The organism is Streptomyces sp. NBC_01214 (assembly GCF_026340975.1).
GTDB lineage: Bacteria > Actinomycetota > Actinomycetes > Streptomycetales > Streptomycetaceae > Streptomyces.
The window spans coordinates 806,948-864,034 of the sequence record NZ_JAPEOS010000001.1 but is presented as its reverse complement, the minus strand read 5'-3'; the positions used below and the strand labels follow the sequence as shown (position 1 = coordinate 864,034).

Sequence of the window (57,087 nt, the reverse complement as noted above, 5' to 3'; positions counted from 1 at the left end):
GATGCTGGAGGCCGATCGAGAGGGGCCGCAGCGATGCAGTGGAAGATCCACGGGGAACGTCCGATCTACGAAAACAAGTGGGTGAACCTGTGGCTCACCGACATCGAAACGCCGGACGGCCACCGCTGGGAGCACCACGTCGTCAAGCTCCGCCACTTGGCCGTGGCCGCCGTGCTCAACGACCGTCAAGAGGTCCTCATGATGTGGCGCCACCGCTTCATCACGGACGCGTGGGCCTGGGAGCTGCCCATGGGCCTGGTGGAAGCGGAAGAGACCCCCGGCGAGGCTGCCGCCCGTGAAGTCCTCGAAGAGACCGGCTGGCGTCCGGGCCCGATGAAGCCGCTGATCTACGCCGAACCGGCCAACGGCATCACGGACTCGCAGCACCACCTGTTCCGCGCGGACGGCGCCACGTACGACGGCCCGCCGACCGAGAAGAACGAATCGGACCGGATCGAGTGGATACCCCTGGCGAACGTCCGGGGCATGATCGACCGCCGCGAGATCGTCAGCAGCGGCTCCCTGGTCGGCCTCCTCTACGTCCTGATGGACGAGGGGGTTCGCTAGTCCGGCAGGGAACGAGCACCGCAGCCGACGAACCGCCGGGAGCGGTGCTCCTACAGAGGTCGGCCCAGGACCTTTTCGATGGGCTCGAAGATGTCGGCGTCGGTCTCCTGCCGCCAGGAAGGCAGGTCGGGCCAATCAGCCACGTAGCCCGGCTTCGGGTCCTCGAAGTGCTTGAACATCGACGAACCGCCACGGCCCATCAGCGGCTGGGCTGAGGTGCCTCACATCCGAACGGAACGCCCCATGCATACCAACCATGGCGCCGCCGGTGACGGCTGCACCGCGCCGATCTCGCGGTACCCCCAGCCCTCGTACAGCCTCATGACCTTCCCATCGCCGGCAGCCGGGTTCACCATCAGCGTGGTGTAGGGCTCGGGCCTCCCGTCGAGGAGGGCATCGTGCATCCGACGGGCGAGCCCGACGCCGCGCTGTGCGGGGATTACACCGATCTCCTTCACCGCGACGGTGTCCCGGGCCGTGAACCGTGGGGTGACCGGAACGGTCATCCGCTTCCACCAGCGGTCCCCGGGACCGACGGTGTTCGCGTAGGCGTACCCGACCGCGGCACCGTCCGACGCGTACGCCACGGCCACGGCCCACCCCGGTTCGGCAGCATGCCGGTCCAGTCGTTCGAGAAACACATCCACCCGGTAGTTCGGGTGGTCGAGAAGGTCAGCGCGCACCTGCGCGTACACGTCGGCGATCGTTGCTCGCAGGTCGGGCGTCAACCCACTGTGTCGGCGTATGCGGGACTCCGTGACAGTCATCGTGCGCTCACACCTTCAATCGGACCGTGTGGGACCGCCACGCGTCCGCGTGGCTGCTTCCGGGGGCGATCTGCTGCAGCCGGCTGCCGAACGTCGCAAGCATCGCCGACACCCTGGGGTGACCGGCGGCCGCGTCTGCGGAAACGCCCATGGCGGAAGTCACGGCAGATTCCACCTCCCCTTGTTCGAGCTGCGCCCGCGCGAGGCGAGCAGTGGTGATCGCCTTCGACCGAACCATGTGCGGCCGCAGTCCGGCAAGGCATCGGTGCCCGTGCGCTTCCGCCGTCGCCCAGTCTCCGAGCATGGAGTACGCGGACAGAGCGAGGGAGTCGATCTCGGCTGTGTCATAGAACGCGGTCAGCCACAGGGGCCGGACCTCCCCCGGGTCGGCCCTGTCCATCGCCTCCCTGGCTTGCCCGAACGACCGTCGCACGGCGCCCCGGTCCCCGGCCGCGGCGTGGATCGCCGCGTGCCTGGCCAGCCCGAGTGAAGCGAACATCGGGTCCCGCCGGGTGAGGCCCAGCCCGCGGGCCACATCGTTCGCGGCCGCTGCTTCGGCCGGCCGCCCCATGTGCCTGTACATCGTCCCCGCATGCGACCAGATCCGGAACTTGATCGCCGGATCACCTGCCAGCTCTGCCAGCGACTGGGCTTCCCGCATGTGGTTGCTCGCGTCGCCGAACCGACGGCCGTCGATCGCCGCCCACATCGCCGAGGAGCGGAAACTCGCCGCCGCCGCGTACAGGCTTGCCCTGACCCGCTGCGATGCCGTCCCAATCGTCTGGCACATCAGCGCCTCGTCGGCGAGCGCCGCCGCCTGCTGCTCGATACCGCGCTGTCCGCCGTGCCGGTGATCGGAGGCGATGATGTCGGCGAACCGCTGCTGAATCAGCGCGACGTCCGCCATGCCCACCCGCCGGGGGACGGCCGCCGTCGGTGGCGCGGCCGCGGAGAACGCGGCAGTTGTGGCGGCGGTGATGAAAGTACGGCGGTCCACGGACAGCTCCTGGTCCTTGGTGCGGGTACGGCGGACGAACCCCAAAGCCAGAGCTGTGCGTCCGCTGATCAATTCCAGCGCCGCGCGCTGGGCCGACTTCGGACAGCGCACACGGCCCGACCGCCACGCCCGGATGCTGGAATCGTCCAGGCCGCCCAGCTTCCCGGTCAGCTCACCCACAGCCTGATTGACCCGATCAGCGAGCTCTCGGGAGCTATACCCCTGCTCCCTCATCCATGCGGTTAACGCGTGGTTCGGCACTGCGTCCATGCGGTCCACGGTAGCCCCGGCGACAGCGCCGCGCGAGGTAAACGGAATGCCAAATCACCCTAGGAAACGCGTCGTTGATGCCTCGGGATCGTCCTATTCGGGGCCTGCGGCCGAGGGGTTCAATGGAGCCAGCCAGCACATCCCCGGGGTGCGCGACGCACCCCCATCCCCGCCGATTCGGCAGGAGGCTCGGACGCAGTGAGGAACGACCACGCGAGCAAGGGCCCGGTCGTGACCCGTCACCGGGCATGGATCGGCGACCTGGTCGAGGACGAAGACGGCCGGGAGGCGATCGTCACCGACGTCGCGGCGGGCGCCGTGTGGGTCCTCCGCCCCGCTGACGTCCTCCTCGCAGATCAGTGGATCACCACCGACCCCGACAGCCTCTTCGTCCTCAAGACGCGTGCACAGCGCGTCGCCTCCCGATGACCTCGGTGCGGCAGGGACGTTCCCGGCCCCGTCCTCACGACGGTGTCCAGACATGAAGGAGAAGACAGGTGTTCAGTCACGCCGACCGCGTACCCACCAGTGACGCCTTGCCCATGGGGCACGTAACGCCCGTCCCATGGGGCGTTCAGCGGATGGCCCCGTACCCTGCCGTGGCACCGGGATACCGGCACGTCGAGATCGACGCGCACACCCAGACCGCCCGCTACTACGGGGCCGATGGCCAGCCGATGATGATGCCCGGGCACGGGACCAGCACCGGCACCAACCCGGCAACCAACACCGGAAATCCGTCCGACGGCAGCAGCGGTGGCGGTTCCGGCGGCGGCGACCAGGACACCGGGAACGACAACGACCAGTGAGCCCCTCCGGCCCGGTGATGGTCGTCACCATGAAGGACGACCCCACGGCCGACCTGGTGATCCGCGAGCTGCACGACCGGGGCGTACCGGTCGTGCGGCTCGACTCCGGGGACTTCCCCGCCACCTTGTCGTTCGCGGCATACGTCACGCCCGATGGCATCGAAGGGTCCTTGACCACCCCGACCCGGACCGTGGACCTGACACGAATCCGGTCCCTCTACTACCGACGACCGTCAGGGTTCGCCTTCCCCCACCTGCCCGAGCATGACGCCCGGTTCGCGCTCGCCCAAGCGCGGTACGGGCTCGGCGGCGTCATCGCCTCCTTGCCGGGCTGCCTGTACGTCAACCACCCGCACCGCATCGGCGACGCCGAGTTCAAGCCCTCCGGTCTCGCCGCCGCCACAACAGCCGGGTTCCATGTGCCGGCCACGCTCATCACGTCCGATCCGAGCGCCGCCCGCGACTTCGTCAGCGAACCCGGGCCGGTGATCTACAAGCCTCTTTCAACGCCTCTCTACCGCGTCGATGGCGTTTCCTGCACCGTCCAGGTGAAGGAGGTGACGGCGGACGAGATCGACGATCGGGTGTCCGGGACGGCTCACCTATTTCAACGCCTCGTGCACAAGTCGGCCGATGTGCGGGTAACCGTGATCGGTGACCGCGTTTTCGCGGTCCGCATCGACTCCGACCTGTTGGACTGGCGGACCGATTACGACCGGCTGGTCTACAGCGTCGTACAGCCCCCGGCCCACGTCACCGCGAGCCTGTTTCGATACCTGTCGCTGTTCGGGCTGTTCTTCGGAGCTTTCGACTTCGCCATCGACCAGGCGGGGACATGGTGGTTCCTTGAATGCAATCCCTCCGGACAGTGGGCGTGGCTGGAGCCCGAGACCGGATTGCCCATGGTCGCAGCCATGGCTGATCTTCTGGAAAGGAACAGCACGTGAACGACCGAGCGCAGAAGCTGAGGTTGCAGCTGGCTGAGCAGCTTGCCGCTGCCGGCCACGTACGTACGACCTCATGGCGACGGGCCGTCGAAGCCGTGCCCCGTCACGAGTTCTTGAACGGTGGGTACTTCCAACGGATCGACGTGCCCGGCCGCCCCACCGCGTGGACACCCGTCATGCCTGAGAGTCCGGCATGGCTGGAGGCCTGCTACACGGACGACTCTCTGGTCACGCAGATCGCGGGCACCATCGTGCCTGGTGACCTGCGTGGGGAGATCACGCGCCTGCCCACGTCGTCCAGCACCCTGCCGTCCTTGGTCGTGCGGATGCTCGAAGAGCTCCGGATCGAGGACGGACACCGTCTGCTCCTCGTCGGCCTCGGAACCGGCTACTCCAGTGGCCTGGCCTGCCACCGCCTCGGCGACGATCGCGTAACCGCCGTGGAGATCGATGCAGACGTCGCCGCGCGTGCCCGCAGCGCCCTCGGCCGGTGCGGCTACGCGCCCAACGTGGTCGTCGACGACGGTCTCGCCGGGTGGAAGGACGGCGGCCCTTACGACCGGATCGTCGCCTACTGCGGAACGGTCACCGTTCCCTACGCGTGGGTGGAACAGACTCTGCCCGGCGGAGTCATCCTGGCCACCGTAGGTGGGTGGATGTACTCCTCCGAACTCGCTCGCCTCACAGCCTCCGGGGACGGCACCGCCACAGGTCGGTTGCTCGACGGCCGCAACTCGTTCATGCTCGCCCGCCCACAGACGCCCCCACCCATCGGCCTCCTCCCCGACCTCGACCGAGCCGACGATCAGCCCACCGAGCTTGCTGCCCACGTACTCGAAGACTGGGACACCCGGTTCGTCGCCCAGCTTGCCGCTCCTCGTGCTCAGCGCATGACCTTGGACCGCAACGGCAGCACGGAACACGTGCTCCTCGACGTCGAGGCGGGAGCATGGGCGGTACTGCGACAAGACGGCAGCAGGTGGCTCGTACGCCAGGGTGGGCCGGACGATTTGTGGGACCGGATCACAGACCACGTCACCCGCTGGCGCCACGATGGATCGCCCACTCTCGACCGGTTCGACATCACGGTCACGCCTGAAGGGCAAACGATCACATGGCGACGCTGATCGCCCACTCTGCGCCCCAGACGGACCGCACACGCGTGATCGAGAGGCGCGTACCAATCGATGGCGGGCCTATGTCCGGCCCAGGACGGGCTGGAGACGCTGAGACGTCAGGAGCGCGTAGCGATGTGGGGCGCTCCGGGCTCCGCCCGGGCGGTGCCGACCGCCCGTCTCTGAAAAGGAACGCCCGGCCCGTTCCTCTGGGGGCTTCCCGGCTGTCCTCGTATCTCCGGGGCGGGACGGTCGGTCAAGGGTGGCCGCAGGCCATCGCGCAGCGACGCGACGACGAAGGAGGAGCGCCCTTGAGGGACCGGCCCGACACAGAAGGACGATGGGACTGACGGGAAACCCCCAGCACATCCCTGATGCCGGCCAAGGGGATCCCGCCTACCGGATCCCCGCCGCACCTCCCCGGCACCGCCCCATCGGCTTCCGCCTACCGGGGTCGGCCCCCGCCGCGCCGCGGGGGTGAAGGCCCCGCGCGCAGTGGTACCCGTACAAACGCCGGCCCCCCGCCCGTGCGCCGACCCCCTACAGCCTGCTCAGTGACGCCGCCGCGAACAGGACGTCGCGGATCGCCTCGCGGTCACCGTGCTGGCCCACCGCCGCCTCCTCCGGGGAGATGTGCCCGGCTGCCAGCTGACAGAACTCGATCCCGTCCAGGGCTATCTCCGCCACCGTGCGTTCCGGCGACGGCTTCGCCCCCGGCGAGTCCAGCGCGATGTCCCAGCCTCCGCCGCCCGAGCCCTCGATCTCCAGGTGCAGGGTCCGCCCGGGCGCGCCCGCCGCGACCAGGCCCCGCGGCGGGGCGGCCAGGCCGGCGCGTCTGCGCTGCGCCAACGCGCCCGGCAGGAGCCGCGCCGCCAGGTCGATCATCCGGTGCAGGTGCGGGCCGGCCGGCGGCTCGTACGGGTAGTCCACCGCCTCCGCGATGTCCCACGCGTGCACCCAGCACTCGAAGGCCCGTTCCAAGAACGCGTCCCCGAGCGGCAGGGCGAAGCCGCCGTAGTCCACCGCCAGCTCGGCGACTCCCCGGCCGGCGAAGGAGACCGTACGCACCAGCGTGTGGCCCTGTTCCCGCCACGGGTCGCGGACCTGCCGCGTGATCGGGTGCGGCGTCGCACCCCAGAAGTGCTCCGTCCGCACGGTCGGCCCGCCCTTCGGCGCGTCCGGACCCAGCGGGTCGTCGAGCCCCAGCGCCGAAGCGATCAGCCCGTCCACCGTCAGCAGATGGCCGATCACCCCCGCCACCGTGGTCCGCTGCGACCGGCGCCGCTCCTCCTCGAACCACTTGAGCCGCACCGGGGTGTGCCACTCCGAGTCCCCGAAGTCCTGGAGCAGCGCGTCGAGCCGCGCGGTCTCGGTGTCGTACGGGCTCGCCCAGACCGGCACCGGGATGCGGGCCGGCCGCTTGCCCAGGCAGTCCTCGAGGACGCGCGACCGCAGCAGCGGCTTCAGGTCGAGGGTCTCCTCCGGGTGCAGCAGCCCCACCGCGTCGCGCAGCCGTAGCGCCTCCTCCGCGCAGGGCGCGCACTCGGTGAGGTGGTCCTCCACCGCCTGGGTCTCCTCGGCCGAGCAGGCCGCCAGGGCCCACGCCCCGAGCAGGGACTTCAGCACGGCGTGCGAGGGCGGGGGCGGCACCTCGACCGGCGGTGACAGCGGCGGCATCGACCGCGGCGCGTGCCCCGGGTCGAGGTCGTCCGCGGCCCCGCGCGGACCCGGTATCCGCGCCCGACCGACGGGACGCTCGTATCCGTCATCGGGCGGCTGGGGAGGGCCGTTCATCGAGGCGTTCCATATCCGGACTGGGCGGTCTCCTCCTGCGGGAGGGCGTTGGCGGTCGACAGCAACTGCAACCCGAGCCGCAGCCTGCGCCGCGCCTCGTCCTCGCTGATCTGCAGGTCGGCGGCGGCCTGCCGGTAGTCCCGCCGCTTGAAGTAGGCGAGTTCCAGCGCGGCGCGCAGGGGCGCGGGCATCGAGGTGACGATGTAGTCGGCGCGGGCGGCCGCATTGGCGGTGCGCACCTTCTGTTCCAGCTCCTCGCGCGAGCCGCGGCCCAGTTCGGCCTGGCGCAGCCGGGCCACCGCCTGGCCCTGGGTGATCCGGGCGACCCAGGAGCGCATGGAGCCCTGTTTGGGATCGTAGGCGTCCGGGTTCTCCCAGATGTAGCCGAAGACCTCTCGGGTGATCCGGTCCGCCGCCTTCTCGTCGCCCAGCACCCGGTGCGCCAGGCTGTGCACGAGCGAGGCGAAGCGATCGTACAGCTCCCCGAGCGCGGCGGCCTCGCCACGGGCGAGCCGCTGCTGCATGCGGCGGTCCCAGCGCGGTGGTGCGTCCTTCGGCATGAATGCCCCCAGCCGTGTGTCGACTCAACGAATGTAGTGGGCACATGGCGGATCGCGCCTGTTTTGGAAGAACCTCTCCCTGGAAGTGCGCCCTGCGTGATAGGGGCGTGGCAGGGCGTGAACGGTGGTACGCCCGACGGCACATGGGGACAGGTGTACGCGCCCCATCGCGCTCCCCGTGCGCGGGTTCGATGCGGCCGCCTCCTTGACCGCTTCGCTTAACGCGCAGGCCACGTAGGGCTTACGCTCCTTCCTTGTCTTGATCTGTACCCCACTGCACATGTGAAGGCGGAACGCCGAAATGGACAGCGCAGAATACGAGCGCAAGATCGCCGCCCGATTCGCCACCTTCGACCAGGACGGGTCCGGGTATATCGACCGGGAGGACTTCAGCGCTGCCGCGAAGGCCGTCCTGGCCGAATTCGGTACCACCGCCCGGTCGGACAAGGGCCAGGCCGTCTTCGCGGGCGCCGAGGCCTTCTGGCAGGGAATGGCCGGAATCGCGGACGTCGACGGGGACCAGCGGGTGTCCCGCGAGGAGTTCATCACCGGGGCCGCGAAGCGGCTGCGCGACAACCCGCAGCGGTTCGCGGAGATCGCGCGGCCGTTCCTGCGGGCCGTGATCGCGGTGGCGGACGAGGACGGCGGCGGCACGATCCCGCCGAACGCCGCCCGGGTCCTGCGCGTCCTGGGCACGGCCCCGGAGCTGGCCGCGCAGGTGGCCGCGGCCCTGGACGCGGACCAGGACGGCCGCATCTCGGAGGACGAGATCCTGGCGGCCTTCGCGGGCTACTGCGGCGTGGAAGCCCCCGACGCGTAACGCCTGCGGCGCGCTCGGCAGCACATCCGGCTGCGCCGGCACGATCCGGCCCCGCCGGCACCATCCAGCCCCGCCGGCAATTGAGGCGCGGGGGTCTGGGGGCAGCGCCCCCAGCAGCGGGCCCGCACGGGCCCACCGCGCCTCGCGCCGGTATCCGGCCCCTGCGGCCCGGCTTCCTGGGGCGCTGCCCCAGACCCCGCGCCTCAATCGCCGGCGAGGCTGTACTTCGCTACGCGAACACGACCGTGCGGGCGCCGTTGAGCAGCACGCGGTGCTCGCTGTGCCACTTCACGGCCCGCGCGAGCGCCTGGCACTCCACGTCCCGCCCGATCGCGACCAGCTGGTCCGGCGTCACCTCGTGGCCCACCCGCTCGACCTCCTGCTCGATGATCGGCCCCTCGTCGAGGTTCGCCGTCACGTAGTGCGCGGTCGCGCCGATCAGCTTCACACCGCGCGCGTGCGCCTGGTGGTACGGCTTCGCGCCCTTGAAGCTCGGCAGGAACGAGTGGTGGATGTTGATGATCCGCCCGCTCAGTTCCGTGCACAGGTTGTCGGACAGCACCTGCATGTAGCGCGCCAGGACCACCAGGTCGACGTTCTCGGCGCGCACCAGCTCCAGCAGCTGCGCCTCCGCCTCCGCCTTCGTGTCCTTGGTGACGGGAATGTGCACGAACGGGATGTCGTAAGAGCCGACCAGTTCGGCGAACTCGGTGTGGTTGGAGACCACGGCCGCGATCTCGACCGGCAGGGCGCCGATCCGCGTGCGGAACAGCAGGTCGTTCAGGCAGTGCCCGAACTTGGACACCATGAGGATGATCCGCATGCGCTCCTCGGAGCGATGGATCTGCCAGTCCATCTTGAAAGAGTCGCCGATCGCGGCGAAGCTGGCGCGCAGCTTCTCGACCGTCACCGGGGGCTCGGCCTCGAAGTGCACCCGCATGAAGAAGAGTCCGGTCTCCCGGTCTCCGAACTGCTGGCTGTCCACGATGTTGCATCCGGTCATGAAGAGATAGCTCGACACGGCATGCACGATGCCCTGCTTGTCGGGGCAGGACATGGTCAGGACGTACTGGGGCTGGGCCTGGGCCTCGGTGTGCGGGTCGCTCATGACCGCACAGCCTTTCACACCGCGCGGGTGAGGATCTTCAACACATCGAGCGATGTCGGTCGCACGTCCGGGTCGTCCCCGTCGGCTTCCGCCAGCCGTACGTGCGCCTCGCGCGCGGCACGTACCGCCTCGGGCCACGCGTGGTGCTCCAGGTAGGCGGAGACCGGGGCGTCGGGCCCGACCTGGTGGAGGATGCGGAGCACCCGCAGCACGGCGAGGTCGACGACGGCCGCCTCCTGCGAATCGCGGAAGATCGTGCCGACGTACTTCTCGGCGGACCAGCTGTCGAGCCAGGTGTCCTCGACGAGCCGGTACACGGCGTCGGTGACGTCGCCGTACGCCTCGTCGCCGGTCAGCCAGGTGTCCTCGTGGAAGACCGGATCGGAAAGCATGTGCAGCGCCGAGCGCACGTTGCTGCGCCAGCGCCACCACGGCATGTCATTGAGGGGCATGCCGCCCATGGTGGAGGAGCGGCCGCCGCGTCGGGAAGGGTTCTTCGAACCTTGGGCGAATGTCACGCTTTCGATCGTACGTTCCTGGTCAGTGCGATCTTGAAGCGCCCAGGGGGACGGCACCCCCGCAATTCACCTGGGCGTCACCCGATGTTGTGTCCATCTCACTCGACAGTTACCGGTGGGGCGGAATGGTGCATGGACATGACCCTTTCGCGACGCGTCGCATCCCGCTCCCGCACCTTCGCGGCCACGGCCATGGGCGCGTGTCTCATCGCCGGTTGCGGGACGCTCCCCGGGGGCTCGGGGGACTCCGGGGGAACCGTCACCGTCATGACTTTCGCCCCGGAAGACACCAAAGCGACCAACATGCCCGGAATGACCGGCATGGCCAAGGCGTACGAGCGCTACGTGAATTCCAAGGGTGGGATCAACGGCCGCAAACTGCGCGTACTGACCTGCAACGAGAAGAACACGCCTTCCGGTGCCGCCGACTGCGCCCGCAAGGCCGTCACCGAGAAGGCCGTCGCCGTCGTCGGCTCCTACAGCCAGCACGGACGCGCCTTCATGGCCCCCTTGGAGGCGGAGAGCATCCCCTTCATCGGCGGCTACGGAGTCTCCTCCGAGGAGTTCCAGTCCCCGCTGTCGTACCCGGTCAACGGCGGCCAGCCCGTCCTCATCGCCGGCGCCGGCCACCAGCTGAGCCGCGCTTGCAGCCAGGTCGCCCTGGTCCGCCCGGACACCCTCGCGGCCGACACCCTGCCGGTCCTGCTCAACGCCGGACTGCGCGCCAACAAGATGGCGGACGCCTCCGACATCCGGGCCGCCGAGGACTCCGCCGACTTCGGACCGCAGGCCCGCGAGGCCCTCGCGCACACCAGCGGCACCGGTAAGGAGAAGGAAAAGGAGAAGGGCTGCGTGACCGCCGTGCTCGGCGAGCGCACCGAGACGTTCTTCGACGCCTTCCGCCGGACCGACGCCCAGCGCAAGAAGCCGCAGATCTCTTCCGTCCTGGGCAGCGTCAGCCAGGCCCTGGTGGACCGCACGGGCGGCAAGGAGAGCCCCTTCGAGGGGGCGTACCTGACCAGCTGGTACCCGGTGGCCACCGATCCCCTCTGGGAACCCATGCGGAAGGTGGTCGCCGAGTTCGCCTTCGGCGACGACACCGTCGACCCCGACGACAGCGGGGCGCAGACCACCTGGATCGCGTACACCGTGCTCAGCGAGATCCTCAAGCGCTTCAAGGAGGACGAGCCCGTCACCGGTCGCACGGTCAAGCGCGCCCTGAACGAGTCGCAGCCGGTCAACACCGGAGGCCTCACCCCGAACCTGAGCTGGCGCTACCAGGACATGCGCGCCGTCGCCGGCTTCCCCCGCATCGTCAACGGCCGGGTCACCTTCCAGATCGTGCAGGCCGGGCGGCTCGTGGCGCAGCCCGGCGAGCAGTCCCTGGACATGACCCCGACCCTGGTGACGGCCCCGCCCATGGCCTGATGCCCGACCACCTGCAACGACTCAGAGCTGGGACTTGTCCCGCTTGGTGAGGCCGTACTTGCCGGCGATCGCGTTCCACATGGTCGCGGCGGGCTCCTTGGCCTTGGTCGCCTCGCCGCTCGACCGGTTGCCTTCGGAGGCGTTCTTGGTGACCTTGGCCTTGCCGTCCTTGCACTTGTCGTCGTCCACGTCGTCCGCCCAGGCCGCGTAGCTGTTGTCGGCGTCCGCGGACGACTGCCAGGCCTTGGTCAGGGACGCGGACAGCTTCGCGTGGTCCGGGAGCTGGTCCACCTTCAGCTCCTGGAGTCGGGTGACGAGCTCCTCGCGCTGGCGGGCCGCGTCGCGCAGGTCGGCGGCCGCCTGGTCGAGGTTGCTGCAGCCCTTGATGTCTTCGACGGCCTTGATCACTGCGGCCCGGCTGTCGTTGCTGTCCGCGAGGAGCTTGTCCAGCTGGACGGCCTGCGAACGGGCCGGGTCGACGGGGGCCTCGCCGCCGGGCGCCGCGGAGCCGCCGCTCGCGGTCGGGGCCGCGGCGACCGCGCCGGGGTCGTTGTTCTGCGGCTTGCCGTCGGCGAGCAGCGCACCGACGCCGAGCCCGACGACGGCCAGACCGATGACCACCGCGCCGATGATCGCGGGCGAGACCTTGCGCGCGGGATCCTGGGGCGGCGGGGGCGCGGCGTACCGCTGCTGCGGGTGCGGCTGCTGGAACTGGGCTTGCTGCTGGTGCTGGGGCTGCTGCTGGTACTGGGGCTGCTGCGGGCGGGCCGGATGGGGTCGGCGCGGCGGCTGGCGCAGCACGGGCTCCTGGACGGGCGGCAGGTGCTGGGTCTGCCCGGCGGAGTCGTCGCCCCGGAAGAGCCCGTCGAACCCGTCCACGGCACGGTCGGCGGGGACCGGCGGTATGTACTGGGTAGCCGCCTCGCCGTGCGCGGGGGCCGCCGGGACCGGCGGAATGTACTGCGTCGCCGCCTCGTCGTGGCCGGGAGAGGCGGGAACCGGCGGAATGTACTGGGTCGCCGCCTCGCCGTGCGCGGGCCCCGCCGGAACCGGCGGAATATACTGCGTCGCCGCCTCGCCGTGCGCGGGCCCCGCCGGAACCGGCGGAATGTACTGCGTCGCCGCCTCGGGCAGCGGGGGGTAGCCGTAGCCGTGCGGATCGCCCGGCCCCTCGTAGCCGGGCCCCACCACGTGCCCGGGCGCGACCTCCGGGCCGGGGTAGGCCTGCGGATACCCGTACGCGGCCCCGGGCTGCTGCTGCGGCGGCTGCTGCTGGGGCGGCTGCGGCTGCTCCGGGTACGCCGGGTATCCGGACGCCGGGTCCGGACCCCACGGGGCACCCGGCTGGGGGGCGCCCCCTTGTCCGCTCTGCGTCACCGGGACTCCTTCTCCGACTCGCCCGACCGTACGGAACCGTCGGGTCACGCTACCCCGTCACGCACCGCCATCGTGAGAGCACCCCGAACCCGGTCCGACCCCGACCGGCGGGACACCCCCTACGCGGTCACCTCCAGCCGCGCTGCGAACTCCCGCACCGCCGCCTCCTCCCGGTACGGCTCCAGCCGCGAGCGGAAGTCCTCCAGGTACTCCACGCCCCGGTTCGAGCGCAGCCCCTCCAGCAGTTCCGCCGCCTGCGTCGCCGTCACGCAGGCCTGTTCCACCTCCCGCTGCTGCACCTGCGCCGCCGCCAGCAGCAGCAGCCCGATGGCCCGGCGGCGCGCCTTGCCCGCCGGCAGGCCTCGTAGGGCCTCCTCCGCCCGCCTGGCCGCCGCGTCCGCCTGGCCCAGGTCGCGGTGGCAGTGCGCCAGCTCGTCCGCGAGGTACGCCGCGTCGAAGTGGCGGATCCACACCGGATCGTCACCCGACTCCGGCTCCGCCCGCTCCAGCGCGCTCACCGCCCGCCCGGACAACACCGCCGTCGCCCGGGCGTCCCCGAGCAGCGCGTGGCCGCGCGCCTCGGCCGCGTAGAACATGGCCTCGACCCGCGGGGTGACCTGCCCCCGCGTCCCCTCCTGGGCGGCCCGCGCCAGCTGCGCGATCTCCCGCGGGTTGCCCAGTTCGGCGGCGAGGTGGCTCATGGACGCCGCGAGCACGTAGCCCCCGTACGCCCGGTCCCCCGCCGCCTGGGCGAGGCGCAGCGCCTGGATGTAGTACCGCTGGGCCAGGCCCGGCTGGCCCGTGTCCACCGCCATGTAGCCGGCGAGCTCCGTCAGCCGGGCCACCGACGCGAACAGGGCCCGCCCGACGGGTTCCCGGTAGGAGCCGCCGATCAGCCCGGACACCACCGAGTTGAGGTAGTGCACGACCACCGGCCGGACGTGCCCGCTGCCGAAGCGGTGGTCGAGGTCCTTGAGGGCCTCGGTGGTCGCACGGACCGCCTCCACGTCCGGCATGCCGACCCGGGAGCCGCCGCTGCGGGCGACCTGGGTGTCGGCCCCGGTGATCAACCAGTCGCGGCTCGGCTCCACGAGCGCGGAGGCGGCCACGCTGGAGCCCGCGAGGAAGTCGCGGCGGCCGACGTCGCTGCGCCACAGCTCGCAGACCTGCTCGATCGCGCCGATGACGGTCGGGGAGAACTGCAGGCCGACGCCGGAGGCGAGGTTCTTCCCGTTGGCCATGCCGATCTCGTCGATGGTGACGGTCCGACCGAGTTTGCGCCCGAGCGCCTCGGCGATGATTCCGGGAGCCCGGCCGCGCGGCTGCTGGCCGCGCAGCCAGCGGGCCACGGAGGTCTTGTCGTAGCGGAGATCGAGGCCGTGTTCGGCCCCGCACATGTTCACGCGCCGAGCGAGCCCGGCGTTGGAGCACCCGGCTTCCTGGATGAGCGCCTGCAGCCGTTCGTTCGGCTGGCGGGCGACGAGAGGCCTGGCTGCCATGAAAACCCCCTGCTGACCGCGGGTGATCCGTTGGAATGATCACTTCCCGCCTGATGTGCGGAGAATCTTCCGCTCTGCGTCGTGTCGCTACCCAACTCCGGCGCTCCGGCCTCCTACGCGCCCCCACGCGTGCATCAGTGCGCCCCGTATGCAGGATCGATGCTCCGCCCGCCGCCGGGTTTACGCCCGTAACCCCGGGTGACCCGAGGAGTTGTGATGGTCGTGGAAGAGACCATCGGAGTCACGGAGACCGCACCCATCCCCAAGCAGCGCGGCGAGCAGCTGCTGGACCATGCCGTGCGGTACGCGGAAGAACGGCACTGGGACGTCTTCGCCGGCACCTGGTTGGAGCCCGCGGACGGCCGCGAACTGTGCTCCTGCGGGGCGACGGACTGCCCGGTTCCCGGCGCGCACCCGACGGTGAAGGACTGGGCGGCCCAGGCCACCGGCAGCGCGGTGCAGGTCCGACGGATCTGGGCGAAGCACCCGCAGGCCTCGATCCTGCTGCCGACGGGCCGCACGTTCGACGCGCTGGACGTGCCCGAAACGGCCGGGTTCCTCGCGCTGGCACGGCTGGAGCGGATGGAGCGCACCCTCGGGCCGGTCACCCTCACGCCCGACCACCGGATGCTGTTCTTCGTCCTGCCGGGCGCCGGCGTCAAGGTGCCCGACCTGGTGCGCAAGCTGGGCTGGCCGGCCGCCACGATGGACCTGGTGGCGCGGGGCGAGGGCGAATACGTCGCGGCGCCGCCCACCCGCTTCGGCGGCCGGGGCTCGGTCCAGTGGGCGCGGCGGCCCACACCCGCGAACCGGTGGCTGCCCGACACCGAGGAGCTGATCGACGCGTTGGCGTACGCGTGCGGCAGCGAGGCCGCGGCGGAACGCAAGCGCCGCCAGGGCTGACGCCGTCCCCTGAACTCGCCCTCCGCCCCTGCGAAATCAGGGCGAAAACTGATGACATAAGTAATTGCTCAAGCCTCTCCCCCGCCTCCTATGGTGAAGAAGGAACGACCAACGGGGACGTGATGAGAGGCAGGCGCATGCCGGACCAGGGCGATGCGACGGGTGGAACGTACGGAACGGGTGGCGCGCGGTCCGCGCCGCCCGCCGTGCGGGTGGAAGGTCTGTGGAAGCGGTTCGGCGACCAGGTGGCAGTCGCCGGGATCGACCTGGAGCTGCCCGCGGGACAGTTCATCGGTCTGGTGGGCCCCAACGGCGCGGGCAAGACGACCACGCTGTCGATGGTGACCGGCCTGCTGCGCCCGGACATGGGGCGCGTCCACGTCGCGGGGCACGACGTGTGGGCCGACCCGACCGAGGTGAAGGCGCGGATCGGCGTACTGCCCGAGGGGCTGCGGCTCTTCGAGCGGCTGTCGGGGCGCGAACTGCTCGGCTACATGGGCCGGCTGCGCGGGCTCCCCGGCGAGGAGACCGACAAGCGGGCGACGCAGCTGCTGGACGTCCTCGACCTCGCGGGCTCGCAGCACAAGCTGGTCGTGGACTACTCGACCGGTATGCGCAAGAAGATCGGCTTGGCGGCGGCGCTGCTGCACAACCCCGAAGTGCTCTTCCTGGACGAACCGTTCGAGGGCGTCGACCCGGTGTCGGCGCAGACCATCCGCGGGGTGCTGGAGCGGTACACGACCTCCGGCGCCACGGTCATCTTCTCCTCCCACGTGATGGAGCTCGTCGAGTCGCTGTGCGACTGGGTGGCCGTGATGGCCGCCGGCCGGATCCGCGCCGCGGGCCCGCTGGCCGACGTACGGGGCTCCGCGCCCTCGCTGCAGGCCGCCTTCCTCGAACTGGTCGGCGCGCACGGGCGCGACGCGGCCGGGGACTCGCTGGAGTGGCTCGGCGGCGGCTCCGGGGCGGGATCGCGATGACCTCGCCCGCCAACCCGGCCGCCGGCCCGGCCGGCACCGTGACCACTCCCGCCACCGGGTCCACCCGGTCCACCGGAACCACCGGAGCCTCGTCCGTCGCGACGGTCCCGCTGACCCCGGTCTTCGTCCGCCTCAAGCTATCGCTCCTGCGCAACGGGCTGAAGGGCTCCTCCAAGCGCAAGGCCGCCTACTTCTCGACGCTCGCCTTCGCCCTGGTCGTCGGCTTCTTCGTGACGCTCGGCCTGGCCCTGCTGCACGGGAACGCCCACGCCGGCACGGTCGTCGTCCTGCTGGCCGCGATCCTGGCCCTCGGCTGGGCCTTCATGCCGCTGTTCTTCCCCACCGGGGACGAGACCCTCGACCCGAGCCGGCTGGTCATGCTGCCGCTGCGCCCGCGTCCTCTCGTCCGGGCCCTCCTCGCCTCCTCGCTGGTCGGCATCGGGCCGCTGTTCACGCTGTGCCTGGCCATCGGCTCCGTACTGGCCGTCGCGCGCGGCGCCGCCGGCGCGGTGGCCGCGGTGGTGGCCGCGCCCCTGCTGGTGCTCGGCTGCGTGACCCTCGCGCGGGCGGTGGCCACGGCCAACGTGCGGCTGCTGAGCAGCCGCAAGGGGCGGGACATGGCGATCCTCAGCGGTCTGCTGATCGCGGTGGGCGGACAGCTGGCCAACTTCGGCAGTCAGCGCCTCTTCCAGGCCGGCGGCCTCAGCACGCTGGAGCCGGTCGAAGCCGTGGTGCGCTGGCTGCCGCCGGCGACCGCCGTCGGCATGGTGGACTCGGCGAGCGAGGGCGCGTACGGGGTGGCGGCCGCCCAACTGGCCCTGACCCTGGCCGCCGTGGCCGCCCTCCTGTGGTTCTGGGAGCGGAGCCTGACCCGGCTGATGGTCACCCCGGACGGCTCGACCCTCACGGCGGCCCAGCCGGCCAAGGACCGCGGCGCGGGCGGCCTGTGGTCCCTGCTGCCCGCCGGCCGGACGGGCGCGACCATGCAGCGCACGCTGCGCTACGCCGTGCGCGACCCGAAGACCAAGGCGTCCTGGGTGACCGCGCTGGCGATCGGCCTGATCATCCCCGTCTTCAACGCCCTCCAGGGCACGGGGTCCGTCTACCTCGGCTGCTTCGGCGCGGGCATGCTCGGCATGCAGATGTACAACCAGTTCGGCCAGGACACCTCCGCGTTCTGGATGGTCGCGCAGACCATCTCCTCCACGCGCGACGCGTACGTGGAACTGCGCGCGCGGGCCGCCTCGCTGGCCCTGGTCACCGTCCCGTACACGGTCCTGGTCATGGTGATCACGGCCGTGGTGATCGGCGATTGGTCCACCTTCCCGGCGGCCACGGGCCTGGCCCTGGCCCTGCTGGGCTCGATGCTCTGCACGGGGGCACTGGCCTCGGCCCGCTTCCCGTACTCGATCCCGTCGGACGGCGCCTTCAAGAACGTCGCCCCGGGACAGGCCGGGCTCGCCTGGGCGGGCATCTTCGGCGGGCTGCTGGCCTCGGCGGTGATCTCCGCCCCGGTGATCGCCCTGACGATCTGGCTCAAGGTGGGTGACCACCAGGACATCTCCTGGATCGTGCTCCCGCTGGGTGTGGCCTGGGGCGCACTGGCCACCTGGACGGGCCTGCGGCTCGCGGCCCCGACGGTGGCGCGCAAGCTCCCGGAGATCCTGTGGGCGGTCAGCAAGGGCTGACCGCCGGCCGCTGACCACCGGCCGCTGACGGTGCCGGAACGGGCCGGCCTCCCCTCCCCTCGCGGGAGCGGAGGCCGGCCCTTTTCGCGCGGGCCCGGCGTCAGTTGGCGGCGAGCAGGACGAGTACGGCGATCGAGCCGGCGAAGACGACGACGTGCCGGAGGTTCTGGAGGTACGGCATCACCCAGTCGGGGAAGCCGTCCTCGGCGGCCCGGAGCATGGACCTGACGTCGATGCGCTGCAGTTCGGCGTCCCCGGACTTGGCGAAGGCGGCGGTCACGGACGGCACGGCGGTCAGGTTCGAGTAGAGGATCACGCAGTTCACGAGGATGACGAGCGGCTGGACGACCCAGGACACCGTCCCGCTCCACGAGCTACCGGCGACCTGGAGCACGGCGGGCAGGGCCAGCGCTGCCGCGATCCCGACGGGGGCCCAGGTCTCGTGCCCGCCGGCGTCGAGCCGCATGCCGTTCTCGGCCATGACGCTGGTGCGCACCCCCTGCCGCCCCAACTCGGCCTCGACGGCGGCCTGGGCACGGGCGCCGTAGCGGCTGCGCACGACGGGGATGCTCAGGAAGGCGACGGCGATCAGGAGCTGCAGGGCGGCGACGGCGTTCATCGGGGGACCTCGTTCTCTCGGTGCTTGCCTGGTGAGGTGGCCACCATGAAGCCGAGCCCTGACAGGCCTCGAACACCCCGCTGACAGACCGCTGACACGACCTATGTCTGCGTACGAATCCCTCTGACGCGCGGAATTGTCAATGCCTGTGGCCGGTGAAGCCGGGGAGGCCGGTGAGGCTGGGGAGACGGGAGATGGTGGTCACGAACCGGTGAGGAGGTCGGGCAGTTTGCCCATGTCGTCGAAGATGACGGTGTCGGGGCCTTCAAGTCGGTGCGCGGGTGTCATTCCCCCGGCGTAGGCGAATGCGCGCATCCCTGCCGCTCGGGCCGCTTGCAGACCGTATTGGCTGTCCTCGACCACGGCACACGCCTCGGGCGCGACGCCCATCTGCTGCGCAGCGTGGAGGAACAGATCAGGTGCTGGTTTGCCGTGCTCGACCTCGGTGGCGCTGAAGATCCTGCCTTCGAAGCGTTGATGGAGGCCGGTGATTCCCAAGGTGAAACGCATCTTGTCGTGGCTCCCGCTGGAAGCCACGCAGGTGGGGAGGCCCGTGAGCGCATCGAGGGCGTCGACGATGCCGGGGACGGGGGTGAGCTCGGCTGCCAAGGCGTCGCGGTAGAGGGGCCTGAACTCCTCCTCCCAGTCGGCCGGCAGGCTGTGCCCGAGGTGGGCCTCTATCTCCTCCGTCATCGACTGGCTCGAGCGGCCCATGAACCGGTCGACGATCTCGGCTTCGGTGAGGTTCCACCCCAGTTCGGCCAGGACAAGGGCATCCACGCGCACGGCTATGCGTTCGCTGTCGACCAATACGCCGTCGCAGTCGAATATGACGAGTTCAATCGGATGGATCATCCCCGCAGGATAGGTGGGCCCTCCGGTCACGCCGCAGCGCTGTGCTCAGGCCGCTCGACGAGGTGTTCGCAGGTCGCGAGGGTCTGGCCTGTCGGCCCCGCCCGAGCAGATCCGCCGAACCGGGACCCACCACGTTCACGCGAACCGCCGCCGACCCCGCCCGTCGGACCGGCCGGGCCGAACCCCGGGGCCGTCGTCGGTGCGGCGGTCGGCGCCGGGGCGGAGCCGGTGGGTGGTCAGGGGGCTTCTGCTTTGATCCCGTCGAGGAAGGGTTCCAGGACCTCGCGCCAGGCCGTCGGCTGGTCGTAGTGGAGGTAGTGGCCGGCGTCGGGGATTTCCGCGTACTGGCCGGCCGGGAGGACGCGGACCATTTCCTGGGCCTCGGCCCGGCCCAGTTCGCCGTCGAGGCCGCGGACCACCAGGGTCGGGCAGCGGACCTGGGCGAGCTCCTCCCAGTGGGCGTCGTGGACCCAGGTCTCGCGGGCCGTCAGCATCTGGCGGCGGGAGAAGACCGGGCGCCAGCCGTCCGCGGCCTCGTGCATGACCTCGGCGAAGAAGGCACCGCGGCCGGGGTCGGGGCGTTCCACCCGGGGGTCGTCCTCGCCGAACCAGCGGCGGGCCGCGTCCTGGGTGGGGAAGGGCAGGGGCCAGTGGTGGAACCAGTCCTCCCATTCCTGCTGGGAGGCCGCGCCCAGGGCGGAGGCGCGCATGTCGCAGATGACCACGGCTTCGACCAGGTCCGGGCGGCGGGCCGCGAGCTGCCAGGCGGTGAGGGCGCCCATGGAGTGGCCGATCAGCGTCACGGGGGCGAGGCCGAGCTGTTCGACGGCCGCTTCGGCGTCGGCCACGAAGGCCTCGCGGCCCAGGGAGGTCGGGATGCCGTCGGGGGCGGCGGGCGGGCGGGCGCTCTGGCCGTGTCCGCGCTGGTCCAGGGCCACGACGCGGCGGCGCTCACGGAGCCAGCGGGCGGTGCCGGCCCAGTGGAAGGCGCGGCCCATCAGGCCGTGCAATAACAGCGCCCCGGGGCGGGTGTCGGGCTCGGCCTCTGCTTCGCGGAACTCCCAGGCGGCCAGGCGGACGCCTTCGGCCCCTGTCACATCGACGCGCTGTACCACCGCAGATGCACCCCCTTCGCTCCCCGCCAGACTATCGAACCCGCATTCGAAAACGGGCTTCTCGCCCACTACACCGCTCTTTCGAGTGACCTTGCTCAAGGATTGACAGCCGCTGCCGATGGAGATCCTTTCAACAGGGAGGCGGGCCGCTCGGGGAAGACGGTCCGAGGGGACGACCTTGAGAGCTCGGGGCTCCAGGTCACAAGGGGAGGACCGGTCCCGGCGCCGAAAGGCGCCGGGACCGCCCACACCAAAAGCTGGTCATCCGTACGGGTCACGACCCGTGGGGCGGACCCCCCGGGGGCACGACTCGTACGGGCCGAGCCACCGGACGCGTCCGCGCCGACGCGAACGCCGACGGGACAGCGGTCAGCGCTTCGCCACGAACACGTGCGAGGCGACCTCCACGTCCAACTCGGCGGCCTCACCGCCACTGCCGACCAGCACACCCCCCGGTGACTCGGTCACGCTCACCACCGAACCGGGCTGCACGCCCGCCCGCCGGAGCGTGTACATCAGCTGGGCGTCCGTCTGGATCGGCTCACCGATCCGCCGGACGACCACGGTCTTGCCCTCGGTTCCCGCGTCGAGCTCGGACAGGCTGACCATGCCGTCCTCCAGGAACGGGTCGGCCTCGGCCTTCTCACCCAGTTCCTCCAGCCCCGGGATCGGGTTCCCGTACGGCGACTCGGTCGGGTGGCGCAGCAGCTCCAGCACCCGCCGCTCCACCGCCTCGCTCATCACGTGCTCCCAACGGCAGGCCTCTGCGTGCACCTGCTCCCACTCCAGGCCGATGACGTCGACGAGCAGGCACTCCGCGAGCCGGTGCTTGCGCATGACGCGCGTGGCCAGTCGGCGACCCTCCTCGGTCAGTTCGAGGTGCCGGTCGCTGGCGACGGCCACCAGGCCGTCCCGCTCCATGCGCGCCACCGTCTGGCTCACCGTCGGACCGCTCTGGTCGAGCCTCTCGGCGATCCGGGCGCGCATGGGGACCACGCCTTCCTCTTCCAGCTCGAGGATGGTGCGGAGATACATCTCCGTGGTATCGATCAGTCCGGACATTCGTGCCCCTCGGATTGCGTGCGCTGGCCCTGCCCCCAATTCTGACGCATCGGGCCGACAACCGTCCCGTGCCGAGCGTCAAGACCGCTCCCGGACATCCCCCCGGCATCCCCGGGGCGTCCGCGGGAAGATCGTCCGGGGATCTCCGGGGCGCACGACCAGAGCTTTCGGCACGGGATTGACGTTCGTATTGACACGCCCTTGGTCCAGACCGCACGGTGAGCGGCGGACACGGACGCTCCCCCACCTCTGGAAGGGCCATCGGCGTATGAGCGAGAGCAAGCTGGCCGGTCAGTTCTTCGATGCCGCCATCGGTCTGCTGGAGCGGGTGCGGGACGAGGAGGCCCCGCACATCGCCGAGGCCGGCTCCCTCATCGCCGACGCGGTCGCCGCCGGCAACCGGCTCTTCGCCTTCGGCGCCGGGCATTCCTCGCTGCCCGCCCAGGACGTCGTCTACCGGGCCGGCGGTCTCGCCCTGATGAACTTCCTCGCCGTCCCCGGCACGGCCGGCGTCGACGTCATGCCCGCGACGCTGGGCAGCGCCCTGGAACGGGTCGACGGCCTGGCCGGCGCCGTCCTCGACAGCAGCCCCGCCTCCGACGGCGACGTCCTCGTGATCATCTCCCTCTCCGGGCGCAACGCCCTGCCCGTCGAGATGGCGATGAACGCCCGCGCCATCGGCCTCAAGGTCATCGGCGTGACCTCGGTGGCGTACGCGACCGGGACCAAGTCACGGCACGTCTCCGGCACCTTCCTCAAGGACCACTGCGACGTCGTCCTCGACAGCAAGATCGCGGTCGGCGACGCCGAGCTGAGCATCGACGGCATCGACGCGCCCTTCGCCCCCGCCTCCACCGTCGTGACCAGCGCGATCATGCAGGCGGTCATGGCGACGGCGGCCGGCGAGCTCGCCGCCCGCGGGGTGGAGCCCCCGCTGCTGCGCTCGGGCAACGTCGACGGCGGCCACGAGTGGAACGGCCGCGTCATGCAGGAGTACGGCGACCGGATCTTCTTCCGGCACTGAGGAGTCGACCCGGGGTGCGCCTGCCGCCACCCGGGCCGCGCTCAGTCCCCGCCCGGACCGCCCGAAGCGCCCGGACGGGCCGGACGCGCCGCCAGGTCCAGGTCGGCCGCGACCCGGGCCGCGACCTCCTCCGCGTACGCCGCGTCCGCGCGCTCGAAGGCCACCCGCGAGGGCCCGCGCAGGAACGTCAGCGCCCCCAGGGTCCGCCCCCGGCTCCGCAGCACCGTGCACAGCACGTGCGCGGCGCCCTCCGGCCACTGACGAGCCCGCGCCCACTCCGCGTCCACCTCCCCGCGCGGGGCGCTGGTGCGCACCGAGCCGATCCGGTCCAGGGCCTGCAACGCCGGGTGCCCGGCCGCGTACCGCACGGGGATGGACCCGGGGCCCGGGAGCACCGGCGGCGACGCGGCGGACCGTACGAGCCTGCGCCGCTCGGGGTCGGCCGTGGGGTCCAGTACGTCCAGCAGCGCGTGCTCGGCGAAGCCGGCGAGGGCGAAGTCCAGGCGTACGGAGGCCGCTTCGGCCGGGTCCTCGCACTCGGCGGCGGCCCGCCCCGCACGGTGGAGCTGGTGCGAGCGGAACCGCATCTGCGCGGTGTCCAGTTGCTCCTGGCGGGCCTCGGTGACGTCCTGGAACAGCCAGCCCACGCCCAGCGGTACGGGCTCCTCCGCGAGCGGCGAGGCCAGCCGCAGGAACCCGCACCGCCAGCACCTGCGCCGCACCCCCTCCGCCGTGCGCACCGACACCCACATCTCCACCGGCGCGGGCGGGGCCCCCTCGGCGAGCACGTGTTGGAGCGCGCCCTCCAACTCCTCGACGCCCTGGGCCAGCAGCTCTCCCAGGGGTCGCCCGAGCAGTGCGGTGCGGCCGCTCCCAAAGGCCCGTGCGGCGTGCGCGTTGACCACGGCGGGCCGCAGGTCGACGTCGACCAGGACGACGCCCCACGAGGCGTCCTCCATCAGGGCCTCGCTCAGCGCGATGGAGCGTTCCAGGTCGATCTGGGCGTGCACCTCGCTGAAGGCGCAGTACACCCCGGCGGGTTTCCCGTCCGCGCCGGGCACCCCGGCGGACTGGGTCCGTACGAGGACGCGCCCGCCGTCCTTGGTCAGCAGCGCGAACTCGTGCACCTGCCGGCCGGGCACGTGCTGGGCGGCCATCAGCCGGTCCTGGACGTCGTGCGCGTCGGCGGCCCGTACCGCCCAGCCCTCGAAGCCCTTGCGGCCCACGGCCTCGGCGGCGGTCCACCCCAGGATCCGCTCGGCCTCGCGGTTCCAGTGGGTGATCACGCCATCGGCGTCGAACGCGCACAGGGCGGCGTCCATCCCGTCCAGCAGCGCTGCGAGCAGATCGTCAGCGGTCTCGTTACGTCCGTAAGCACTCACCTGGAACCCCCAGCAGGTGTTCGCGTATGCGGCACGTCAGATCATTGAACTCGAACGTGACCCACGCCACATCGCTTTCGGGGAAATCGGCGCATCCCCTACACCTGGGAAAGCACCCACCGGAACGGCCACGCGTTCGAGTGTCGGAAGAGGTCCTGCGCTTACTGCGATGCCACGGGGGTGCCTCTCCATATCGATCACGTCCGCGCACGGAGCCGGGGCGGATCGGACCGGGCTTGCCGAAGAGCCACACGCTCGACGCCCTGGCCACCGGTGTCATCGTGGTGGCGGCCGTCGTACCCGGAGGAAAGCGGGTCGGCAGGTGGATGGGGCGCATCGTGGTCCGGCCCAGCGGCCAGCATCGCATCACCACGTTGACCAGCCGCTTTGATGTCTCCCACCGGAACTTGCGGCTACTCCGGAGAGCCGATGGCTACACCTATGGATGTGCCGACGAAATTCGATTGAGCGGACGGCACAGGCCTGCCTAGAGTGGAGACACACTGAAAGGAGGTGATCCCGGAAATGTATGAACTCCGGACGCGTGAGGTGACTGCGGGCTAGCGCCCGTCGTCGCACGCACCCAGTGCAGTGCCCGGCGGAATCGCCTGGCGCCAATCCCAAGCAGTCACCCGACCCGCGGGCTCGCCGGTACGTCCGGCCGGCTTCTCTCACTGCAGGAGAGAAACCCGAGCCCGCGGGTCGTCTGTTTTCCCCGGATGCCCCGGGCACCCCGGACGCCGCTGACGCCGCTGGCGCCGCCTACGGGCAGAGCCGCTCCAGGCGCCACTTGTCCCCGTCCAGGACGTAGTGCAGACGGTCGTGCAGGCGGTTCTCGTGGCCCTGCCAGAACTCCACCTCCTGCGGGACCACGCGCAGGCCGCCCCACTCCGGCGGGACCGGCACCTGCTCGCCCTCCGGGTAGCGGGCCTCCAGCTCGGCGTAGCGCCGGTCCAGCTCCGCACGGGAGTCGATCACGCTGGACTGCTCGCTCGCCCAGGCGCCCAGCTGGGAGCCGTGCGGGCGGGAGCGGAAGTACGCGGCCGTCTCGTCGCGGCCGATCCGGGCCGCGGTACCGGTGACGATCACCTGGCGGGCGATCGGGTGCCACGGGAAGAGCAGGGCGACGTGCGGGTTCTCGGCCAGCTCACGGCCCTTGCGGGAGGCGTAATTGGTGAAGAAGACGAAGCCCCTGCCGTCGAACTGCTTCATCAGCACCGTCCGCGAGCTGGGCCGTCCGTCCGGGGTGGCCGTCGATACGACCATGGCGTTCGGCTCGAAGAGGTGCGAGTCGGCGGCCTGCTGGAACCAGAGCGCGAACTGGTCCATCGGATTCTCGGCGAGACTCCCCTCGTCGACGATCTCCGAGCGGTACTGCTTGCGCATCATGGCGGGGTCAATGTCCTGATCGGTCACGCTGGCCATCCTGCCGCAGCCGGACCGGTGACGGTGTGCCGTATGTCACGCTTCCGCAGTCGGGGCGGAGCGGCCAAAATCTTGGGGCCGGTCCGAAGGTCCCCGAGGGGGTGACCGACGGCCGTGCCGGGCATCAACGGGGATGACCGCGCCGGACCGCGAGTCACGCCGGGAGCCGCGCGTGTTCGCACTATCTGAGGAGCCGCCTGATGTCCGACTTCGTACCCGGGCTCGAAGGGGTCGTCGCGTTCGAGACGGAGATCGCCGAGCCCGACAAGGAAGGCGGGTCGCTCCGCTACCGGGGCGTCGACATCGAAGACCTCGTCGGCCACGTCTCCTTCGGGAACGTCTGGGGCCTGCTGGTCGACGGTGCCTTCAACCCGGGCCTGCCGGCCGCCGAGCCCTTCCCCATTCCGGTCCACTCCGGTGACATCCGCGTCGACGTCCAGTCCGCGCTCGCGATGCTCGCCCCCGTGTGGGGTCTGAAACCGCTGCTGGACATCGACGTGCAGACCGCCCGCGACGATCTCGCGCGCGCGGCCGTGATGGCACTGTCGTACGTCGCCCAGTCCGCCCGCGGCCAGGGCCTGCCCATGGTGCCGCAGCGGGAGATCGACAAGGCCGAGTCCGTCGTCGAGCGGTTCATGATCCGCTGGCGGGGCGAGCCGGACCCGCGGCACGTCAAGGCCGTCGACGCCTACTGGACCTCGGCCGCCGAGCACGGCATGAACGCCTCCACCTTCACCGCGCGGGTGATCGCGTCGACCGGCGCGGACGTCGCCGCCGCGCTGTCCGGCGCGGTGGGCGCCATGTCGGGGCCGCTGCACGGCGGGGCGCCGTCCCGCGTGCTCGGCATGATCGAGGAGATCGAGCGCACCGGCGACGCCGTGGCGTACGTGAAGAAGGCCCTCGACAAGGGCGAGCGGCTGATGGGCTTCGGGCACCGCGTCTACCGTGCCGAGGACCCGCGCGCCCGCGTGCTGCGGCGCACGGCCAAGGAACTCGACGCGCCGCGCTACGAGGTGGCCGCCGCGCTGGAGAAGGCCGCGCTGGAGGAGCTGCACGCGCGCCGTCCCGACCGGGTGCTCGCCACGAACGTGGAGTTCTGGGCCGCGATCATGCTGGACTTCGCCGAGGTCCCGGCGCACATGTTCACGTCGATGTTCAGCTGCGCCCGTACCGCCGGCTGGTCGGCGCACATCCTGGAGCAGAAGCGCACGGGCCGCCTGGTGCGGCCCTCGGCCCGCTACATCGGGCCCGGGCGGCGCAACCCGCAGGAGATCGCGGGCTACGCGGACATCGCCGAGACCGCGTGATCGCGGGGCCGCCGGGCCGCGGGGCCGCGTAGTCGCGTAGTCGCGTTGAAAGATCGGGCGCCGTATCCCGCGAGCGGGGTGCGGCGCCGTTCTCGTTCCCGCCGCCTCAGCCCAGGGCCGCGTCCAGGATCCGGGACCACTGGGCCACCACCCGGGCCCGGCGGGCCGTGTCGTCGGTGAGCACGTTGGCGAGGCCCAGGCCCCGCGCCATGTCCAGCAGGCCCTGCACGGTCTCCCGTACGCCCGGCACCGACTCGTCCGCACCCAGCAGCTCGACGGCGATGCGGTGGGTCTCACGGCCGACCCGGGCCTCCAGTTCGGTGACCTGGGGGCGCAGCTGCTCCTCGTTGGAGGCGGCCACCCACAACTGGAGGGCGGCCCGGAAGAGGGCGCCGGTGTACAGGTCGACGAGCGCCTCCACCACGGCGGGACGGGCGGCCGGGCCGGCGTGGAAGAGGTCGCGCAGGGCGGTGGAACGCTCCTCGGCGACGTACTCGACGGCCGCGGTGAACAGGTCCTCGCGGGTCGGGAAGTGGTGCTGGGCGGCGCCGCGCGAGACACCGGCCCGTTCGGCGACGACCGAGACGGTCGAACCGGCCCAGCCGTGCTCCGCCAGGCAGGACACGGCCGCCTCCAGGAGGTGGCGGCGGGTGACGCGGCTGCGCGCCTGCTTGGGGCCGGTCACAGCGACCATGACGGTTCCCGGCGCTCGAAGCGGGCGGTGATGCCTTCGCGGGCCTCGGCGGAGGCGAACAGTCCGGCGGACAGCTCGGTCAGTCGCGAGCCGTCGCGGGTGAGCGCCTCCCGTACGGCGGCGGCGGTCAGCGCCTTGGTCGCGGCCAGCCCCTGCGGGGAGGCCTTGCGCAGGCCGGCGAGTACGGGCTCCAGGGCCGCGTCCACGTCCTCGCCGTGCAGGGTGAGCAGACCGATCCGGGCGGCCTCGGCGGCGTCGAAGGCTTCGGCGGTGAGGAAGTAGCGGGCGGCGGCGCGCGGGTCGAGGCGCGGCAGCAGCGGCATGGAGATCACCGCGGGGGCGAGGCCGAGATGGGTCTCGGTGAAGGCGTACGAGGACTGCGGTCCGGCGGCGGCGATGTCGCAGACGCCGAGCAGCCCGAGGCCGCCGGCCCGGACGTGGCCGGTGACCCGGGCGACGACGGGCTTGGGCAGCTCGGCGGTCTCGCGGAGCAGGGCCAGGAAGTCGGCCGGATCGCAGGGGGACTTGAGGTCGGCCCCGGCACAGAAGGTGTTGCCGGTGTGGGTGAGGACGACGGCCCGGACGGCCGTGTCCGCGGCGGTGGCGGCGAGCGCGGAGCGGAGCTCGGCGACGAGGTCGACGGAAAGGGCGTTGCGGTTGCCCGGGGAGTCCAGGGTGAGGGTGGCGATGCCGGTCGCCTGGGCGGCGTGCACTCGTGGGGCCATGTCTCCTCCGGAGTGGTGTGCGGATGGGGGTACTTCGGGAGCCGAGTCCCTCCGGGAGGGTACGTGGCGCTTGCCCTGCGGGGTGCCCTGCGGGGTGCCCTGCGGGCGGCTCGGCGGGGTGGGGCTCGGTGGCACGTTCCTCGTGCCGAGGTGGAGTCGCCTCAATCGCCGGCGGGGCTTCAAAGGGTGGGGCGGTGCCCCGCACGAGGATCTCCTCGGCTCGCGCCAGACGGCCGCGGTCCTGCCGTACGGCCTGGGTTGCGCGCTCGTCCTGCGGGGACCCTCCTACGTGTCCCCACCCCACACCAGGGCTCCGACAGCACAACCCATCCACCCCACCCATTCAAGCCCCGCCAGCGCTTGAGGCACGGGGCCGGGCGGAGCCCGGTGGGGATACGGGCACGCCGTACACCGCCGAGCAGGCCCGCACTTTCAGCCCCGCCGGCGATTGAGGCGCGGGCCCGCACTTTCAGCCCCGCCGGCGATTGAGGCGCGGGGACGGGCGGAGCCCGGTGGGGGGCCGGCGTTAGTAAGACTTCGGCAGGCCCAGGGTTTGGTGGGAGATGAAGTTCAGGATCATCTCGCGGCTGACCGGGGCGATGCGGGCCACGCGGGAGGCGGTGATGAGGGAGGCCAGGCCGTATTCGCGGGTGAGGCCGTTCCCGCCGAGGGTGTGGACCGCCTGGTCCACCGCACGGACACAGGCCTCCCCGGCGGCGTACTTCGCCATGTTCGCCGCCTCGCCCGCCCCCATGTCGTCGCCCGCGTCGTACAGGCGGGCCGCCTTCTGCATCATCAGGCGGGCCAGTTCCAGCTCGATGTGCGCCTGGGCCAGCGGATGGGCCACCGCCTGGTGCGCGCCGATGGGCGCCTTCCAGACCTGGCGGGTCTTCGCGTAGTCGACGGCCTTGGCGAGGGCGTAGCGGCCCATGCCGATGGCGAAGGCGGCGGTCATGATGCGTTCGGGGTTGAGGCCCGCGAACAGCTGGAGCAGGCCCGCGTCCTCGTCGCCGACCAGGGCGGATGCGGGCAGGCGGACCTCGTCCAGGGTCAGTTCGAACTGCTTCTCCGCGGCGGCCAGTTCCATGTCTATGACCGAGCGGCCGAAGCCGGGGGCGTCGCGCGGGACGATGAACAGGCAGGGCTTGAGGGTTGGTGCGGCCCCGCTGGATGATGCGGTTTCGGTGCGGCCGACGATGAGGGTGGCGTCGGCGATGTCGACACCGGAGATGAAGACCTTGCGGCCGGTGAGGATCCAGTCGTCGCCGTCGCGGCGGGCCGTGGTGGTGATCCGGTGGGAGTTGGATCCGGCGTCGGGTTCGGTGATGCCGAAGGCCATGGTGCGGCTGCCGTCGGCGAGGCCCGGCAGCCAGGCCTCCTTCTGGGCGTCCGTGCCGAAGCGGGCGATGACCGTGCCGCAGATGGCGGGCGAGACGACCATCATGAGGAGGGGACAGCCCGCGGCCCCGAGTTCTTCCAGGACGATGGAGAGTTCGGCGATGCCGCCGCCCCCGCCGCCGTACTCCTCGGGGAGGTTGACCCCGAGGTAGCCGAGCTTCGCGGCGTCGGCCCACAGCTCGTCGGGGTGGCCGCCTTCGCGGGCGACGCGGGCGAGGTAGTCGCGGCCGTAGCGCTGCCCGAGGGCGGCGACGGCGGCGCGCAGGGCGGTGTGCTCTTCGGTTTCGATGACGGTGCTCATGCTTGCGGTTCCTCCTGGACTACGGCGAGCAGGGCGCCGAACTCGACCTGTTGGCCGGTGGCGACGTGGAGCGCGGTGAGCGTGCCGGAGGCGGGAGCGAGGATGCGGTGCTCCATCTTCATGGCCTCCAGCCAGAGCAGGGGCTGGCCGGCGGTGACGGGGCTGCCGGGGGCCGCGCCCTCGGCGATGCGCACGACGGTGCCGGGCATGGGGGCGAGCAGCGAGCCCGGTTCGGTGCGGTCCTGGGGGTCCGGGAACCGGGGAACGGGGATGAGGGTGTGGGCTCCGAGCGCGGAGTCCACGTAGACCTCGGTGTTGTTCGAATTTCGTTTCACGTGGAACGTCCGTCGGATGCCGTCGACTTCGAGCGTGACGAGGTGCCGTTCGGCCGACAGGACTCGAACGCCCGGCTGGTTCACCGGGTGGTACTGGACCTCGTACTCGGTGCCGGCCACGGTGTAGCGGCGGGTCTGCGGCTGGGAGCGGACGTTGCGCCAGCCGCCGAGGCGGGCGGCGAGGGGGGCGTCCGGGCCGGGGGCCGCTTCGGCGAGGGCGGCGGCGAGGGCGGCCGGGGTGGCGTCGGGGGCGCTGCCGGTGAGGGTGTCGAGGTGGCGGTCGTAGAAGCCGGTGTCGAGCTGCCCGGCGGCGAAGTCCGGGTGCCGCAGGGAGCCCACGAGGAGCTCGCGATTGGTGGTGAGCCCGTGGATGCGGGCTCCGGCGAGGGCGGCGGCGAGGGCCCGGACGGCCCCGGCGCGGGTGGGGGCGTGGGCGACGACCTTGGCGAGCATGGGGTCGTAGTGGATGCCGACGGTGTCCCCGTCGGTGAAGCCGGTGTCCACGCGGATCTCGCCGGGGATGGCGAGGGTGTGCAGGACGCCGGTCTGGGGGCGCCAGTCCTGGGCGGGGTCCTCGGCGTAGAGGCGGGCTTCGACGGCGTGGCCGGTGGGCTGCGGGGGCGCCGGGGGCAGGGCCTCGCCCTCGGCGACGCGCAGCTGGAGGGCGACGAGGTCGAGGCCGAAGACGGCTTCGGTGACGGGGTGTTCGACCTGGAGGCGGGTGTTCATCTCCAGGAAGTACGGGCGTCCGTCGGCGGTGACGAGGAACTCGACGGTGCCCGCGCCCTCGTACGAGACCGCGCGGGCGGCGGCGACGGCTGCGGTGTGCAGGCTCTCCCGCAGGCCTGCGGGCAGTCCCGGTGCGGGGGCTTCCTCGATGACCTTCTGGTGGCGCCGCTGGAGGGAGCAGTCGCGGGTGCCCAGCGCCCAGACGGTGCCGTGGGTGTCGGCGAGGATCTGCACCTCGACGTGGCGGCCGCGTTCCACGTAGGGCTCGGCGAAGACCTCGCCGTCTCCGAAGGCGGAGCGGGCCTCGGCGGAGGCCGCGTCGAGGGCCTCCTTGAGCTGGTCGAGGTCGCGGACCACGCGCATGCCGCGGCCGCCTCCGCCGGCCGCGGCCTTGAGGAGGAGGGGTAGGTCGGCGGGGGTGGCGGCGGCCGGGTCGACGGGGTCGAGGAGCGGCACGCCGGCGGTGCGCATCAGTTCCTTGGCCCGGGTCTTGGAGGCCATGGCCTCGATGGCTTCGGGGGACGGGCCGATCCAGGTCAGTCCGGCGGCCAGGACTTCGCGGGCGAAGTCGGCGTTCTCGGAGAGGAAGCCGTAGCCGGGGTGCACGGCGTCGGCGCCCGCGGCGAGGGCGGCCTTGATGATGAGGTCGCCGCGCAGGTAGGTGTCGGCGGGGGCCGCGCCGGGCAGCCGTACGGCCGCGTCGGCGTCGCGGACGTGCAGGGCGTCGGCGTCCGGGTCGGAGTGGACGGCGACGGTGGCCAGGCCCAGGGCGCGGGCGGTGCGGAAGATCCGGACGGCGATCTCGCCGCGGTTGGCGACGAGGAGGGAGGTCAGGTTCGTCATGTGCGGGCTCACATCCGGAAGATGCCGAAGCCGCCACGGGCGCCCTCGACGGGGGCGTTGTGGACGGCCGACAGGCACAGGCCGAGGACGGTACGGGTGTCGCGCGGGTCGATGACCCCGTCGTCGTAGATCCGCCCGGACAGGAACATCGGGAGGGACTCGGACTCGATCTGCGCTTCGACGAAGGCCCGCATCCCGGCGTCGGCCTCCTCGTCGTACGGGAGCCCCTTGGCGGCGGCCGACTGGCGGGACACGATGGAGAGCACTCCGGCCAGCTGCTGGGGGCCCATGACGGCGGACTTGGCGCTGGGCCAGGCGAAGAGGAAGCGGGGCTCGTAGGCGCGGCCGCACATGCCGTAGTGGCCGGCTCCGTAGCTCGCGCCGATGAGTACGGACAGGTGCGGGACCTTCGAGTTGGAGACCGCGTTGATCATCATCGAGCCGTGTTTGATGATGCCGCCCTGCTCGTACTCCTTGCCGACCATGTAGCCGGTGGTGTTGTGGAGGAAGAGGAGGGGGATGTCGCGCTGGTTGGCGAGCTGGATGAACTGGGCGGCCTTCTGGGACTCGGCGCTGAACAGCACGCCCTGTGCGTTGGCGAGGATGCCGACCGGGTAGCCGTGCAGGGTGGCCCAGCCGGTGACGAGGCTGGGGCCGTAGAGGGGCTTGAACTCGTCGAAGTCGGAGGCGTCGACGATCCGGGCGATGACCTCGCGCGGGTCGAAGGGGGTCTTGAGGTCGGGCGGGACGATGCCGAGGAGTTCCTCGGGGTCGTGCAGGGGTTCCTCGGCGCGGGGCGGGTCCGCGTGCGGTTTGCGGTGGTTCAGGCGGGCCACGACGCGGCGGGCCCGGCGGATCGCGTCGTACTCGTCGAGGGCGTAGTAGTCGGCGAGTCCGGAGGTGCGGGCGTGCATGTCGGCGCCGCCGAGGGACTCGTCGTCGCTCTCCTCGCCGGTGGCCATCTTGACCAGGGGCGGACCGCCGAGGAACACCTTGGAACGGTCCTTGATCATGATCGTGTGGTCGGACATGCCGGGGACGTACGCGCCTCCGGCGGTGGAGTTGCCGAAGACGACGGCGACGGTCGGGATGCCCTCGGCCGAGAGCCGGGTGAGGTCGCGGAAGATCGCGCCGCCCGGGATGAAGATCTCCTTCTGGGAGGGCAGGTCGGCGCCGCCGGACTCCACGAGGCTGATGCAGGGGAGGCGGTTCTGCCGGGCGATCTCGTGGGCGCGCAGCGCCTTCTTCAGCGTCCACGGGTTGGAGGCGCCACCGCGGACGGTGGGGTCGTTGGCGGTGATCAGGCACTCGACGCCCTCGACGGTGCCGATGCCGGTGACCATGGAGGCGCCGACGGGGTAGTCGCTGCCCCAGGCGGCGAGCGGGGACAGTTCCAGGAACGGGGTGTCGGGGTCGAGGAGCAGCTCGACGCGCTCGCGCGCCAGGAGCTTGCCGCGGGCCCGGTGGCGGGCCGTGTACTTCTCGCCGCCGCCCTGCATTGCCTTGGCGTGCTCGGCGTCGAGGGCGGCGAGGCGCTCCAGCGCGGCGGTACGGGCGTCCGCGTGCTCGGGGGCGTGCGGGTCGACGGTGGTGCCGAGGCGGGTCATGCGGTGGTCCCCTCCGGGGCGGGTACGGGTGCGGGGCCCTGAGCGGGCTGCGGGGCGGATACCGGGCCCTGGGCGGGCGGCAGGAGGTCGACGGGGATGTCGAGGTGGCGGGCGCGGAGCCATTCGCCGAGGGCCTTGGCCTGGGGGTCGAAGCGGTGGCCGGAGGCGACGCCGCCGCCGAGGATGCCGGTGACGGTGAAGTTCAGGGCGCGGAGGTGGGGTAGTTCGTGCCGCTGCACGGCGAGGCCGCGGGTCTCGGGGAGCAGGGTCTGGAACCGGTCGACGGTGAGGGTGTCGCGAAGCCAGTGCCAGGCGGGGGCGGATTCGGCCCAGACGCCGACGTTGGCGTCGCCGCCCTTGTCTCCGCTGCGGGCCCCGGCCAGCGCCCCGAGGGGGGCGCGGACGGTCTCCCGGGGCTGCGCCCCGGACCCGGCGGGGGCTCCGCCCCCGGACTCCCGCGCCTCAAACGCCGGCGGGGCTGGAACAGCGGCGGGGTCCGCCGGCAGGGCTGCAACAGCGGCGGGCTCCGCCGGCGGGGCTACGACAGGCGGGGCGGGGATCGGGACGTGGGTGCCGTCCGGGAGGACCGCCACGTGCGGGACCTCGTCGGACGGGATCAGGGTCGAGGTGAAGACGCCGTAGGGCTGGGCCGGGCCCGGTGGGGCGGTGACGTGGAAGCCCGGGTAGCTGCCGAGGGCCAGTTCGATCGCCGTCGACGTCAGGGCGCGGCCCACCCGGTCCGGGGACGGGTCGCGGACGACCAGTCGCAGTAGGGCGGAGGCCGTCTCCTGCGTGTCGGCGTCCTCGTGGTCGGTGCGGGCCAAGGTCCAGGTGGCGTCAACCACGCCTTCCAACACCTCGTCCAGTTGGGTGCGGACGAGGTCCGCCTTGGCCTCGATGTCCAGGCCGGTCAGGACGAAGACGACCTCGTTGCGCCAGCCGCCGATCCGGGTGACGCCCACCTTCAGGGAGGGCGGCGGGGCCTCTCCGCGCGCTCCCGTGACCCGTACCCGGTCGGTGCCCTCGTCGGTCAGCCGGACGGTGTCCAGGCGGGTGGTCACGTCCGGGCCGAGGTAGCGCACGCCCTGGGTCTCGTAGAGGAGTTGGGCGGTGACGGTACCGGCGGTGACGGCGCCGCCCGTGCCGGGGTGTTTGGTGATGACCGCCGAGCCGTCCTCGGAGATCTCCGCCAGCGGGAAGCCGGGGCGGCGGACGTCGTGCCGGGCGAAGAAGGAGTAGTTGCCGCCGGTGGCCTGGGTGCCGCACTCCAGGACGTGGCCCGCGGCCACCGCCCCCGCCAGCCGGTCGTAGTCGTCCGGGGCCCAGTCGAACCACCAGGCCGCCGGGCCGCTGACCAGCGCCGCGTCCGTGACCCGGCCGGTCACCACCACGTCGGCGCCCGCCCGCAGGCAGGCCGTGATCCCGGCGCCCCCGAGGTAGGCGTTGGCCGTGAGGGCCCCGTCCACCCGTGCGGTGAGGTCGTCGCCCTCGACGTGGGCCACCCGCACCGGGACGCCCACCTTCGCAGCCAAGGCCCGTACGGCGTCGGCGAGTCCGGCCGGGTTGAGGCCGCCGGCGTTCGCGACGATCCGCACGCCGCGCTCGTGCGCGAGCCCGAGTCCCTCCTCCAACTGACGCAGGAAGGACTTGGCGTAGCCGAGGTCCGGGTCCTTCAAGCGGTCGCGACCCAGGATCAACATGGTCAGCTCGGCCAGGTAGTCACCGGTCAGCACGTCCAACGGGCCGCCGGTCAGCATCTCGCGCAGGGCGCCGAAACGGTCCCCGTAGAAGCCCGAGGCGTTGCCGATGACGAGCGGGCGCCGGGTCACCGCGCGGCCCCCGGCTCCCGGCCGGCCCCCGCCGGGCCGGCGAAGGCCTGGGCGATGTCCAGCCAGCGGTCCGCGTCGGGTCCGGTCGCGATGAGGCCGAGGTCGCCGCGGTGGGCCCGCTGGGTGACCAGCAGACAGAAGTCGAGCGCGGGTCCGGTGATCCGCTGCGGGGCGTCCGGCGGGCCGTACGCCCACACCTGCGGGCCGTCGGGGGCCGTCAGCTCCACCCGGAACTGCGCGGCGGGCGCGGGCAGTCCGCGTACGGCGTAGGCGTAGTCGCGGGCCCGTACGCCGATCCGCGCCACGTGCCGCAGCCGCACGGTCGGGGTGCGGTGCACGCCGAGCGCGTCGGCGACGTCCTGGCCGTGGGCCCAGGTCTCCATGAGCCGGGCGCTGGCCATGGAGGCGGCCTTCATCGGCGGCCCGTACCAGGGGAAGCGGGTGTCGGGCGAGGCCGCGGCCAGCGCCTCGTCGAGGGCGGCGCGCGTGGCGCGCCAGCGGGCGAGCAGCTCGGCGGGGGCCAGCTCCGCGCCCTCGCGCGCGCCCTCGTCGACGAAGGTGTCGGGGGCCTTCAGGGCCTCCTCGACCATGTGGCCGAAGCCGGTGGCGTCGGTGAGGGAGAGCAGCGAGGCCCGGTCGGTCCAGTGCAGGTGGGCAATCTGGTGGGCGATGGTCCAGCCGGGCGCGGGGGTGGCCCTGCCCCAGTCGGGGCCGGTCAACTCACCTACCAGGGAGTCCAGTTCACGGCCCTCCTCGCGCAGATCTGCGAAGACGGCGACGGCTGCGTCGACGGCGGACGGATCGGGCACGGTGCGCTCCCCTCTCGGCGTGAGGGGAAGACTGGCAGCACCCGGCAAAACAATCAAGCATGCTTGCATGATTTTTTCGGGTGCCGACGCCTTCCCGCCACCCGCACCAAACCGCCCCACCGGAAAGGCAGTTGTCGTGTGCAGCACCGGCCGCAGGTCCCACCGCTCGGCGGCCCGCGGGCACAGCGGGGACGATTTCGGCCGTAAGCCGGAAACCCGCGATACGTCACCGGATGTCCCGTCGATACTGAACGTTCCGCTCCGGGCCCGGGCGGGCGCACCAGTTCGTGTCACTCGACGCAGACGACGAAGAGGATGGACTGACGTGACTCCAGCCGCCCGCACCCCCTTCTCCCTCTATCCCGAACTCGACGCGACCGCCCTCACCGCCTTCGTGACCGCCCTGGAGAGCGGCGACGTCACCGGCCTCGCCCCCGCCCGCGCCGCCGAGGTCGCCGAGGTCCGCTCGGTCGCCGTCTTCACCCGCGGCAAGGTGACCGGCGCCGACGGGGACCTCCTCGACGCCGCGCTCTGGCGGCACACCGGAACCCGGCCGCGCCCCGTGATCGTCATGCCCTCGCCCTGGTCCAACCTGGGCTGGCTCCCGTACGCCGTCCAGGCCTCCCTCTTCGCCGCCCGCGGCTACGACGTCCTCGCCTACTCCACCCGCGGTTTCGCCGGCTCCGAAGGCCAGGTCGACGTGGCGGGCCCGCTCGACGTCGCCGACGGCAGCCGGGCCCTGGACCACCTCATCGAGCGCAGCCCCGGCCCGGTGACGAAGATCGGTTTCCTCGGGGACTCGTACGGCTCCGGCATCAGCCAGCTCGTCGCCGCGCACGACACCCGCATCGACGCCGTGGTCGCGCTCAGCACCTGGGGCGACCTCGGCGAGGCCTTCTACGAGAACTCCACCCGGCACATCGCGGCCGTACGGGCCCTGCTCGATGCGGCCGCGAAGGCCCGCCTGAGCCCGCAGACGCAGAGCGTCTTCGACAACGTCCTCGCCAACCGCGACGTCCAGGGCACCCTGCGCTGGGCGGAGACCCGCTCGCCCTTCAGCCACATCAAGGAGCTCAACCGCCGTCAGGTGCCGGTCTTCTTCTCGCTCGCCTGGCACGAGACGCTCTTCCCGCCCAACCAGACGCTGAAGATGTTCAACGAACTGACCGGCCCCAAACGCCTCGCGGTCTCCATCGGCGACCACTCCGGGCCCGAGATGACCGGCATGCTCGGTCTGCCCAACCGGATCTGGACGGACGCCCACCGCTGGCTCGACCACCACCTCAAGGAGATCGACAACGGCATCGACGCCGAGGGTCAGGTGCTCGGCGAGATCATGTGGAGCAAGACCCTCGAACCCCGCCCCACCTGGCCCTCCCTCACCGAACGCCTGGAACGGCTGCACCTGGCGGCCGACGGCGAACTCGGCGACGAACCACAGGCCGGCTGGACGTCGACCGTGCTGTGCGGGGTGGACACCCCGGCGACCGTCGCCGACAAGGTGGTGCAGTCCGGCTACGCGGAGATCGCCGGCCGCCCGAAGGTCTACCGGACCCAGGACATCGACCGCACCGTCGCCGCCGTGTGGACGTCGGACCCGGCCGGGGAGACCACCCGACTGCGCGGCATTCCGCGGCTGCGCGTGACGTACCGGGCGGGGAACCCCGGATCCACCTTCGTCGCGTACCTCCTCGACACGGCACCCGACGGCACGGCCCACATCATCACGCACGCCCCGTACACCGACGTCGATTCCCCGCCCGACAGCCTGATCAGCGCGGACATCGAACTCCAGGCCACGGCCTACGACGTGCCGCGCGGCCACCGCCTGATGCTCGTGATCGACGCCTGCGACCCCTTCTACGCCGACGCCAACCTGCCCCGCGCAACCCTGTCGTTCACCTCCCCGGAACCCACCCCGTCCTACCTGGACCTCCCCCTCGGCTGACCCGACCCGCCGGCCCGGCCGTCCGCGAAGGCTGGGCAGGCGGGGCGCGGGGGCGGCTTCGGTGGGCGGGAGCCGGGCGGGCGGCATCAGAGATGCGTACGGGGGTTTCCCGTCAGTCCCATCGTCCTTCCGTGTCGGGCCGGTCCCTCAAGGGCGCTCCTTTGCCGTCGCTCGCAGGAGGTCCCGCAGGAGGTCGAAGTCGACCTTGGCGGGGTTGCGGAAGCGCAGGCAGGCCTTGCCCATGTCGTGGGGGGCCAGGCGGTCCGCGAAGGCGTCCCGGACGTCGGTGCGCATCAGGTAGAAGGAGATGTACTGCTTCTGGTTCGCCCAGGCGATCTCGCCGGCGGTCGCGCCCGCCCGCACGTACACCGGCATCCCGTACGCGATCCCCTCCTCGAACCCGGTCAGCTCCTCCAGGCACAGCTCCCGCAGCCGCACCAAGGCCTCCCGTCGGGCCTCGGGGACCGCGGCCAGGTAGGTGGCGACGTCCATCAGGCGGCCTTCTTCCGGATCTGCGAGCGGACCGCACCCATGCTGGCCGCGATCACGAGGGCGATGGCCAGGGCGTCCAGTGCGGACATGGCCTGGTTCAGGACGAGGAAGCCCGCGGCGGCGGCGATGGCCGGCTCCAGGCTCATCAGGATCGCGAACGTCGGCGCCGGCATCCGCCGCAGCGCGAGCAGTTCCAGCGTGTACGGCAGGACGGAGGACAGGACGGCCACGCCCAGGCCGAGGGCCAGTGTGCTCGGGACCAGCAGGGCCGGGCCGGCTTCGGCGATGCCCAGCGGCAGCGAGATGACCGCGGCCACCGCCATCGCCAGCGCGAGCCCGTCCGCCTGCGGGAAGCGGCGGCCCGTACGCGCACTGAACACGATGTACGCCGCCCACATCGCGCCCGCCCCGAGCGCGAACGCCGCTCCCAGCGGATCGAGGGAGCCGAAGCCGAGGCCGCCCCCGCCGTGCCCGGACAGCAGGACCACACCGCCGAGTGCGAGGCCGGCCCACAGGACGTTGACCAGGCGCCGGGAGACGATGACGGAGAGGGCGAGCGGTCCGAGGACCTCCAGGGTGACCGCCGGGCCCAGCGGGATCCGGTCGATGGACTGGTAGAAGAGGCCGTTCATACCGGCCATGGCGACGCCGAAGGCGAGCACCGTGCCCCAGTCGGAACGGGAGTAGCCGCGCACCTTCGGGCGGCACAGGAGCAGCAGCACGAGCGCGGCGGCCGCGAGGCGCAGGGTGACCACGCCCGCCGCGCCCGCCCTCGGCATGATCATGACCGCGAGCGCCGCGCCGAACTGCACCGAGATCCCCGCCGAGATCACCAGCGCCACGGGACCGAAGCCGGAACCGGACCCCGGACCAGAACCAGAACCGGAACCCGAACCGGAGCCCTTGGCAGGCGACGGGGCCGGTGCGGTGACGGCCGGCGAGGCTGCCGGGGAGGACGAAGAGGAAGGTGCGGGCATCTCTCCAGACTAAGGGCCCGTAAGGAGTGTCGCCGCATGTCCTGCCTTACAAGCGTGATAACTCCGCCCTACATCCCTACGCCCCTACATCCCTACACCCCTTCCCCCAGTCCCTCCGCCAGGAGTTCCGCAAGGTGCCGGGCCCGGACCCCGCCCAGCTGTGCGATCTGCGTACGGCACGAGAACCCGTCCGCCTGGATCGCGGCGTCCCGCGGGGCCGCTCGCAGCGACGGCAGCAGCTGTTCCTCCGCGCAGGCCACCGACACCTCGTGGTGCCCCGGCTCGAAGCCGAAGTTGCCCGCCAGCCCGCAGCAGCCCCCGCTGAGCTCGCCCACCAGCCCGGCCCGCTCCCGCAGCCGTCGGTCGGGGCCGTCCCCGAGCACCGCGTGCTGGTGGCAGTGGGTCTGGCCGACCACCTCCCGGTCCAGGCGCAGCGGTCGCCAGGCCGGTGCGCACTCCTCGAGCGTCTCGGCGAAGGTCCGCACCGCCGCCGCGAGGCGGGCCGCGCGGGGGTCGTCGGGGAGCAGGGCGGGCAGGTCGGTGCGCAGGGCCGCGGCACAGCTCGGTTCGAGGACGGTGACGGGGCCGGAGACCTCTCCGACGGTGTCCAGCGTCCGGCGCAGGACCTTGCGGGCGCGGTCGAGGCGGCCGGTGGACACGTACGTCAGCCCGCAACAGACCCGGCCGCCGCGGGGGACGGACACCTCCAGCCCGGCCGCCCGGAGCACGCGGAGCGCGGCGTGGCCGACCTCGGGGGCGAGGTACTCCGTGAACGTGTCGGGCCACAGGGTCACGGTGATACCGAGGCGGGAGCCGGAGCCGAAGCCGGAGCCGGAACCGCCGCCAGGCCCAGCCCTAGAGCCGGAGCGCCCGTCCGCGCCCCGCGTGAACGGCCGCTTCGCCAGCTCCGGCAGGGACCGTTCCGGGGTCAGTCCCGGCACCGGTACCGGCAGGAGGCGCACGGCGGCGTTGACCGCCCCCGCCGCCCGCAGGCCGGCGATCAGCCGGAGCCAGCCCGGCAGGCCGCCCAGCGTGTAGTGGGACAGCGGGCGGATCCGGCCCGCCCAGTGGCGGTGCAGGAACTCCGCCTTGTACGCGGCCATGTCCACGCCCACCGGGCAGTCACTGCGGCAGCCCTTGCACCCCAGGCACAGGTCCAGCGCCCCGGCGACCTCCGGCGAGCGCCAGCCGTCCGTGACGATCTCCCCGGCCAGCATCTCGTGCAGCAGCCGCGCCCGGCCCCGCGTGGAGTGCTGCTCCTCCCCCGTGACCCGGTACGACGGGCACATCACCGAGGCGCCACCACCCGCGTCCGTGGTCCGGCACTTCGCGACGCCCACGCACCGCGCGACCTCCCCCGCGAACGAGGTGGCCGGCAGCACGGCGAAGCGCAGGTTCTCGTCCAGTCGCGCCGGCCGGACCAGCATCCCGGGGTTCATCCCGCCCGCCGGGTCCCACACGTCCTTGTAGGCGCCGAAGAGCCGGACCACCTCCGTCCCGTACATCTTCGGCAGCAGCTCCGCCCGCGCCTGCCCGTCCCCGTGCTCTCCCGACAGGGAGCCGCCGTGTGCGACGACCAGATCGGCCAGTTCCCCGGAGAAGTCCCGGAAGCGGGCGATGCCCGCCGCCGACACCAGGTCGAAGTCGATCCGTACGTGTACGCAGCCCTCGCCGAAGTGCCCGTACGGGGATCCGTGCAGCCCGTGCGCGGCCAGCAGGGCCCGGAACTCCCTCAGGTACGCCCCCAGCCGGGCCGGCGGCACCGCGCAGTCCTCCCATCCCGGCCAGGCCATCCCGCCCCCCGGCATCCGGGTCGCCGTGCCCGCCGCGTCCTCGCGGATCCGCCACAGCGCGCGCTGCGCCGCCGGGTCGGTGACAAGCAGCCGGTCCACGGCGTCGGCGGCCCGCAGCAGGGCCCGCGCCCCGCCCTCGTCGGGCATCTCCACGAACAGCCACGCCCCGCCCCGGGGGAGCTCCGGGGCGGTGCCGCCCAGCAGGTCTTCGGCCATCCCCTCCACCGTCAGCGGCCCGTACGGCAGCAGCCCGGCCGCCGCCTCCGCCGCCGCGCTCTCGTCCGCGTACCCGAGCACCGCGAGCACCGGCGCCCGCGGCGCCTCCACCAGGCGCACCACCGCCTCCGTCACCACCCCGAGCGTGCCCTCGCTCCCGCAGAACGCCCGCGCCAGCTGCACCCCGCGCTCGGGCAGCAGCGCGTCGAGGCCTCCGTAGCCGGAGATCCGCCGCGAGAAGCCGGCCGCCGTACCAGCAGGCGCCGTACCACCGGGCGCCGTCCCACCGGGCGCCGTCCCGCCCGGCGCCATCCCGCCCGGCGCCATGCCGGTGCGCAGTAGCCCCAGGTGTCCGGTGACCAGTTCCCGCAGGCCCGCCGGGGCGCCCGACCAGCCCGTTGCGATCCGGTGCGCGGTGCCCCCGTACGCCGTCACGGCCAGCTCGGTCACGTTGTCCGCGGTGGTGCCCCAGGCCACCGAGTGGGCCCCGCACGCGTTGTTGCCGATCATGCCGCCGAGGGTGCAGCGGGAGTGCGTGGACGGGTCGGGCCCGAAGGTCAGCCCGTACGGGCGCACCGCGTCCCGCAGCCGGTCGAGGACCAGTCCGGGCTGGACCACGGCCGTCCTGGCCGCCGGGTCCACCGACACGAGGCCGTTCATGTGCCGGGTGAGGTCGAGGACCACGCCCACCCCGGTGGCCTGGCCTGCGATGGAGGTTCCGCCGCCGCGCGGTACGACGGGCACCCCGGCCTCCGCGCACACGGCGAGCGCGGCCGCCACGTCGTCGGCGTCGCGCGGGGCGACCACGCCCACCGGCACGCGCCGGTAGTTGGAGGCGTCCATGGTGGTCAGGGCCCGTGCGGCGGCGCCGAAGTCGATCTCCCCGCGCAGGTTCTCCCGCAATGTCCGTTCGAGTTCACCGGGTGACGTCACGGCCCCAGCCTCCCACCGGACGGAACCGTCTCATCGGGTGGACGCGCGTCCGGAGCGCGGACCGGGACCCGATACGCTCCGCTCGTGGCTGAGATCCAGATTCCCGCTGACATCAAGCCCGCCGACGGACGCTTCGGCGCGGGCCCCTCCAAGGTGCGGACCGAGGCGCTGGACGCCCTCGCCGCCACCGGTACCTCCCTGCTCGGAACCTCACACCGCCAGGCCCCGGTCAAGAACCTGGTCGGCTCGGTGCGCCAGGGCCTCCGGGACCTCTTCTCCCTCCCCGACGGGTACGAGGTGATCCTGGGCAACGGCGGCTCCACCGCCTTCTGGGACATCGCGACCGCCGGTCTGATCGAGCAGAAGTCCCAGCACCTCACCTTCGGCGAGTTCTCCTCGAAGTTCGCCACGGCCGCGAAGCTCGCGCCGTGGCTGGACGCGCCGTCGGTGATCTCCTCCGACCCGGGCACGCACCCGGAGCCGGTGGCCGAGGCGGGCGTGGACGTGTACGCGTACACCCACAACGAGACCTCGACGGGTGTGGCGGCGCCGATCAAGCGCGTCGCGGGCGCCGACGCGGGGTCCCTCGTTCTGGTGGACGCTACCTCGGGCGCCGGCGGTCTGCCGGTGGACATCACCGAGACGGACGTCTACTACTTCGCCCCGCAGAAGTCCTTCGCCTCGGACGGCGGCCTGTGGCTGGCCGCGTTCTCCCCGGCCGCCCTCGAGCGCGCCGCCCGCGTGCACGCCTCCGGCAGCCGGCACATCCCGGAGTTCTTCTCGCTGCCGACGGCAATCGACAACTCGCTGAAGAACCAGACGTACAACACCCCGGCGCTGTCCACCCTCTTCCTGCTGGACCAGCAGTTGCAGTGGATGAACAGCCAGGGCGGCCTGGAGTTCACCACCGGCCGTACGGCGGCCAGTGCGCGCAACCTGTACGGCTGGGCGGAGGCCTCCAAGTACGCGACCCCGTTCGTCGTGGACGCCGACAAGCGCTCGTCCGTCATCGGCACGATCGACTTCTCGGACGACATCGACGCGGCGGCCGTCGCCAAGGTGCTGCGCGCCAACGGGATCGTGGACACCGAGCCGTACCGCAAGCTCGGCCGCAACCAGCTCCGCATCGCGATGTTCCCGGCGATCGACCCGGCGGACGTGCAGGCGCTGACGGCCTGCATCGACTACGTGATCGACAAGCTCTGACCGCCACCCGCCCGGTACGACGCGAAGCCCCCGGTCGACTTGTCGTCACCGGGGGCTTCGGCGTTCCCCGGACACCCCGAAGGCCACCGGCGTGGGGTTCTCCCGCACGCGGTACCTTCAGGGCTCCGGCGGCGATTCTTGGAGGCAGCGGCGTGAGCGTGCGAGTGACGGCGGCCCAGAGCGGTGTGGACCCCTTCGGCACGGCCCGGCTGCGGCGCGGGGTGCTCGACGCGTGGGGTGCGGGCCCGGCCCGGTTCCGCGAGGACGCCAACGCCGAGGAGGACCTCGCGCTCGGCGGCTACCGGGACCGGCTGGTCATCGAGCTGGCGCAGAACGCGGCCGACGCCGCGGCCCGGGCCCGGGTGCCCGGCCGGCTGCGGCTCACCCTGCACGAGGGCGAGGGCGGGCACGCGCTACTGGCCGTCGCCAACACCGGTGCCCCGCTGGACGCGACGGGCGTGGAGTCGCTGAGCACCCTGCGCGCCTCCGCCAAGCGGGAGCCGGCCGGCGACAGCGTCGGCCGGTTCGGCGTCGGCTTCGCGGCCGTACTGGCCGTCTCCGACGAACCCGCGGTGCTCGGCCGTCACGGCGGGGTGCGCTGGTCCCTGGCCGAGGCCCGGGAGTTGGCCCGGGGCGCCGCCGTCGGCAGCCCCGGCCTCGGTGACGAACTGCGCCGCCGCGACGGGCACGTTCCGCTGCTGCGCCTCCCGCTGCCCGCCGAGGGCACCGCTCCTGAGGGCTACGACACCGTCGTGGTTCTCCCGCTGCGCGACGCCGCCGCCGAGGGGCTGGTGGAACGGCTGTTGGCGGGCATCGACGACGCCCTGCTGCTCACCCTGCCCGGGCTGCGCGAGGTCGTCGTGGAGACCCCGTCCGACGGCACGCGCACCCTGTACCGGCGCGACGAGGGCCCGTACACGGTCATCGAGGACACCACCGCCTCCGGTACGGTCACCCACCGCTGGCGCACCGTCCGCCACGGCGGCCCTATCGAGCGCGCGCTGCTCGCCGACCGGCCCGTCGAGGAGCGGCTGCGGCCCGCCTGGGCGGTGTCCTGGGCGGTGCCCGTCGACTCCGACGGCGCCCCGGTCCGCCCGGCCACGGCCCCCGTGGTGCACGCGCCGACCCCCACCGACGAGCCGCTGGGCATCCCGGCGCTGCTCATCGCGACCCTGCCGCTGGACACCAGCCGCCGCCACCCGGCGCCGGGCCCGCTGCTCGACTTCCTCGTGGAGCGCGCGGCCGACGCGTACGCCGAACTCCTCGGCGCCTGGGACCCGGTGACGACCGCCCTCGTGGACCTGGTGCCCGGCCCGCTCGGCAAGGGCGAGCTGGACGGGGCCCTGCGCGCGGCCGTGCTCCAGCGCCTGCCCCGTACCGCCTTCCTCGCGCCGGCCGCGCCGCCCGAGCACGCGGAGGAGCGCGCGGCCCTGCGCCCCTTCGAGGCCGAGGTGGTGGAGGGCGCGGGCGCCGACACCGTACGCGTCCTCGCCGAGGTCCTGCCGACCCTGCTGCCGGCGGGCCTGGAGCGCCGCGCCGAACTGCGCACCCTGGGGGTGGGCCGGCTCCCGCTGGGCGACGCCATCGAGCGGATCGCGGGCATCGAGCGGACCCCCGAGTGGTGGCACCGGCTCTACGACAGCCTCGCGGGGGTGGACCCCGACCGGCTGTCCGGGCTGCCCGTGCCGCTCGCCGACGGCCGCACCTCGATCGGCCCCCGGCACATCCTGCTGCCCGGCACGGACACGCCGACGAGCCTGGCCCGGCTGGGCCTGAAGGTGGCCCACCCGGACGCGGCGCACCCGCTGTTGGAGAAGCTCGGCGCGCTCCCGGCCACGGCGCGGGCGGTCCTGACGACCCCGCAGGTGCGGGCGGCCGTCGCCGCCTCCCTCGACGCGGGGGAGATCTGGGACGAGGACGCCGACTCCCTGGACGGCGACGAACTGGCCGAGGTGGTCCTCGGGCTGGTCCAGGACGCCGAGCTGGCGCCGGGCGACGAGCCCTGGCTCGGCGCGCTGGCCCTGCCGGACGAGGAGGGGGAGCTGGTCCCGGCGGGCGAGCTCCTGCTGCCGGGCAGCCCCCTGGCCTCGGTGATCCGCGAGGACGAGGTGCCGTACGTGGACGCGGACCTCGCCGAGCGGTGGGGTGCGGGCCCGCTCACCGCCTGCGGGGTCCTGGCCACCTTCCAGCTGGTCCGCGCCACCGACGTGGTCCTCGACCCGGACGAACTGGAACCGCGCGAGGGCGATTTCGCCGAGCCCGACGACGCGGGCCTGCTGGACGCGGTCGACGTGTGGTGCGAGGACGTCCTGGACCAGCTGCCGGACCTCCCGGTCCCGCCCGTGGCGACCGAGCTGATCGCCGTCCGCGACCTCGACCTCGTCGACGACGACTGCTGGCCGCAGGCCCTCGCCATGCTCGCGCAGCCGCCGCTGCGCGACGCGCTGACCCAGCCCGTGCGGATCCTGCTGCCGGACGGCACCACGCAGTCGGTGCGCCCGTACACCGCCTGGTGGCTGCGCGACCACCCGGTGCTCGACGGCCGCCGCCCGGCGGGCCTGCGCGCGGCGGGCGGCGACCCGCTGCTGCGAGGCCTCTACACCTCGGCGGACGCCACGGGCTTCGAGGACGAGCAGGTGCTGCGGGCGCTGGGCGTACGGACCACCGTGGCGGCCCTGCTGGACGAGCCCGGCGGCGCCGCCGAGCTGCTGGCCCGGCTCGCCGACCCGGACCGTGAGGTCACCGGCCACCAGCTGCACGGCCTGTACGGTGCGCTGGCCGATCTGGACCCCGAGCAGGTCACCCTCCCGGACGAGCTGCGCGCGGTGGTGGACGGCGAGGTGGTCGTGGTGGACGCGGCCGACGCGGTGATCGCGGACGCCCCGGACCTGCTCCCGCTGACGGCGGGGCTGCCGCTGCTGCCGGTCCCCCCGGCGCGTGCGGCGGACCTCGCGGAGCTGCTCCAGGTCCGCCGCCTCTCGGAGACGGTTCCGGCGGAGGTGACCACGCCCGGCGAGGAGCACGAGGTACCGGAGTCGGTGCTCGTGCTGCTGGGTCCGGCCACTCCGAGGACGTACATCGAGCACGAGGAGCTGGTCGCGGGCGGCACGGAGCTCGACTGGCGCCGCACCTCCGACGGCACGCTCCACGCGTCCACGCTGGAGGGCGTGGCCGCCGGCCTCGCCTGGTCGGCGGGCCAGTGGCCGCGCCGTTTCGAGGTGGCGGCGCTGCTGGAGGACCCGTCGCGTACGGCGGAACTGGCCCGGGACCGCTGGTTCGACTGACGGGAGGCGGGCCGCGAGCGGGCCGAAAACGGGCCGGGAACGGGCCGGGAGGCGGGCGCGCGGCCGCCCGGAAACCGTGCGCTCCCTTTGACAGGCGGCACGTGCCGACTCAGACTGATCAGTGCTTTCCGCCCGACCGGCGGATCCACGACCACGAAGAGAACGCGCCCTCAGGGAATCGTTCAGGGGGAGCGTCATGCCCGACAGGAGAGCCCTTCCGGCCGGCTTCCGCTGGTCCCGCGGGCCGGTGTCCGAGCTGTTTTCCGGCCGGAACAACAGCTTGGGCCTCCTGCGGCTGTTCCTCGCGTCGGCCGTCGTGGTCTCGCACGCGGGCATCCTCGGCTTCGGCAGCCATGAGATCGGTCACGGCTTCTCGCAGGGGCAGATAGACCTCGGGAAGATGGCCGTCTTCGGCTTCTTCTTCCTCTCCGGCATCCTCGTGACGCGCAGCGGGAACCGGCTGCCCGTCGGCCGCTTCCTGTGGCACCGCGCGCTGCGCCTGCTGCCCGGGTTCTGGGTCTGCATGGCCGTCACGGCCTTCGCCGTGGCCCCTTTCCTGTACTGGCGGCAGCACGGCAGCACGGCGGGGTTCTGGGACCACCCGCAGGGACCCTTCGCCTACGTCGAGGCGAACTGGGCCGTCGGCGTCGGGCAGTGGGGGATCTCCGGTGTGATGGAGACGGGCACCACCAAGGGGCTCGCGCACAACGCGGCGATGAACGGCGCCCTGTGGTCGCTGGCCTACGAGATCCTCTGCTACCTCGGGGTCGGCCTGCTCGCGCTGGGCGGCTCGCTCGTGCGGTCCCGGCGGACCGTCCTGGCGGTGGCGGTGGTCCTGGGCGGCCTGGTCGTCGGTGACGCCGTCGGCAACCGTCTGAACGCCGGGGCGGGGACGGCGGCGCACGGCGGTGACCTGGTCATTCCGCTGATGGGCCCGCACAGCGTGAACTACATGGTCTACCTCGGCTTCGCCTTCGCCCTCGGTGCGGTGCTGGAGCTCTACAAGGAGCGCGTCCCGGTCAGCGACCCGCTGGCGGCGCTCAGCGCCGTGGTGTTCGTGCTGACCCTGCACTACGGGTACTTCTTCGCCCTGGGCGTGCCGGCCTTCTGCTACCTGCTGCTGTGGCTGGCCATCCGGCTGCCCAAGCCGTTCCAGCGGATCGGCGCCAAGCACGACTACTCGTACGGCATCTACATCTACGGCTTCCTCGTGCAGCAGGCGCTGGCCGTCCTCGGTGGCGCGCGCTGGGGTTTCGCCGCCTACCTGGGGCTCTCGCTGGCCGGCGCGCTGGTCGCGGCGGTGCTCTCCTGGCACCTGGTCGAACGCCCGGCGATGCGCCTGAAGGACATCGGCCGCCGGCGCCCCACGGACGGCGGCGTCCCGGCCCCCCGGCAGGGCGCCACCGCCGAGGGCCAGCAGCGCGTCTCGGTCTCCTGACCCGGGCTTGGGCTTGGGCTTGGGCCCGGACCGGTCCCGGTCAGGCCGGGAACTTGCGGTCGACCCACCTGAAGGTGAACTCGATCAGGGCGGCCGCGCCCACGGCGACGGCCACCGCGATCCACGGCACCGTGACGCCCACCAGCTTGAGCTGGAAGAAGTCCTGTAGCCACGGCACGACGAGGACGATCAGGAACGCCCCGCCCATCGCGCCGACCAGGGCCACCCGCCACCACGTGTAGGGGCGGGCGATGATCGCCAGTACCCACATGGACGTCAGGAACAGCGTCAGCGTGGCCGCGCTGGACTCGGCTTCGAGGGCTCCCTGGCCCGTGTAGTGGTGGCGGGCGATCAGGTACGAGACGAAGGTGGCCACGGCCGCGATGGCGCCGCCGGGGATCGCGTACCGCATGACCCGCTTCACGAAGTGCGGTTTCGCGCGCTCCTTGTTCGGGGCCAGGGCCAGGAAGAAGGCCGGGATGCCGATGGTGAGCGTGGACAGCAGCGTCAGGTGGCGGGGCAGGAAGGGGTACTCGACCTGCGAGCAGACCACCAGGATGGCCAGCAGCACCGAGTAGACCGTCTTCGTGAGGAAGAGGGTGGCCACGCGGGTGATGTTGCCGATGACCCGGCGGCCCTCGGCGACCACCGAGGGCAGGGTCGAGAAGCTGTTGTTGAGGAGGACGATCTGGGCCACCGCCTTGGTCGCCTCCGAGCCCGAGCCCATGCTGACGCCGATGTCCGCGTCCTTGAGGGCGAGCACGTCGTTGACTCCGTCGCCCGTCATGGCGACCGTGTGGCCCTTGGACTGGAGGGCTCCCACCATGTCCCGCTTCTGCTGCGGGCTGACCCGTCCGAAGACCGAGTTCTCGTCGAGGACCTTCGCCATGCCGGCCTGGTCGGCGGGGAGCTTCCGGGCGTCCACGGTGTTCTCGGCGCCGGGCAGACCCAGTTTGCCGGCGACCGCGCCGACGGAGACCGCGTTGTCGCCGGAGATGACCTTCGCCCTGACGTCCTGGTCCTCGAAGTAGCGCAGGGTGTCGGCGGCGTCGGGGCGCAGGCGCTGTTCCAGGACGACCAGGGCGGTCGGCCGGACCCCGGTGGCGACGGCCGCGTCGTCGAGTTCGCGGGCGGAGCGGGCCAGCAGCAGGACCCGTAGTCCCTGCTCGTTGAGGTCGTTGATCTCGTCGAGGGCCGGGTCCCCGGCGGGGAGCAGCACGTCGGGTGCGCCGAGCAGCCAGGTGTTGTTCTCCCCGTCGCCCTCGCTGAAGCTGGCGCCGCTGTACTTGCGGGCGGAGGAGAAGGGCAGGGACTCGGTGCAGCGCCACTCCGCCATGTCGGGGTAGGCGTCGATGATCGCCTGGAGGCTGGCGTTGGGGCGCGGGTCGGACTCCCCGAGGGCGCCGAGCACCTTCTTGACGTACGCCGGCTCGGCGCCGCCGAGGGGGCGCAGCTCGGTGACGTCCATGCCGCCCTCGGTGAGGGTGCCGGTCTTGTCGAGGCAGACCACGTCGACGCGGGCCAGGCCTTCGATGGCGGGGAGCTCCTGGACCAGGCACTGCTTGCGGCCGAGCCGGATGACGCCGATCGCGAAGGCCACGGAGGTGAGCAGGACGAGCCCCTCGGGGATCATCGGGACGATGCCGCCGACGGTCCGGGCGATGGAGTCCTTGAGGTTGTTGTCCTTGACGAGGAGCTGGCTGATGATCAGGCCGATCGAGGTCGGGATCATCATCCAGGTGACGTACTTGAGGATGGTGGAGATGCCGGAGCGCAGCTCGGAGTGGACGAGCGTGAAGCGGGAGGCTTCTTCGGCCAACTGGGCGGCGTAGGCCTCGCGGCCGACCTTGGTGGCGGTGAAGGCGCCGCCGCCGGCGACGACGAAGGAGCCGGACATGACCGGATCGCCGGGCTTCTTCAGGACGGGGTCGGCCTCGCCGGTGAGCAGGGATTCGTCGATCTCCAGGCCGTCGGCCTCGCCGACGGCCCCGTCGACGACGACCTTGTCGCCGGGGCCGAGTTCGATGACGTCGCCGAGGACGATCTCGGAGGTGGAGATCTCGGCGGTCCGGCCGTCGCGGCGCACGCTGGGTTTGACCTCGCCGATGACGGCGAGGCTGTCGAGGGTCTTCTTCGCGCGCAGTTCCTGGATGATGCCGATGCCGGTGTTCGCGACGATCACGAAGCCGAAGAGGCTGTCCTGGATCGGTGCGACGACGAGCATGATCGCCCAGAGCACGCCGATGATCGCGTTGAACCGGGTGAAGACGTTGGCGCGGACGATGTCGGTGGTGGAGCGGCTGCTCCGGACGGGAACGTCGTTGACCTCGCCCCGCGCGACGCGCTCGGCGACCTCGGCGGTGCTCAGCCCGCCCGGCTTGAACCGGGGCGCGGGCGGTCGCACCGGGTGTACGGGGTCCAGCTCCGCTCCCGCGTCGATGGCGGGGGCGGCCGTCCTGCCACCCGGCTCCGGCCCGTCGGATTCGGTTCCAGCCCGCTGCGTCATGCTTTCGACGTTAAGCGGGGTTCTTTCGGTTCACCCGCCGAAAAGTCCGAAGATCAGACCTCAGGATGACCCGAATCGTCCCCTGGTATCGCCGTGCGCCGTGCCGTGGGGCGGGGACGCTCCGGGATGTCCCCGCAGGCCGAGCGAACCCACCGCCGAACCACGGGCCGACCCGGTCAGGGGTTCGCGAGCCGAGGAGACGCCCCGGAGAGGCACCGCCCCACCGCGGAGCCACCGGACCCGCGCCCACGCGGCCGCTAGTGCACCTAGGCCTGCGGTCCCGAGCCTGCCTGCCCGTCCCGCTCGGCCCGCGCAGCGGCTTCGGCGTGACGCGCGAGCGCCGCGTCGCGGCCGCGGACGTACCAGATGCCGATCAGGCCGAGGAAGCCACCGGCCGCGCAGGTCCAGACCCACCACAGCTGGCCCCGGTCGGCGAACCACCCGTAGAAGGGCAGCTGGACCAGGAAGAGGGCGAACCACAGGATCGTGCCACCCGTGACGGTGGCGACGACGGGGCCCTCCAGGGGCTCGGGCGCCTCGTGCTTCGCAATCCATTTCGCCATGCGGCAAGTCTAGGCGGCGGGAAATGGCATCTACGCGCGGAGATGGACGCCCTTTCGTTCATGTGTTCATACTGAAACGGTTTGGGCGCGGCCCATTTTCTTCGTATGAACCACCCAATGAGGACCGTATGAGTACCCCGGCCCCCGCCCCCGTAGCCACCGCCCCGGAGCCTTCCCCCCAGGATCCGTCCGGCTCGCTGGACCGCTACTTCAAGATCTCCGAGCGCGGCTCGACCGTCGCCCGCGAGGTCCGCGGCGGCTTCGCGACCTTCTTCGCCATGGCCTACATCATCGTGCTGAACCCGATCATCCTGGGCAGCGCGAAGGACATGTACGGGCACCAACTCGACAACGGCCAGCTCGTGACGGCCACCGCCCTGACGGCGGCCTTCACCACCCTCCTCATGGGTGTCATCGGCAACGTCCCGATCGCGCTCGCCGCCGGCCTCGGCGTGAACACGGTCGTCGCGCTCCAGCTCGCCCCGCGCATGAGCTGGCCCGACGCCATGGGCATGGTGGTCCTGGCCGGCTTCGTGGTGATGCTGCTGGTCGCCACCGGCCTGCGCGAGCGGGTCATGAGCGCCGTGCCGCTCGGCCTGCGCAAGGGCATCGCCATCGGCATCGGCCTGTTCATCATGCTGATCGGCCTGGTGGACGCGGGCTTCGTCTCCCGCATCCCGGACGTCGCGCACACCACGGTCCCGCTCCAGCTCGGCGCCACCGGTCACCTGGACGGCTGGCCGGTCCTGATCTTCGTGATCGGCGTGCTGCTCACCCTCGCCCTGCTGATCCGCAAGGTCCCGGGCGCGATCCTGATCTCCATCGTGGCCATGACCGTCCTCGCCGTCGTGGTCCAGCTGGTCGCGAAGGTGCCCGACTCGGGCTGGGGCCTCACGGTCCCCGAGTGGCCCGGCAACCCGGTGGCCATGCCCGACTTCGGGCTCGTCGGCGAGGTCAGCCTGTTCGGCGGCTTCGACCAGGTCGGGATGCTCACCGGCGTCCTCTTCGTCTTCACCGTGCTGCTGTCCTGCTTCTTCGACGCCATGGGCACGATCCTCGGCGTCGGCGACGAGGCGAAGCTGATCGACAAGAAGACCGGCGAGTTCCCCGGGATCAACCGGGTCCTGCTGGTCGACGGCCTGGCGGTCGCCTCGGGCGGCGCCACCTCCTCCTCCGCGACCACCTGCTTCGTGGAGTCCACGGCCGGGGTCGGCGAGGGCGCCCGTACGGGTCTGGCGAACGTCGTGACGGGCGGCCTCTTCTCCGTGGCGCTGTTCCTCACCCCGCTCGCCACCATGGTCCCGTCCCAGGCGGCCACCCCGGCGCTCGTGGCGGTCGGCTTCCTGATCCTGGCGGGCTCGGTCAAGGACATCGACTGGAGCGACTTCACCATCGCCGTCCCGGCCTTCCTGGCCATGGTGATGATGCCCTTCACCTACTCGATCACCAACGGCATCGGCATCGGCTTCGTGAGCTTCTGCGCACTGCGTCTGGCGACCGGCCGGGGCCGCGGGGTCCCGGTGGCCATGTACGTGGTGTCGGCGGTGTTCGTCTTCTACTACGCGATGCCCGCCCTCGGCCTCGCCCAGTAGCTCACGTCAGCCCGTAGAACTTCTCTGTCTCGTCGACGGCCGCCTTGAAGCGCTCGTCGAAGTCATCGCGAATGAGCGTCCGGACCACATAGTCCTGGACGCTCATTCCGCGTTTGGCGGCGTGGATCCGGAGCCTGTCGAGGAGCTCCCCGTCTATGCGCATGCTCAGCACATGTGTCCCCATGCCGAAAGAGTCGGGGCACAGGACGCGTACGCGGGTGGCTTTCAGCCGCCGACTCACCCGTACGAGTGACCCCCGGGGTATGCCTGAAACCGGTTTTCCTTAGAGAGAGTAATGAGTTATTCTAAGTACATGCATGACCTTTCCCATGGCGACGACGCAGCCGCCGTGAACGACCTCCGCTCCGCCGTGATGCGGCTGGGGCGACGCCTGAAGCACCAGCGCGTCGACGAGTCGCTGAGCCCGACCGAGATGTCGGTCCTCGGCACCCTCGCCCGCTGCGGCCAGGCCACACCCGGCGAGCTCGCACGGCGGGAGCACGTCCAGCCGCCGTCGATGACGCGCATTGTCGCGTTGCTGGAAGCCAAGGGACTGGTCACGCTGGAACCGCACCCCGACGACCGCCGCCAGAAGGTGGTCCGCCAGACGGAGGAGGCCGAAGCGATGCTCGAAGAGAGCCGCCGCAAGCGCAACGCCTTCCTGGCCGGGCTCGCGGCCGAGCTGACCGAGGACGAATGGGCCAAGCTCCGCGCGGCCGCACCCGTCCTGGAGAAGCTCGCGCACCTGTAAGGAACGACGCCAGGAGGCGAACGCTTTTGAGTACGGGAACCGGAGCAGACTCCGCACCCGGCCACATATCCACCACACCTACCGCCGCGCGCACCGCGGCACCCGCGGGCAAGGGCTCCATGTTCAGCTCGCTGAAGATCCGGAACTACCGGCTCTTCGCCACCGGCCAGGTCGTCTCCAACACGGGCACCTGGATGCAGCGCATCGCCCAGGACTGGCTGGTCCTCTCGCTGACGGGCTCCGCCTCAGCCGTCGGCATCACCATCGCCCTGCAGTTCCTGCCGATGCTGCTGTTCGGCCTCTACGGCGGCGTACTCGCCGACCGGCTGCCCAAGCGGCCGCTGCTCCTCGCCACCCAGAGCGCGATGGGCCTGACCGGCATCGCCCTCGCCGTCCTCACCCTGGCCGGACACGTCCAGGTGTGGCACGTCTACCTCGCCGCCTTCGCGATCGGCCTGGTCACCGTGGTCGACAACCCGGCCCGCCAGACCTTCGTCTCCGAGATGGTCGGCAAGGACCAGGTGGCCAATGCCGTCAGCCTGAACTCCGCCAACTTCCAGTCCGCGCGGCTGGTCGGCCCGGCGATCGCCGGTGTGCTGATCACCGCCGTCGGCTCCGGCTGGGCCTTCCTGCTGAACGGGCTGTCCTTCGCCGCGCCCCTCGCCGGCCTGCTGCTGATGCGCACCGACGAACTGCACCCGGTCGAGCCGAGGCCCCGCGCCAAGGGGCAGCTGCGCGAAGGCCTGCGCTACGTCGCCGGCCGCCCGGAGCTGATCTGGCCGATCGTGCTCGTGGGCTTCATCGGCACCTTCGGGTTCAACTTCCCGATCTGGCTCTCGGCCTACGTCAGCGACGTCTTCCACGGGGACGCGGGCACCTACGGGCTCTTCAACACCCTGATCGCGGCCGGCTCCCTGGTGGGCGCCCTGCTCGCGGCCCGGCGCGGACACTCCCGCCTGCGGGTGTTGGTGGCCGCGGCCGTGCTGTTCTCGGTCCTGCTCCTGGTGACCGCCTTCGCACCCGGCTTCTTGCTGTTCGCCGCCCTGCTCGTGCCCATCGGGATCTTCGGCCTGACGGTCAACGTCACCGCCAACTCGAGCGTGCAGATGGCGACCGACCCCGAGATGCGGGGCCGGGTCATGGCCCTGTTCATGATGGTGTTCACCGGCGGCACCCCGCTCGGCGCCCCGCTGCTGGGCTGGATCACCGACACCTACGGCGCCCGGATCGGCATGGCCTCGGGCGCGGTGATCTCCCTGGCCGCGTCGGTCGCGATCGCGGTGGTCCTGGCCCGGGTCGGCAACCTCCGACTGCGGGTGGACCGGCACGGCGTGACCTTCGTCCCGGCCGTTGCGCCCCGCCGCGAACTGGTGACGGTGGCCTGAGCCGGGGCCGGCCTCCCGGAGCTCCGCCCCGGACCCCGCCGGACCCCGCCCGGACCCGACCGGACCCGCGCCTCAAACGCCGGCGAGGCTGCACTTCAGCCCCGCCGGCGATCGAGGCGCCTACGCTCACCGGCATGAGACTGTTCGCAGCCGTCCTACCACCAGAGGCAGCCGTCGCCGAGCTGGCCCGGGCCGTCGACCCCCTGCACGACGACCGGCTGACGTGGACCGCTCGAGCGGGCTGGCACTTCACGCTCGCCTTCATGGGCGAGGTACGGGACGAGGTGCTCCCGGAGCTGCACGCCCGTCTGGAGCGGGCCGCCCACCGCACCGCCCCCTTCGCCCTGCGGCTGCACGGCTGCGGCCACTTCGGGGAGCGCGCCCTGTGGACCGGCGCCGCCGGGGAGCTCGCCGCCCTGCAGATGCTCGCCGAGCGGGCCGACGCCGCCGCCCGGCGGGCCGGCGTACCGATGGAGCAGCACCGCCGGTACAACCCGCACCTCACCTTGGCCCGCAACCGCAGCGCCACCACCCCGCTGCGGCCCTACCTGGACGCCCTCGCGGACTTCGAGGGCACTGCCTGGCAGGTCGACACCCTGAGCCTGGTCCGCAGCAACCTTCCCGTCAGCGGAGTGCCGGGCGAGCAGCCCCGCTACGAGACCGTCGGGGCCTGGCAGCTCGGCGGCTGAACCCGCACTCCCCCGGCATGGACCGGGGGGCGTGCGGGAGGGCAGACGGGCCGCGTTACGCTCGATGGGTGGATCCCAAGACCAGAAACCGTGTGATGGCCGGTGTGCTCGTGCTGATGTTCCTCGTCGTGGCCGTGGCGGCTGCCGTCGGCCAGTAACCCCTAGTAACCCCGGACCGGACCTACCGGGCGAAGGCCTCCGGCGACGTCCCAGGACCTCCTGCGGCAGCTCCAGCTCCACCGCGCACAGCGCCGAGTCGAGCTGCTCCTGCGTGCGCGGCCCGACGATCGGCCCGGTGACCCCGGGGCGCGTCAGCAGCCAGGCCAGCCCGACCTCGCCCGGCTCCAGGCCGTGCTTGTCCAGCAGGTCCTCGTACGCCTGCACCTGCGCGCGTCCGGCGGTGTTCGCCATGCGTGCCAGGGCCGAGATCTCCGCGAGGAGATCCGGACCTTGCCGTTCTCGATCCGGCTGATCTTCGACTGGGACATGTTGCAGCGCGCCGCGACCCGGGCCCCGGAGAGACCGGATCGCTTGCGCAGCTCGCCGAGCTTGTCGGCCAACTCCCGGCTGGAGTGGCCCATCCGCTCGATCTCGAAGCGCAGGTAGTCCGAGAGTGACTGCGTGACGATGTGCACGCGGCCGATACTCCCGCCTGCTGCCGTGTGCTTGCGGATCAGGTCCGTCCACGAATCCTCGTAGGGCCCGTGGACGCGGGCACCGTTCTTGGAGGTACTGCGGCAGCATCTCAAGCCTCCACGCCTCGGTCTTGACGATGCGCGTTGTCGCACAAACGGGCGGCTGCACGGGCAGCTCTTGCCTGGAGTGGACTCGAAGCAGTTGGCTTGGGTCCCATGAAGTACACGCAGCTCGGACGCACCGGACTCAAGGTCAGCCGACTTGTACTCGGCACGATGAACTTCGGTCCGCAAACAGACGAACCGACCAGCCACGGAATCCTGGATGCCGCGCTCGACGCGGGTCTGAACTTCGTGGACACGGCCAATGTGTACGGGTGGGGTGAGAACAAGGGCCGCACCGAGGAGATCATCGGCACCTGGTTCGCCCAGGGCGGTGGCCGGCGCGAGAAGACGGTCCTGGCCACCAAGGT

49 protein-coding genes and 2 pseudogenes (1 of these 51 running past the window's edge) are annotated in these 57,087 nt (G+C 72.0%); 21 read left to right on the top strand and 30 right to left on the bottom strand.

Annotated features, from left to right (window positions below):
* Positions 1-33 precede the first annotated feature (33 nt).
* Complete coding sequence (locus tag OG594_RS04275) at positions 34-567, top strand: NUDIX hydrolase (protein ID WP_266595285.1); 534 nt, start codon at positions 34-36, stop codon at positions 565-567.
* A gap of 50 nt (positions 568-617) precedes the next feature.
* Here the strand turns inward: OG594_RS04275 and OG594_RS04270 are convergent, their stop codons facing one another.
* From OG594_RS04270 to OG594_RS04260, 3 genes are read right to left on the bottom strand one after another with little or no spacing between them, the layout of a single operon-like run.
* Complete coding sequence (locus OG594_RS04270) at positions 618-746, bottom strand: hypothetical protein (RefSeq protein WP_266603164.1); 129 nt, start codon at positions 744-746, stop codon at positions 618-620.
* A 42-nt stretch (positions 747-788) separates the two neighbouring features.
* A complete protein-coding gene (locus OG594_RS04265) occupies positions 789-1,334 on the bottom strand; it encodes a GNAT family N-acetyltransferase (protein WP_266595283.1) in 546 nt (181 codons plus the stop codon).
* Positions 1,335-1,341: 7 nt separating this feature from the next.
* Positions 1,342-2,601, bottom strand: a complete 1,260-nt coding sequence (locus OG594_RS04260; protein WP_266595281.1) for an XRE family transcriptional regulator — start codon at positions 2,599-2,601, stop codon at positions 1,342-1,344.
* 198 nt (positions 2,602-2,799) lie between these two features.
* On the opposite strand from OG594_RS04260, the gene OG594_RS04255 reads away from it, so the two are divergent.
* From OG594_RS04255 to tgmC, 4 genes are all read left to right on the top strand, one after another.
* The gene (locus tag OG594_RS04255) at positions 2,800-3,030 is read left to right on the top strand and encodes a hypothetical protein (protein ID WP_266595279.1); all 231 of its coding nucleotides are present in this window, start codon (positions 2,800-2,802) and stop codon (positions 3,028-3,030) included.
* A 68-nt stretch (positions 3,031-3,098) separates the two neighbouring features.
* On the top strand, positions 3,099-3,410 hold the full coding sequence (gene tgmA / locus OG594_RS04250; RefSeq protein WP_266595277.1) for a putative ATP-grasp-modified RiPP: 312 nt from the start codon (positions 3,099-3,101) through the stop codon (positions 3,408-3,410).
* Positions 3,407-4,357: an ATP-grasp ribosomal peptide maturase gene (tgmB, locus tag OG594_RS04245; RefSeq protein WP_266595275.1), complete on the top strand. Its 951-nt coding sequence runs from the start codon at positions 3,407-3,409 to the stop codon at positions 4,355-4,357. The genes tgmA and tgmB overlap by 4 nt, the downstream gene beginning before the upstream one ends.
* The gene (tgmC, locus tag OG594_RS04240; RefSeq protein ID WP_266595274.1) at positions 4,354-5,484 is read left to right on the top strand and encodes an ATP-grasp peptide maturase system methyltransferase; all 1,131 of its coding nucleotides are present in this window, start codon (positions 4,354-4,356) and stop codon (positions 5,482-5,484) included. Before tgmB ends, tgmC begins: the two co-directional genes overlap by 4 nt.
* A gap of 528 nt (positions 5,485-6,012) precedes the next feature.
* On the opposite strand, the gene OG594_RS04235 is transcribed toward tgmC, so the two are convergent.
* Entirely contained in the window at positions 6,013-7,266 is a 1,254-nt protein-coding gene (locus OG594_RS04235; protein ID WP_266595273.1) for a zf-HC2 domain-containing protein, read from the bottom strand.
* Positions 7,263-7,826, bottom strand: a complete 564-nt coding sequence (locus OG594_RS04230; protein ID WP_266595271.1) for a sigma-70 family RNA polymerase sigma factor — start codon at positions 7,824-7,826, stop codon at positions 7,263-7,265. The genes OG594_RS04235 and OG594_RS04230 overlap by 4 nt, the downstream gene beginning before the upstream one ends.
* A 301-nt stretch (positions 7,827-8,127) precedes the next feature.
* On the opposite strand from OG594_RS04230, the gene OG594_RS04225 reads away from it, so the two are divergent.
* A complete protein-coding gene (locus OG594_RS04225) occupies positions 8,128-8,646 on the top strand; it encodes an EF-hand domain-containing protein (protein ID WP_266595269.1) in 519 nt (172 codons plus the stop codon).
* Positions 8,647-8,875: 229 nt separating this feature from the next.
* Here the strand turns inward: OG594_RS04225 and purU are convergent, their stop codons facing one another.
* Positions 8,876-9,754, bottom strand: a complete 879-nt coding sequence (gene purU / locus OG594_RS04220) for a formyltetrahydrofolate deformylase (RefSeq protein WP_266595267.1) — start codon at positions 9,752-9,754, stop codon at positions 8,876-8,878.
* 14 nt (positions 9,755-9,768) lie between these two features.
* Complete coding sequence (locus OG594_RS04215) at positions 9,769-10,215, bottom strand: hypothetical protein (protein ID WP_266602586.1); 447 nt, start codon at positions 10,213-10,215, stop codon at positions 9,769-9,771.
* Positions 10,216-10,410: 195 nt separating this feature from the next.
* On the opposite strand from OG594_RS04215, the gene OG594_RS04210 reads away from it, so the two are divergent.
* Positions 10,411-11,700 (top strand): ABC transporter substrate-binding protein, encoded by a 1,290-nt coding sequence (locus tag OG594_RS04210; protein WP_266595265.1) that lies wholly within the window; start codon positions 10,411-10,413, stop codon positions 11,698-11,700.
* Between the two features lie 21 nt (positions 11,701-11,721).
* Here OG594_RS04210 and OG594_RS04205 read toward each other — a convergent pair whose 3' ends face one another.
* Entirely contained in the window at positions 11,722-13,077 is a 1,356-nt protein-coding gene (locus OG594_RS04205) for a hypothetical protein (RefSeq protein ID WP_266595263.1), read from the bottom strand.
* Between the two features lie 119 nt (positions 13,078-13,196).
* Positions 13,197-14,576, bottom strand: a complete 1,380-nt coding sequence (locus OG594_RS04200; RefSeq protein WP_266595261.1) for a transcriptional regulator — start codon at positions 14,574-14,576, stop codon at positions 13,197-13,199.
* Between the two features lie 222 nt (positions 14,577-14,798).
* Here OG594_RS04200 and OG594_RS04195 point away from each other — a divergent pair, with 222 nt between their 5' ends.
* The 3 genes from OG594_RS04195 (at position 14,799) to OG594_RS04185 (ending at position 18,147) form a co-directional block, all read left to right on the top strand.
* On the top strand, positions 14,799-15,479 hold the full coding sequence (locus OG594_RS04195) for a bifunctional DNA primase/polymerase (protein ID WP_266602584.1): 681 nt from the start codon (positions 14,799-14,801) through the stop codon (positions 15,477-15,479).
* Between the two features lie 137 nt (positions 15,480-15,616).
* Positions 15,617-16,459: an ABC transporter ATP-binding protein gene (locus OG594_RS04190; protein ID WP_266595259.1), complete on the top strand. Its 843-nt coding sequence runs from the start codon at positions 15,617-15,619 to the stop codon at positions 16,457-16,459.
* Entirely contained in the window at positions 16,456-18,147 is a 1,692-nt protein-coding gene (locus OG594_RS04185; protein WP_266595257.1) for a transporter, read from the top strand. Before OG594_RS04190 ends, OG594_RS04185 begins: the two co-directional genes overlap by 4 nt.
* A gap of 100 nt (positions 18,148-18,247) precedes the next feature.
* On the opposite strand, the gene OG594_RS04180 is transcribed toward OG594_RS04185, so the two are convergent.
* The 4 genes from OG594_RS04180 to OG594_RS04165 form a co-directional block, all read right to left on the bottom strand.
* On the bottom strand, positions 18,248-18,766 hold the full coding sequence (locus tag OG594_RS04180; RefSeq protein ID WP_266595255.1) for a hypothetical protein: 519 nt from the start codon (positions 18,764-18,766) through the stop codon (positions 18,248-18,250).
* Positions 18,767-18,967: 201 nt separating this feature from the next.
* Positions 18,968-19,621: an HAD family phosphatase gene (locus tag OG594_RS04175; RefSeq protein ID WP_266595253.1), complete on the bottom strand. Its 654-nt coding sequence runs from the start codon at positions 19,619-19,621 to the stop codon at positions 18,968-18,970.
* A 236-nt stretch (positions 19,622-19,857) separates the two neighbouring features.
* Positions 19,858-20,736, bottom strand: a complete 879-nt coding sequence (locus OG594_RS04170; RefSeq protein ID WP_266595251.1) for an alpha/beta fold hydrolase — start codon at positions 20,734-20,736, stop codon at positions 19,858-19,860.
* A gap of 369 nt (positions 20,737-21,105) precedes the next feature.
* Positions 21,106-21,798, bottom strand: a complete 693-nt coding sequence (locus OG594_RS04165; protein ID WP_030009575.1) for a metal-dependent transcriptional regulator — start codon at positions 21,796-21,798, stop codon at positions 21,106-21,108.
* A gap of 268 nt (positions 21,799-22,066) precedes the next feature.
* Here OG594_RS04165 and OG594_RS04160 point away from each other — a divergent pair, with 268 nt between their 5' ends.
* Positions 22,067-22,822, top strand: coding sequence for an SIS domain-containing protein (locus OG594_RS04160; protein ID WP_266595247.1), 756 nt, complete (start codon positions 22,067-22,069; stop codon positions 22,820-22,822).
* Between the two features lie 41 nt (positions 22,823-22,863).
* Here OG594_RS04160 and OG594_RS04155 read toward each other — a convergent pair whose 3' ends face one another.
* Positions 22,864-24,204, bottom strand: coding sequence for a PAS domain-containing protein (locus OG594_RS04155; RefSeq protein WP_266595241.1), 1,341 nt, complete (start codon positions 24,202-24,204; stop codon positions 22,864-22,866).
* 762 nt (positions 24,205-24,966) lie between these two features.
* Entirely contained in the window at positions 24,967-25,629 is a 663-nt protein-coding gene (gene pdxH, locus OG594_RS04150; RefSeq protein WP_266595239.1) for a pyridoxamine 5'-phosphate oxidase, read from the bottom strand.
* A gap of 200 nt (positions 25,630-25,829) precedes the next feature.
* Here pdxH and OG594_RS04145 point away from each other — a divergent pair, with 200 nt between their 5' ends.
* Positions 25,830-26,936 carry a citrate synthase 2 gene (locus OG594_RS04145; protein ID WP_266595237.1) on the top strand — a complete coding sequence of 369 codons (1,107 nt, stop codon included), beginning with the start codon at positions 25,830-25,832 and terminating at the stop codon, positions 26,934-26,936.
* 106 nt (positions 26,937-27,042) lie between these two features.
* Here the strand turns inward: OG594_RS04145 and OG594_RS04140 are convergent, their stop codons facing one another.
* The 7 genes from OG594_RS04140 to OG594_RS04110 all read right to left on the bottom strand — a co-directional run bounded on the left by OG594_RS04140 (position 27,043) and on the right by OG594_RS04110 (position 36,206).
* Positions 27,043-27,630, bottom strand: coding sequence for a TetR/AcrR family transcriptional regulator (locus tag OG594_RS04140; RefSeq protein ID WP_030009580.1), 588 nt, complete (start codon positions 27,628-27,630; stop codon positions 27,043-27,045).
* Positions 27,618-28,355 (bottom strand): enoyl-CoA hydratase family protein, encoded by a 738-nt coding sequence (locus OG594_RS04135; protein WP_266595234.1) that lies wholly within the window; start codon positions 28,353-28,355, stop codon positions 27,618-27,620. The genes OG594_RS04140 and OG594_RS04135 overlap by 13 nt, the downstream gene beginning before the upstream one ends.
* Before the next feature lie 526 nt (positions 28,356-28,881).
* Complete coding sequence (locus OG594_RS04130) at positions 28,882-30,054, bottom strand: acyl-CoA dehydrogenase family protein (protein ID WP_266595232.1); 1,173 nt, start codon at positions 30,052-30,054, stop codon at positions 28,882-28,884.
* A complete protein-coding gene (locus OG594_RS04125) occupies positions 30,051-31,961 on the bottom strand; it encodes a biotin carboxylase N-terminal domain-containing protein (protein ID WP_323185166.1) in 1,911 nt (636 codons plus the stop codon). The genes OG594_RS04130 and OG594_RS04125 overlap by 4 nt, the downstream gene beginning before the upstream one ends.
* Positions 31,962-31,969: 8 nt before the next feature.
* The gene (locus tag OG594_RS04120; RefSeq protein WP_266595228.1) at positions 31,970-33,568 is read right to left on the bottom strand and encodes an acyl-CoA carboxylase subunit beta; all 1,599 of its coding nucleotides are present in this window, start codon (positions 33,566-33,568) and stop codon (positions 31,970-31,972) included.
* Positions 33,565-35,325 (bottom strand): acyclic terpene utilization AtuA family protein, encoded by a 1,761-nt coding sequence (locus OG594_RS04115; RefSeq protein ID WP_266602582.1) that lies wholly within the window; start codon positions 35,323-35,325, stop codon positions 33,565-33,567. Before OG594_RS04115 ends, OG594_RS04120 begins: the two co-directional genes overlap by 4 nt.
* A 68-nt stretch (positions 35,326-35,393) precedes the next feature.
* On the bottom strand, positions 35,394-36,206 hold the full coding sequence (locus OG594_RS04110) for a TIGR03084 family metal-binding protein (protein ID WP_266595226.1): 813 nt from the start codon (positions 36,204-36,206) through the stop codon (positions 35,394-35,396).
* Positions 36,207-36,531: 325 nt separating this feature from the next.
* On the opposite strand from OG594_RS04110, the gene OG594_RS04105 reads away from it, so the two are divergent.
* On the top strand, positions 36,532-38,154 hold the full coding sequence (locus OG594_RS04105) for a CocE/NonD family hydrolase (RefSeq protein WP_266595224.1): 1,623 nt from the start codon (positions 36,532-36,534) through the stop codon (positions 38,152-38,154).
* 147 nt (positions 38,155-38,301) lie between these two features.
* Here OG594_RS04105 and OG594_RS04100 read toward each other — a convergent pair whose 3' ends face one another.
* The 3 genes from OG594_RS04100 to OG594_RS04090 form a co-directional block, all read right to left on the bottom strand.
* A complete protein-coding gene (locus OG594_RS04100) occupies positions 38,302-38,646 on the bottom strand; it encodes a DUF1801 domain-containing protein (protein ID WP_266595222.1) in 345 nt (114 codons plus the stop codon).
* The gene (locus OG594_RS04095; protein WP_266595220.1) at positions 38,646-39,623 is read right to left on the bottom strand and encodes a DMT family transporter; all 978 of its coding nucleotides are present in this window, start codon (positions 39,621-39,623) and stop codon (positions 38,646-38,648) included. The genes OG594_RS04100 and OG594_RS04095 overlap by 1 nt, the downstream gene beginning before the upstream one ends.
* Positions 39,624-39,715: 92 nt before the next feature.
* Positions 39,716-42,565: an FAD-binding and (Fe-S)-binding domain-containing protein gene (locus OG594_RS04090; protein WP_266595218.1), complete on the bottom strand. Its 2,850-nt coding sequence runs from the start codon at positions 42,563-42,565 to the stop codon at positions 39,716-39,718.
* Between the two features lie 84 nt (positions 42,566-42,649).
* On the opposite strand from OG594_RS04090, the gene serC reads away from it, so the two are divergent.
* From serC to OG594_RS04075, 3 genes are all read left to right on the top strand, one after another.
* Positions 42,650-43,771 carry a phosphoserine transaminase gene (gene serC, locus OG594_RS04085; protein WP_266595216.1) on the top strand — a complete coding sequence of 374 codons (1,122 nt, stop codon included), beginning with the start codon at positions 42,650-42,652 and terminating at the stop codon, positions 43,769-43,771.
* A 152-nt stretch (positions 43,772-43,923) separates the two neighbouring features.
* Positions 43,924-47,055 (top strand): sacsin N-terminal ATP-binding-like domain-containing protein, encoded by a 3,132-nt coding sequence (locus OG594_RS04080; RefSeq protein WP_266595214.1) that lies wholly within the window; start codon positions 43,924-43,926, stop codon positions 47,053-47,055.
* 196 nt (positions 47,056-47,251) lie between these two features.
* Entirely contained in the window at positions 47,252-48,493 is a 1,242-nt protein-coding gene (locus tag OG594_RS04075) for an acyltransferase (protein WP_266595212.1), read from the top strand.
* Positions 48,494-48,533: 40 nt separating this feature from the next.
* On the opposite strand, the gene OG594_RS04070 is transcribed toward OG594_RS04075, so the two are convergent.
* Together OG594_RS04070 and OG594_RS04065 are read right to left on the bottom strand one after the other, a co-directional pair.
* On the bottom strand, positions 48,534-50,999 hold the full coding sequence (locus tag OG594_RS04070; protein ID WP_266595209.1) for a cation-translocating P-type ATPase: 2,466 nt from the start codon (positions 50,997-50,999) through the stop codon (positions 48,534-48,536).
* A 266-nt stretch (positions 51,000-51,265) separates the two neighbouring features.
* On the bottom strand, positions 51,266-51,562 hold the full coding sequence (locus tag OG594_RS04065) for a DUF2530 domain-containing protein (RefSeq protein ID WP_266595207.1): 297 nt from the start codon (positions 51,560-51,562) through the stop codon (positions 51,266-51,268).
* 128 nt (positions 51,563-51,690) lie between these two features.
* On the opposite strand from OG594_RS04065, the gene OG594_RS04060 reads away from it, so the two are divergent.
* The gene (locus OG594_RS04060) at positions 51,691-53,154 is read left to right on the top strand and encodes an NCS2 family permease (protein ID WP_266595205.1); all 1,464 of its coding nucleotides are present in this window, start codon (positions 51,691-51,693) and stop codon (positions 53,152-53,154) included.
* Position 53,155: 1 nt separating this feature from the next.
* Here the strand turns inward: OG594_RS04060 and OG594_RS04055 are convergent, their stop codons facing one another.
* The gene (locus OG594_RS04055) at positions 53,156-53,338 is read right to left on the bottom strand and encodes a hypothetical protein (protein ID WP_030010567.1); all 183 of its coding nucleotides are present in this window, start codon (positions 53,336-53,338) and stop codon (positions 53,156-53,158) included.
* 129 nt (positions 53,339-53,467) lie between these two features.
* On the opposite strand from OG594_RS04055, the gene OG594_RS04050 reads away from it, so the two are divergent.
* From OG594_RS04050 to thpR, 3 genes are all read left to right on the top strand, one after another.
* Positions 53,468-53,905, top strand: coding sequence for a MarR family winged helix-turn-helix transcriptional regulator (locus tag OG594_RS04050; RefSeq protein WP_030010566.1), 438 nt, complete (start codon positions 53,468-53,470; stop codon positions 53,903-53,905).
* 26 nt (positions 53,906-53,931) lie between these two features.
* A complete protein-coding gene (locus tag OG594_RS04045; protein ID WP_266595202.1) occupies positions 53,932-55,290 on the top strand; it encodes an MFS transporter in 1,359 nt (452 codons plus the stop codon).
* Between the two features lie 134 nt (positions 55,291-55,424).
* Positions 55,425-55,979: an RNA 2',3'-cyclic phosphodiesterase gene (gene thpR, locus OG594_RS04040; RefSeq protein ID WP_266595200.1), complete on the top strand. Its 555-nt coding sequence runs from the start codon at positions 55,425-55,427 to the stop codon at positions 55,977-55,979.
* A 210-nt stretch (positions 55,980-56,189) separates the two neighbouring features.
* On the opposite strand, the pseudogene OG594_RS04035 reads toward thpR, so the two are convergent.
* Both OG594_RS04035 and OG594_RS47020 read right to left on the bottom strand, forming a co-directional pair.
* Positions 56,190-56,390: pseudogene (locus tag OG594_RS04035) on the bottom strand (aldo/keto reductase); the annotation flags it as partial.
* 74 nt (positions 56,391-56,464) lie between these two features.
* Positions 56,465-56,767: pseudogene (locus OG594_RS47020) on the bottom strand (DUF6879 family protein); the annotation flags it as partial.
* A 63-nt stretch (positions 56,768-56,830) separates the two neighbouring features.
* On the opposite strand from OG594_RS47020, the gene OG594_RS04025 reads away from it, so the two are divergent.
* Positions 56,831-57,087, top strand: partial view of an aldo/keto reductase gene (locus OG594_RS04025; RefSeq protein ID WP_266595198.1) — the 5' end (the start) only. 733 nt of this gene lie beyond the right edge of the window; 257 of the gene's 990 nt are visible here — the first part of the coding sequence; its start codon is at positions 56,831-56,833; its stop codon lies beyond the right edge, outside the window.

Coding starts and splice junctions, on each gene's coding strand:
- OG594_RS04275 (WP_266595285.1), top strand. CDS start 34: ATGCAGTGGAAGATCCACGGGGAACGTCCGATCTACGAAAACAAGTGG.
- OG594_RS04270 (WP_266603164.1), bottom strand. CDS start 746: ATGTTCAAGCACTTCGAGGACCCGAAGCCGGGCTACGTGGCTGATTGG.
- OG594_RS04265 (WP_266595283.1), bottom strand. CDS start 1,334: ATGACTGTCACGGAGTCCCGCATACGCCGACACAGTGGGTTGACGCCC.
- OG594_RS04260 (WP_266595281.1), bottom strand. CDS start 2,601: ATGGACGCAGTGCCGAACCACGCGTTAACCGCATGGATGAGGGAGCAG.
- OG594_RS04235 (WP_266595273.1), bottom strand. CDS start 7,266: ATGAACGGCCCTCCCCAGCCGCCCGATGACGGATACGAGCGTCCCGTC.
- OG594_RS04230 (WP_266595271.1), bottom strand. CDS start 7,826: ATGCCGAAGGACGCACCACCGCGCTGGGACCGCCGCATGCAGCAGCGG.
- OG594_RS04225 (WP_266595269.1), top strand. CDS start 8,128: ATGGACAGCGCAGAATACGAGCGCAAGATCGCCGCCCGATTCGCCACC.
- purU (WP_266595267.1), bottom strand. CDS start 9,754: ATGAGCGACCCGCACACCGAGGCCCAGGCCCAGCCCCAGTACGTCCTG.
- OG594_RS04215 (WP_266602586.1), bottom strand. CDS start 10,215: ATGGGCGGCATGCCCCTCAATGACATGCCGTGGTGGCGCTGGCGCAGC.
- OG594_RS04210 (WP_266595265.1), top strand. CDS start 10,411: ATGACCCTTTCGCGACGCGTCGCATCCCGCTCCCGCACCTTCGCGGCC.
- OG594_RS04200 (WP_266595261.1), bottom strand. CDS start 14,576: ATGGCAGCCAGGCCTCTCGTCGCCCGCCAGCCGAACGAACGGCTGCAG.
- OG594_RS04190 (WP_266595259.1), top strand. CDS start 15,617: ATGCCGGACCAGGGCGATGCGACGGGTGGAACGTACGGAACGGGTGGC.
- OG594_RS04185 (WP_266595257.1), top strand. CDS start 16,456: ATGACCTCGCCCGCCAACCCGGCCGCCGGCCCGGCCGGCACCGTGACC.
- OG594_RS04180 (WP_266595255.1), bottom strand. CDS start 18,766: ATGAACGCCGTCGCCGCCCTGCAGCTCCTGATCGCCGTCGCCTTCCTG.
- OG594_RS04175 (WP_266595253.1), bottom strand. CDS start 19,621: ATGATCCATCCGATTGAACTCGTCATATTCGACTGCGACGGCGTATTG.
- OG594_RS04165 (WP_030009575.1), bottom strand. CDS start 21,798: ATGTCCGGACTGATCGATACCACGGAGATGTATCTCCGCACCATCCTC.
- OG594_RS04160 (WP_266595247.1), top strand. CDS start 22,067: ATGAGCGAGAGCAAGCTGGCCGGTCAGTTCTTCGATGCCGCCATCGGT.
- pdxH (WP_266595239.1), bottom strand. CDS start 25,629: ATGGCCAGCGTGACCGATCAGGACATTGACCCCGCCATGATGCGCAAG.
- OG594_RS04145 (WP_266595237.1), top strand. CDS start 25,830: ATGTCCGACTTCGTACCCGGGCTCGAAGGGGTCGTCGCGTTCGAGACG.
- OG594_RS04140 (WP_030009580.1), bottom strand. CDS start 27,630: ATGGTCGCTGTGACCGGCCCCAAGCAGGCGCGCAGCCGCGTCACCCGC.
- OG594_RS04135 (WP_266595234.1), bottom strand. CDS start 28,355: ATGGCCCCACGAGTGCACGCCGCCCAGGCGACCGGCATCGCCACCCTC.
- OG594_RS04130 (WP_266595232.1), bottom strand. CDS start 30,054: ATGAGCACCGTCATCGAAACCGAAGAGCACACCGCCCTGCGCGCCGCC.
- OG594_RS04125 (WP_323185166.1), bottom strand. CDS start 31,961: ATGACGAACCTGACCTCCCTCCTCGTCGCCAACCGCGGCGAGATCGCC.
- OG594_RS04120 (WP_266595228.1), bottom strand. CDS start 33,568: ATGACCCGCCTCGGCACCACCGTCGACCCGCACGCCCCCGAGCACGCG.
- OG594_RS04115 (WP_266602582.1), bottom strand. CDS start 35,325: ATGCTGACCGGCGGCCCGTTGGACGTGCTGACCGGTGACTACCTGGCC.
- OG594_RS04100 (WP_266595222.1), bottom strand. CDS start 38,646: ATGGACGTCGCCACCTACCTGGCCGCGGTCCCCGAGGCCCGACGGGAG.
- OG594_RS04095 (WP_266595220.1), bottom strand. CDS start 39,623: ATGCCCGCACCTTCCTCTTCGTCCTCCCCGGCAGCCTCGCCGGCCGTC.
- OG594_RS04075 (WP_266595212.1), top strand. CDS start 47,252: ATGCCCGACAGGAGAGCCCTTCCGGCCGGCTTCCGCTGGTCCCGCGGG.
- OG594_RS04070 (WP_266595209.1), bottom strand. CDS start 50,999: ATGACGCAGCGGGCTGGAACCGAATCCGACGGGCCGGAGCCGGGTGGC.
- OG594_RS04065 (WP_266595207.1), bottom strand. CDS start 51,562: ATGGCGAAATGGATTGCGAAGCACGAGGCGCCCGAGCCCCTGGAGGGC.
- OG594_RS04060 (WP_266595205.1), top strand. CDS start 51,691: ATGAGTACCCCGGCCCCCGCCCCCGTAGCCACCGCCCCGGAGCCTTCC.
- OG594_RS04055 (WP_030010567.1), bottom strand. CDS start 53,338: ATGGGGACACATGTGCTGAGCATGCGCATAGACGGGGAGCTCCTCGAC.
- OG594_RS04050 (WP_030010566.1), top strand. CDS start 53,468: ATGCATGACCTTTCCCATGGCGACGACGCAGCCGCCGTGAACGACCTC.
- thpR (WP_266595200.1), top strand. CDS start 55,425: ATGAGACTGTTCGCAGCCGTCCTACCACCAGAGGCAGCCGTCGCCGAG.